Source organism: Streptacidiphilus fuscans, assembly GCF_015690355.1.
Taxonomy (GTDB): domain Bacteria; phylum Actinomycetota; class Actinomycetes; order Streptomycetales; family Streptomycetaceae; genus Streptacidiphilus; species Streptacidiphilus fuscans.
On sequence record NZ_JADPRT010000013.1, the window covers coordinates 169,442 to 226,337 of the forward strand.

Consider the following 56,896-nt stretch of genomic DNA (forward strand, 5'->3'; position numbering starts at 1 on the left):
CGTAACGGTGCGAGGCCTGCGTGCGCTGCTCCTTCCAACTCCCGTGTCGTTTCCCGGATGAGAGTTCTGATCTGATGTGTGCTGACGTGTCCCCATCGATAGGGTCGCGCCGCCCCCACCGTCGCGGCTCCCGGGGTCGGCAGGAGCCGCCGGCTCCGTTGGGCCGGACGACGGTCCTGGCCGCGCTCGTGGTCGTGGCGGCCCTGTTCTCCGACTGGCTGCTCCGAGCCGCGACCGGGGTCACCACGACCCCTGCCGACGCGGTGGTGGGCATCGCCGCCGCGCTGGTAGCCCTCTCGGTACTCGCGCTGCTCTGGCGGCAGACGAAGGCGGCCCTGGCGAGGGTGCAGGTCAGTACGCGTAAAGTGACCGAGCTGGCAGCGGAGCAGGAGATCGCCCGGCTCCGCCAGCAGGACCAGCGGGATCTGGAGCAGTGGACCGGCTACCTGCGTGACCAGTCGGCGCACCGTCACCTCGTGCTGATGGCCGCCCTGGAACGCGCGGCGTCCGGCGACGCCCCCGAACCGACCCTCGATCAGGTGGGGCCATCCAGCGGTCCACTGGCCGCCTTGACCCAGCAGCTGCGCGTACAGGAGGCGGAGGCGCTCGCGCGCGTCGCCGAGCTCGCCCAGCGAGTCGCGCCTGGCGAGGCGACGATGTTCGTGACCGTCGCTCAGCGGCTCCATGCTCTCGTGATGCGGTTGCTTGACGCGCTGTCCGGCGCGGAGGGGCAGGTGGAGGATCCAGAACTCCTGCACGATCTATTCAAGATCGACCACTTGGCGACGCGGCTGCGCCGCGCGATCGAGAGCCTGGCGCTGCTGGGCGGACAGAACCCGCGCCGTGTCCGGCAGGCACTGGACGTCGCGCTGCTGCTGCGCACCGCCGTGCAGGAGATTGAGAACTATCCCCGGGTGCGGGTGGTCGCGACCCGGCCGGGCATCGCGGTCCTCGGCCACGCCGGGCCCGCCGTCGTCCACCTGCTGGCCGAACTCGCGGAGAACGCCGCCGCGTTCTCCCCGCCGGACAGCCAGGTGCTGATGCGCGCACAAGCTGTCCCGGCGGGGCTCGCGATTGAGATCGAGGACCGCGGACTGCGCATCGATCCCGTGCGGCGTGACCAGTTCAACCGCCTGCTGGCCCAGCCCGACCGGGTCGCGCAACGTGCTCTGTTCCGCGGCGGACATCTCGGACTGCTGGTCGTGTCCCAGATCGCGCAGCGCTACGGGATCACCGTCAGGCTCGGTGACTCGGTGTACGGCGGCACCGTCGCCGTCGTGGTGCTGCCGCCCGATCTGCTGACCGCGCCCACCCCTCCGGGCAGCAGCCCGGTCGCCGCACCGCAGCCAAGCAGTCGGGAACCATTCCCTCACGGGCAACCGGTCACAGCGGTGCCCGCGTTCGCGCCGCGCCAGCCAGTTGCGAGCGCCCCGGCGTCCTCGCCCGCAGGACCGGACGGGCGGCCAACTCTGCCCCAGCGCAACGCTCGCGCTCCGCGCCGACAGGTCCCCGTGATCCCGGCCGCCCCGCGAGGCGCACCTACCGCGGGCCTGGCGGCGGCGTTCACCAGTGGCCGCAGCCAGGGCCGTGACCAGCTTGTCCCGCAGCGTGCCGACCGCCCCGAGGCGGCAGCGCCAGAGCCGATGACCGACACCACCAACGATCGAGGACGTGTGTAATGGCGACCGACCCGCGACTGAGCTCGCTCCTGAGGGACTTCACAGACAAGGTCCCCCACGTGGAATCAGCCTTGGTAGCCACCCGCGACGGACTCCAACTCGCATCCGCCGGGCTGGACATCGACGATGCCGACCGACTCGCGGCAGTCATCACGGGCGAGTACGCGACCGCCCGCTCCGTCAACGAGATCCGCCCGCTCGGCGGGGTTCGCCAGGTCGTCGTCGAATTCGACGACGGATTCCTGTTCATCATGCACGCCGGAAACCATGCAGCAGGCGATGCCAACTCCAGGACCCTCAGCACGCTGCTGGGTGTGACCGCCACCGTCTCCGCCGACGCCGGGCTCGTCGGAGCCGAGATGGCCCATCTGATCGGGTCCCTGGCGAACCATCTCACCACCGGCTCCCGCCAGGCGGTGCCGGTCGGCGGCGGCCGGTGAGATGCCCTCCGATGCCATCCGTCACCCCGCCACCGGCCATGACCTGCCGGTCGTCTGGGCGGAGCAGGACACGCAGGACATGCGCCCCTACGCCGTCACGGGAGGGCGGACCAGGCCCCGGCACGCGCTGCGCCTGGTCACCCTACTCACCGCAACCGGGAATCCCGTGGGGCCGCTCGGCCCGGAGGCAGGACAACTCGTGGAGCTGTGCCAGCCGGGGCACCGCTCGATCGCTGAACTCGCGGGCGTGCTCCGCCTGCCCGTCCAAGTCGTCAAAGTCCTGACGTCGGACCTGATCGACGCCCGTCTACTCCGGCTGGTCGTTCCCGCCGGGCATGACCCCCATGCCGCCCCCACCGCCCAACTCCTGGAGGCAACCCTTGCTGGGCTACGCCGCAAATGGCCTGACGTCGCCTGACCCGGCCGCCGTGAAGATCGTGGTGGCCGGCGGGTTCGGGGCGGGCAAGACCACCTTCGTCGGCGCGCTCAGTGAGATCCCACCGCTGGCCACCGAGGAGTACCTCTCGGATGCCAGCACCGCCAGCGATCCGCTGCACGGGGTGGAGGCCAAGCTGACCACGACCGTCTCCATGGACTACGGCCGAGTCACGCTGACGGGCCCCCAGCCGCTGATCCTCTACTTGTTCGGTACCCCGGGCCAGGAGCGCTTCCTCTACCTGTGGGACGACCTCACCTACGGCGCGGCCGGCGCCGTGGTGCTGGCCGACACCCGGCGCCTGACCGACTGCTTCGCCTCGCTCGACTTCTTCGAGGAACGCGGCATCCCCGTCACCGTGGCCGTCAACGTTTTCGACGGCGCGCACCGGTACACCGCGGACGAGGTCCGGTCCGCTCTTGAGCTCCACTCGACGACCCCGGTGGTGCTGTGCGACGCACGATCCACCCCTGCCGCCGCACTCGTGGTGATCACCCTGGTACGGCACGCACTCGCCCTGTCCCCCTCCACGACTCCGACTCCCGTGGGAACCCGCTGATGCCCTACGACTCCGCCATCGGGCTACACCTGCCCGCGACCGCCGACCGCGACCCCGAACTCGCCCAGCGCCGCCAAGTCCTGCGCGACCTCGGCTTGGACCTGCTGGAGTCAGATCCCGACTTCGATGCCTTCGCCACCGACCTGGCGGGCGAGGTCGGGCTGCCCTTCGCGATGGTGAACATCGTGACCGACGCCCAGCAATTCATCGGCCTCCACGTCCCACAGGGCAGCGATGTTCCCCAGGTCGGCCGCACCATGCCCCGAGAACTCGGCTACTGCCCCGACGTCGTCGACCGCCGCAGCCCCCTGATCCTGCCCGACGTATACGCCTACCCGAGGTTCGCCGGGAACCCCGTGGTCGACGCCATCGGCATCCGCACCTACATGGGCGCACCCCTCGTCCACACCGACTCCGGGACCGTCATCGGCACCGTGTGCGCGGTCGGCCCCACCGAACGCCCGCTGTCGACCGGCCGCCCCTCACTGGCCATCATCGAACGCCGGGCCGAGGAACTGATGACCCTGCTCAACCAGCCCGCCCCACAACCCCGCTGAGACCACGTCCAGGACAAGCATCGTTCCCGCAGCAGCGCCGACACCGGAGGATTCCCATGCCCGCGCCCCACCCTGCCGCCGCCCCCGAACAGCTCGCCGAGGTCTACGAGAAGCTGCGCGCCGAGGTCAGGGCGTTCGCCGAGACCGAGGTCGCCCCGGCCGTGGAGCGGATGGAGTCCACCAAAGCGATCGAAGAGGACCTTGTCCGCGAGGCAGGCCGGCGCGGCTGGATCGGCGTCACCATCGCCCCCGAGTACGGCGGCATGGGCCTGAGACACCGGGCCAAGGCGCTCATCATCGAGGAGATATCCCGCGTCAGCGCGGCCATGGGTGCCGCTGTCCAGGCCAGCCAGCTCGGCACCAGCATGATCCAGCACCTCGGCAGCCCGGAGCAGCACGAGCGCTGGCTGCCCCAGGTCGCCGCCGGCGACATACTGCCCACCATCGCCGTCACCGAGCCCGGCTCCGGCAGCCACGTCCTCGGCATGACCAGCACCGCCCGCCGCAACGGCGACCACTACCTCGTCAATGGCAGCAAAATCTTCGTCGGCAACTCCCACTTGGGAGGTCCGCACTGCACCGTGGTCCGCACCGGGCCCGGAAGCAACGGATTGACCGCGTTCGTCATCGAGGGCGACGCCCAGGGGCTGACCGTACCCAATCCCCCGGGCACGCTTGGTCTGCACGGCTTCAGCTTCGGGGAGCTGCGGTTCACCGACTGCCGGGTGCCGGTCGCCAACCGGCTCCGCGTAGAGGGGGACGGCCTGGAGGCCGCGTACTCCTCCAGCCTCCTGTACGGACGGCTGAATCTGGCGGCGGTCGCCCTCGGCATCCAGCAGGCCCTGGTCGAGAACACCGCCGCCTACACGACCGCGACCACCCGCTACGGCAAACCCCTGGCCGACCAGTCCACCGTCCACCAGCGACTCGGCGCGATGCAGGCTCACCTGCTCGTCACCCGCACCCTGGTCTACGACGCCGCGAACCGCCTGGACCGCGGCGAGGAATGCGACGCGGAAGTGATGGCCACCAAACTCGAAGCCACCGAGAACGTGCTGGCCAGCGCCAACCTGGCCATGCAGTGCCTCGGCGGCGCGGCGCTGCTGACCGAGCATCCCATCCAGCGCCTGCTACGCGACGCCCACCACATCGAGGCCCCCGCCGGGACCTCCGACATCCAGCGCCTCCGCCTGGCCGACGACCTCCTCGACCGCACCAAGGGACCGCAGTGGTCCGCCCGCTACCCCCAGACCCTGACCGCACCGCAGCCCAGTCCTCGGCAGGAGGACGCCGTCGTCCGCCCGCTACGACGCCGGCTGCCTCTGTTCACCCGCACCGGCAACGACGCCTCCTAGACCGACACAACACTCGCAATCCCGCAGCAAACCGACCGCTCTGCCCGACGGCCCGAGACCTCACACGGGGTTAGCCCTCCGTGGGCCACCGGGTAGTCCCCACGCCACAACGACACGAGACGAGCAGCATGGACGACTTCTTCCAGCGCGTGGGGACGCGTGCGACAGCGCCCTGGCCCGCCGGACGCCGCGACCTCCACATCCACATCCTCCCCACCCCCAGCGAGGCCGAGACCCTCACCGCCCCCTACCGGGGGCTGGCCGAGTCGCCGGGCCTGCACACCGTCCCCGCCGAGTGGATCCACGTCACGGTCCTGCACGGCGAACCGATGGAGCAACTGACCAAGGAGGAGGTCACCGGGATCGGGGACCGGCTCACCGCCGCCCTCGCCGCCGTGGAGCCGTTCGACCTTGTGCTGAACCCTGCGACCCCCGGGACCGTCGCGCTGGAGTGTGCCGGGCATCCCGGCGAACCCGCGCGGCGGCTGTGGGAGTTGGCCCGCGAAGCCGTTCGCGCGGAGACCGGGGACCGGTGGCCGCTCCTGCCCTCGGCGTACTACCCCCACGTCTCGATCGCCTACGCCGGGGCAGAGGCGGAGCAGGCGGACCGGACCGCGTTGAAGATCTGGTTGAGCGACCATGTCGCCGACCCGATGACCGTCCGGGCGGACGCGCTACAGCTGGTCGCCCAGTGGCACGACGGCGCGTACATTCGTTGGGAGCAGCTGCGCGTCATCCCGATCGGACCGAGCGACCAGCAGCCAGGAGAATGTTGACAGGCCGCCGCAGCTTGGGGACCGGCGGCCACAGGCGAGCGCTCAGATCTACGCCCCCGGGAATCCCTCCGTCACCGCCCAATTTCTGCGGCTGTAGTGGTTGGCCCGGTTAACCACGCGCCTGGCGGCGGCACTTAGCGACTGGCTATCGTCGGGCCATGCTCGTTGATCCGCTCGCTGACCAAGCCGCAACGCTGCGGTCCCAGACCCTGGCCTGGGTGCGCTCCGATTACGCCCGCGTCTTCTGGGCGAAGGTCATCGAGCAGGGCGGAACGTTCGTCATGCCAGCCGCGTGGCAGGCACTTCCCCACGCGGAACAGGCCGAGGCGCTCCTGAAGATGGAAACCCGCAGGGTCAGCGACGCGTCCACGTTCGCGCTGGAGCCCGGCGTGCTCCAGGCGGTTCGCGAGATCGGCCAGGACACCTCGATCCCACTCCCGTTCACGCCGGATCTGTTGCCCTCACCCACTGGGATGCTGTGCCTGTCCGAGGAGGAACCGCTCGCGTCCGCCGGCGGAGGGCTGCTGACCGCGGTGACGTGGGGACCGCCCCTGGACGGCTTCGGGTCCGGCATCCACCTGGCCTTCTGGTGTCCGCCCCCGCCGGAACTGCGGCGACCCGAGATCCCGTGGTTCCCGCTGATCCAGGACTTCGACCTGCACCTTCCTTTCGCGCCGCACTGGGATTCCCGGCTGGTCGACCAGAAGGTCCCGTCCGGACTCCTGTACACGGCGGTACCGGTGCGGACCGCGGTCGCCGCCTTCTACGCGCTCACCTCCACGGCGGCCTCGCTCGGCGAGCGGCGTCCCCGAGCGTCGGTGACACAGCAGTTGAAGCAACAAGGGGCCAAGAAGCGCGGCGTGATGGTGGCAGCCGGAGAACCCTCAAGGCTGCGGCAGTCCATCACCTCTCGTACCGCAGAGCTCGCCGCGGAACTCGTTCCGGAGCCCGACCGCATGCTCGTGCCCGCACCCGAGCTCGGTGAGCTCACTCCTATCCCCGTCCATTCGGTCTTCGCGGCCGAGCGGGACGTCGAACTCACCCCCGCCCAACGGCGGATCGCCCACCTGTACCGGGAAGCCGCCGACCACTGGCACCGGCTGGAGTTGCAGGCCGCGCAGCGCTACCCCGGCATCTGGGCCCGCCTTGAGGAGCTGCACGCTCGGGAACGCGACCGGTGGCCGTCGTGGTGCTGGATGCCTTCGCTTCAGGTGACGGCCGTGCTGGCGACGTCCTACGGCACCGACCTGGACCAGGCATTGTGGGACGGGCCCCGCCTGGCAGCGCTCGGGGCATGGCGCTCCGGGGGGCGACACAGCTTCCTCGCTCCCCGGACCCGGGACACCACCCCCACCGACCCAGTGCCGACCGCGCTGGTGGGCTCGCTCCCCACCCCCGGGATCGGCCTGATCCTCGACACCACCTCGGGCAACCACCACCTCATCGCCTACATGGACACCGCAGCAGATCCGAGCCTGGCCCAAGCCGAGCTGGTCGTGATCTCCGACTGGGGCCGACCCAACGCGATGTTGGAGAGCACCATCAAGATCACGCTCTACCTGACCACCGGGAGCGTGCTGGAAGCGGTTCGGGCGACGCACGCGCACTACGACGACGCGGCCCGCGCGAACACCGGAGAAGAGCCGCCCACGCCCTCGGATGCCTCAGTCCTTGATCACGCCGGGTTCATGAGCCAACTCCTCTGGGCGCTCGTGGACATCGCCACCGGAGGTTGGGAGGACGCCGGTGCTTCGACAGGCCGGAAACTGGCCGCCCCCTGGCCACCCGGGCCCGGCGTGCTTCCCGAGATGACCCTGTGGACGTTCGACTACGACGAGCACGACCGGCCCGCCGACGCCCCGGAAGACATGTAGACACCGGCAAAGTCAGCCCCCGCCGCGTCGGCACGCCCCGCTGTGAGGTTCGTGTCAGCTCGCTCAGTAACCGTCCTCGTCCCAACCCACGAGGTGCTCCAGCTCCCGGCGGCGCTGCTCGCCGAGAATGACGTCCCCAACCGTGATCCCGCGCTCCCAGTAAGGGCCGTCTTCCTGCACGTCCGGGTGGCGATGGCCGGTGTGTTGGGCGGGCGTCGAGCTGGCGACAGCGTCCACCACCCTCAGTGCGGCGGACCGGACCCGGTCCCACAGCAGCCGCTCATCCGGGTGAGCGGACAACGCCGTGCGGATCAGCAGCGCCCGCGCCGCCCCGCCCCAGTCGTCAAGATCGGGGCTGAGCTCAAGCGCGCTGAACGCCGAACGCCGTAGCGTTCCAGTCGCCCCCTCCTCCCCCGCAGCAGCAAGCGGAACAAAGATCGCGTCGGGGAACGACAACTCCAGCCGCACGATGCGCTCGTGCAGGGCAGCCGCGATCACGAAGCAGACGAGCGAGCCGTCGACTCCGACGTAGAGAGCAGTCTCCTCCTCCGAGAGCGCGAACCGCCCGGAGCGCGACCGCTCCAGCGCCTCCACATGACGGGCGATCAGAAGATCAGCCCACACCAGGCTGCACTCCCAGATCGTCTGGGGAGACGTCACCGTCTGCGCGGGCTCAGGGGCCATCACAGGATTCCTCTCTCGTTCACGGGCGCGGCCCACGGCGCATCGCCGGGCAGGCTCCCCAGCCTACGAAACCGGCCCCGTGGACCGTCATAGCACCGCCCTGGTGAAGGCTCTGAGCCGAAGGAAATCATGTCCACGAGCCCCAGCCCGTGACGGGCTGACCGGCGAGGGCCTGTGCGATCTGCCAGCGCATGCCTGACCGGGAGCCTTTGACCAGCACGGTGTCCCCAGGCCGGAGGATCATGTTGACGTAGGAAGTCGCGGTGGCGTTATCGGCGACGATGGCGACCTCGGGGACGCCTGCCGCGCCCGCGGCGAGGGCTAGTTGTTTGGCCAGGACGTCTCCGACGGCGACGACCATGTCGATGCCTTCTGCGGCTGCGGCGCGCCCGATGTCGCGGTGGGCCTGTACTCCGTCAGGTCCCAACTCGGCCATCTCGCCGAGCACCGCGATCAGTCGGCCGCTGCCGGGTGCTGCGTTCTGGGTCACGGTGTCGGCCTCGTCTCCTGATAGGTGGGAAGGCCCGTGATCCTGGCCCGATGGAATTCCTGGAAGCTGGCGTACTGGTCTGCGGGCAGGAGCGGGCGCCACTCGTCGAGGGAGCTCACGGCCCATTCGGTGTGCTCGCCGGGGTCGAGCACGATGCCTTCCAGCTGTGCTCCCCGCGTTGCTCGCGCACCGACCTGAGCTGCAGCAGACGGTCGTGCTCGTCGGTGAACATCAAGCAGGCGAAGACCTTCGCCCTGGGCAGCACCTCGCAGTACTGCTCGGGTGGAGCCCTCTGGTTCCCTGAGGTGCTCGTGGTTCGTGGCGCGCCCGGCGTCCGGGGCGACGTGTTGATCGCGCGTTGACGATGGGTGCTCGCCGTCGGTCGTCACTGCTGCTCCAGGGTCAGGGGGACCCGGTTCTCGTCGCGAGGCGTGGTGTGCCCTGCGTGGGTGGAGAACGCGGGTTCGCCTGCAAGGTAGGCGTCGATGGCGGTACGCGAGGTGGGGAACATCGGTCGCGGTAGGTCAGTGACGGGTGACCAGGCCACGTCCAGGTGTTTGTTCTCCTCGATGTTGGTCAGCGTGCCGCTCCACACGGTCGTGGCGAACACGAAGAGCATGAATCCGCCCTGGCCGTCCCAGCCTTGTTCGACTTGGATTGTGTGGACCAAGGTCAGATCGTCCGGGTCGACGGCGAGTCCGGTCTCCTCGCGCAGTTCACGGGCGGCGGCGTGGTGGATCATTTCGCCGGAGTCGGCTTTGCCGCCGGGGATCGTCCACGCGGGCGCGGTCCAGCTGCGCTCGCCGTAGTGCACGGTGGCGATCGTGTCGGCAGCCTTGTCGTGGACGATGACGCTTACCGCTAGGCGGTTCGTCGGGTGCTCGGTCATGCTCAAGTCTCCTTGCAGGGGCGGTTGGTCGGTCGAAACGGCCTGTTCAGCGGGCCGTGCGCTTCTCAGGTCGCGGACGCCGGGGGGTGGTTGTGGTCACGTTCCCTGCTGCTGGCCCGCACGATGCGGACCGCCTGGCTCCAGTGGACGGCACGGCTTTGCGTGTGGGGGTCGGCGGTCCAGGAGCCGGGTGTCGGCCAGGATCAGGTTGGTGCTCTGGTCGAGGGTGCTGGTGGCACCGATGACCCGCTCGATCGCGCCGGGAAGGAGGTCGCGTTCGCGGTACCAGTCCCGCATCTGGGCTTCGCTGATTTCGTTGGCCTGCGGCTTGGTGGAGTGCCGACGCAGGGTCTCTTCGAAGGCGATGTCGAGGTAGTACCAGGCTTGTGGACCTGGGTGCTGGCGACGCAGGGTGTCCAGCATGCCGCCGTAGCGGCCAGCGTCCATGATCCCTTCCACGATCGTGTGGTAGCCGGCGGCCAGGGCGAACTGGGCGTTCAGGAGGATCAGTTCGATGTTGGCCGCCTCCGGTTCGTCGCGCTCGCGCAGGAGTTGGCGGCGGATGTAGTCCTGGCTCACGATCGCAAGCCCGCGCCCATACGCTTCGCGTAGCTTCTGGGCGAGGGAGGACTTGCCGCTGGCGCTGTTGCCACGGAGCACGACCAGAACCGGCGTTTCCAAGGGCGTGCCTACCAGCGACATCTCGGGGGCATCGGGTGTCTGCGGCGGCTCCGGGGGTGTTGAGCGACTCGCGCGGGACCTGGTCATAGGGCGCTCACAGGGGTGTCACCGCTGGTAGCGGGGGCCGGGGATGTGTCGATCGTTCTGCAGCGCCCACAACCGTGAGAAGACGCCACCCTCCTTCTCGGCGAGTTCGGCGAACGTGCCGGCTTCCGCGATCCGTCCGTCCTTCATGCAGACGATGCGGTCGGCGACGGAGGCGTTGGCCAGGTTGTGGGTCACCAAGATCACGGCCCTCCCTCGTGCGCTGGTGCGCAGTTGGGTGAAGATCCGGTGCTCTGCCGCGGGGTCCAGGTCGGACGTCGGCTCGTCCAGGACCAGGAGTCCCGATTTCCTGTAGATCGCGCGGGCCACGGCGATGCGCCGCCACTCACCCGCGGACAGCGACTTCCCGCCCCAGAATTCCTTGGCCAACAGCGTTCCCAGTCCGGAGCGGAGGCTGCCGACGACCTCGTCGGCGCCGGTCGCGCGCGCGGCCTCCCACACCGCGTCGTCGCCGTCGCTGTGGGGCTGGCCGAGGTGGATGTTCTCGCGCACGGTGAGCGGCCAGCAGGCGAATTTCTGCGGGACGACGGCGACCTGCCGCCACAGGGCCAGCGGGTCCATGTCCCGTGTGTCGACGCCGTCCCAGGTGACCTGGCCGCCGCTCGGCAGGTTCAGCCCGCACAGCAGCCGCATGAGCGTGGACTTCCCCGATCCGTTCTCCCCAATCAGGGCGACGATCTCCCCCTGTTGGATCGTCAGGTCCACATCGTGCAGGATCTCCTCGTCCTTGCCGGGATAGGTGAACGACGCCTTCTGGACGGCGATCACCTGGGGTGTCTCCGGCGCGACCGTGCCGCGGTGCATCCGCATCGCCTCGCACTCGGCGATGAAGTCGGACCAGTGGTCCAGGTACAGGCCGTCCTTGAAGATCGCCGCGCCGTAGCCGACGATGCCTTGCAGGCTGCGCGACGCCTGCTGGAGGGCGAACACCGCCGTTCCGGCGGAGGCGACGCCGATCCACCCGGCGGACAGCATCAGCGCCAGCACCGCCCACACCGTGCCGAACGTCATCCCCGACGCCAGCGACCCGACCAGGGAGATCCTGGCACCGCGCCAGACCGCCCGGTTGGTGGCCTGCTCGACGTCGTCAGCGGCCCGGCTGTACTTGCCCAGAAGGAACGGCGCGATCGTGTCGGAGCGGATCTGGTCGGCCTGCCACTGATCGCCCATGTACCAGCGCAGCAGGTTCATCACCCGGCGCTGATCGCGGGTCGACAGCATCGCCTCGTACTGCACCCGCGCGGAGCGGATCGCCGCCACGGCCTGGGGAATCGCCGCCACCAACGTCAACGGCAGCAGCCACGGGTTGATCACCGCCAGCACCACGGCCGCCGCGACCAGGGAGGCCGCCGAGGAGATCGTGTTCTGCACCTCGCCGAGCATGTCGGCGACGAACCCTGCTCCCTGCCCGGCCAGGTCCCAGCGGTCGTTGAACCCCGGATGATCGTAGGCCGCCAGCTCCGCGGTCGTCGCGGCCTCCAGCTGCACGTACTGCGCCAGGCGCGTGACGGCCGGCTGAAGTCGGCTCGACAGTCCCGACACCGCGATCGCGAGCAGAGCCCGAAGGCCCGCCATCCCGGCCAGAACCGCCACAGCGGGCAGCGCCTGCTGCAGGCGGGCGGTGATATGACCGGAGGCGATCAGGGCGGTGATGGTGCTGTTCGTCGCGAGCAGACCAAACGCCCCGCAGACCGCGGAGACCAGCTGGCACAGCAGCAGCGCCACGACGAGCCGCGGGTCGACCCTCCAAGCCAGCGCGAGAGCCTCGCGCATCAGCCTGGGCAGACGGGTCGCCATTCCGGCCGTCGTGATCTGCCGTGCCACCTCGCCCTGGGATTCGTTCGACAGCACGAACGTCAGGGCCTCGTCGTCCACGTCCTCCGGCTCCACCTCAGTGGTGTCACTGACCATGGCATTCATCCCCGTTCACAACGGCCGGCGTATCCGGGAGCGGGTGAGGCGCTCGCGTCCCAGATCGCCCGGCGGTGGACCGCACCGGATTGCCCGAAGCGGCGGCAGATCCCGCGCTGGCGGCGAGGGCGGGAAGGAGGGCGGCGAGATGGGTCAGGCCCGACCTCGCCACCTCCGGGTTGTCCAGGTCGTACCAGCGGGCGTCCGTGATCTCCTCTGCCTGGAGCGTCATCACGTCGGCGTCCGTGACGAAGGCGTAGCGGAAGTCGACGTGCAGGTGTGCCGGGCGGCCCGGCGCGGCCGGGAAGTCTCCGGTGTCGATCTGCACGGGACCGTCGAGCAGGGGCCGCACTTGGTCGCGGGTGATGCCGGTCTCCTCGGTCAGCTCGCGCAAGGCCGCGTCCACGAGACGGCGGTCGTGGTGCTCGACGTGGCCGCCCGGCTGCACCCACATGTCCAGACCCTTGTGGTGCACCAGGAGGATCCGGCCCTGCCGGTTGAACAACACCGCGCCCGCGGTGGCGTGTTGACGCGGGTCGTTGCGGTCGGCCAGGTCGATCCCGTCCCGGAGGAGAACCAGGACCCGCTCCAGCTTGTCGCGGTCGGACGGGTACCGGTCCAGGTAGTCCAAGATCGTCTCCTCGAAGTGCCGCGTGGTGATCCCTCGACGCTCCGAGCCCACCGTTCCTGCCTGCTGCGGCACTGCACTCTCAGCCACGGTGTCGCTCCGTCCTGGTGTCGGTGGGCTTCAGCTCCGCCTCGCGGGAGAGGAACTGGGCGGTCAGCAGGATCGCGGCGAGCGTGCCGGCCTCGGTGATCCGCCCGTCGCCGCACATCTCGACGGCCTCGTCCAGCGGCGTCCAGCGCAGCGTCATGCCCTCTTCGCTGGCCTCGCGGTCGGGAGCACCGAGCTGCAAGTCGCGGGCCAGGTAGAGGTGCTCGGTGGTCCGGGCGTTGGCGGGCATGCGCCGCATCCGCGTGAGCAGCCGGAGATCGCCGGCGGTGATGCCGCCCTCTTCGGCGAGTTCTCGCACCGCTGCCTGTTCGGGAGTCTCCCCCTTCTCCACGCCGCCACCGGGCAGCAGGAGGAGGCGCTGACCGCACACGTACACGTCCTCCTCCAGCAGGGCCAGGCGGCCTTCCTCATCCAGGGCTGCCACGCGCACGCCATCGGGCAGGGCGATGTACTTGTAGGAGCCCGTGCTGCCGTTGGGGCGCACGACCTCGTCCACGTGCAGGCTCATCCGCCCGCCCTGAAGCTCTACCGTCGTGAGGGTCGTCCAGCCATGGATCCCCGAGGCTTCGTCCGCCGTAGCCGGTTTGGGCAGTCCGGTGGTGGTGACCGGCCGCTGGGCCGGTGCGTCGGGGCTCACGCCTCGGACACCGTGGGGACGGGCTCGCGCCACAGCAGGGCGTCGTCGCGGAAGCCCTGGTGTACCGGGACGAGTTCGTTCGGGTCGTCGAGGGAGGTGAGGGTGACCGCGATGCTCGTCGCGCCGTCGTCGAGGGCGCAGACCTGACTGCCGCAGTCGGAGCAGTGACCGCGCCGGGAGTCGGGCCACGTGTAGTGCCAGGCCGGCTCGCCACCGGGGCCGGTCCACGAGAACTCTGCGAGTTCGAAGCTGACCCAGGTCATCTCCGTCGCACCCGACAGGGAACGACAGTGACGGCACGAGCAACTGTGCGGCCAGTCCGGAATCCCGGTGGCACGGTAACGGAGACGACCACACTGGCAACCGCCCTCGCGCGACGCCGGACCCGCAGGCGGGTACGCCTGCGGGTCCTGCCGTGCGGTCTGCATCAAGGCGGCGCGGGAGGTGAGCGGGTACACGTGCGCAGCATTCGCGGACTGGAAGGCATGGGGGAACGCCGACGCGAGCACGTCGAGGCTGGGCTGGAACAGCGGTGCGGGCAGCGGGCCGATCGGATGCCATGCCCAGCTGTCGATCAAGTGCGGCTCCCGCGCCAGCGGGGTTCCGGTGAAGCGGTTGACGTAGGCGACGACGGTGGCGCGCGGCAGTTCGCCACGCTCGTCCACCACCATGGCCAACAGCTGCACATCACTTGGGGCGACAAGGAGCCCGGTCTCCTCTTCGACCTCCCGCGCCGCGGTCACGGTGAGGTGCTCCCCCGGGTGGGGTTTGCCGCCGATGGCTTCGAGCAGGCCCGGGAACCGGGCGGAGGTGCCGAGCAGCACGCTGTTCGTCACCGTGTCGTGGATGACGATGCCGACGCCGAACAGGCTGTTCGCGGCCGGGACGAGCTTCTCGCGGGCGGCGTGCGAGGGCAGCGGGTCGCGGAGCAGCAGGACAGCGAGATCCCCCGCCTCAAGGCGCTCAACGGCTGCGAACGCCGCGGCGAGTTCAGTGATCTGCTCTTCGTCCAGGGCGACGTGACGCCGCTCAACGGGCGTCCGGGCGGCCGTCGGGGTGGTGACGACGAGGGTGCCGCCGGGACGCAACAGGTGCCGCACAAGGGCGAGGAACCGTTGCCGGTCCAGGAACGCCGCGGTCAGGCGGCAGGTGATCAGGTCGAAGGCTGCACGGGGGAAAGCATCGAAGCCGTCGCGATCGACGTCCAAACACCGGTAACAGACGTGGACGCCGTCCTGCGCGGCGGCGTTGCGGGCGTGCTCAACGGCGGTACGGGAGAGGTCAACACCCGTCGTAGTCCAGCCAAGGCCGGCCAAGTGACGGGTGAGTTCCCCGGTGCCGCTGCCGATGTCCAGCGCCATACCGCCTCCGAGCCGTGGGAGGCATCGGTCCAGCAGGCGGCGTTCCTCCTCCCGCAGCGGCGTGAAGGGGTTGCCCTCGCCGTAGGTGGCGTTCCAGTTGTCTCGCTTCGTCGTGATGGTGGTCATGCTCGCTTCCTTCGGGACGGGACGTGGTGGCACGTGTGGCCGATGTGGGCGCGGCGCGGTCACAAGGTGGTCGGACTGGACGCCTCCGAACGGCTCCTGGGGGACTTTTGGTCAGTGGTGCATGAATTTGCAGGTGAAGCGGTGCAGGTGGGGGTCGAGGGTGCTGATCGCTTCAGTGAGGACCTGCCGCCAGGGAAGCCACTCGACTGCCGTCTACTCGCTTGGGTCGAACCAGGTGACCTGCTCGCGCGGCGTGCGGAGGAGGAACCAGGGGGGAGACGTCGACGGCCAGCCGGACGGCCTGTGTGCCCTACCCGCAGCCGATGTCCAGAACGCGCCGGCCAGGCGTGTCCGGCAGGTGCGCCGCGAGCTGCCGCGCGACGAGGTCCTGACGGACCGTCTGCCGCAAGGCGCCCATGCGTGCCCGCCACTTCTCCTCACCCACCGCGAAATCCCACACCCATCCCATGGCTCCTTCGTCGATGTCCTGGTGGTCCGGTCTCGTTCGCCGCACCCTTGACCGGCTCTGGCGCCGAAGTGGTCCGCCCGCTGCCGGTCACGACGTGGGGAGGGCGGTGTGGAGGCGGGCGAGGGTGCGCTGTCCGCGTGCGACCAGGTGCCGGTCCCGTCCGCCTTCGGCGCCGCCCCAGGCGATGCCGGAGACCGCGTCGAGGGCTTCCAGCACGGGGAGCAGCGCTGTCTCGGCCTGGGTCAGGGTGCGCCCGTAGCCGGTCAGGAACGCGGTTTCCAGGTCGGGGCGGTAGGCCCATTCATCGAGCAGACGCACGAGGTCCCGCACCCTGGGTCCGGGCTCGGAGCGCTCGAAGTCGACCAGGCCGACGGTCAGGTCCTCGGTGACCAGGACGTTGCGCTCGGCCAGGTCGCCGATCGTCGGCACATGGTCGAGCGGCGGAAGGTGGTCAAGGCGGTCAGCCAGTGCGCGCACCAGCTCTTCGTCGCCGGGCCCGAGATGCGGGCGGGCCACTTCCAGGTGGCGATCGAGCTTCGCGCGGTAGCTGCTGGGGGCGGGGCCTGGCCGGGGCGGGGCCGCGTCGTGGAAGGCGCGCACGAGAGCACCCAGCCGCCAGTAGACGTCCGCGGCATCCGTCCTGGGCAGTAGCAGGTGCTTGAGAAGTCGGCCGGGGACTTCGGTGACCAGAACGGCGCGCATGTCTGGGTCCGCGGCCAGCAGGTGTGGCGTGTGCTCGGCGAGCGCGCGAGCCGGGCCGTTCAGGCCAGAGACTTCGCGAGCGTGGAAGTGCGCGTTCTGGTGCTGCTTGAGGTAGACGGTCGCTCCGGCCCCGGTCACGATCCGCCACACGCGGCTCTCCGGCCTCGGCCAGGACACGTCCTGAACTTCGGCGATTGGCCCGGCGACTTGCTCAGCGAAGGATCGCAGTGCCGCGTCGAGGTGCCCGGCTCCGGGCGGGTCGCTGAAGGGAAGGTTGGTGCTGCGGTTGGTTCCGCCGGGTTGGTAGGCGACGGTGTCGCCCGGCTGCTGGCGGTGCAGGATGATCCGCTTGCCGTGCCGGTAGGCATCGAGGCCGGCGTGGCAGTAGGCCACCATCTCCTTCTCCGGCAGGCCGTCCAGGGGCCACCAGCCCATCTCCGTACACAGATCCGGCTCGCAGATCCACGGCTCGCCGCCGCTCCAGCGCCTCGCCTCCAGGAACCACCCGGTGCGTTGCCTTCCGTAGGGGTTTCGGTGCTGGACAATGACCGCGAGGCGCAGATCTGCCCGCGTTACGGTGATGCCGGCCTCTTCGCGGGCTTCGCGGATCACCGAGTCGACGATGTCCTCGTCAGGTCCGTCGACGTGTCCGGACACGCAGTTGAACAGGCCGTTGGCGTAAGGGGATCCAGCGCGCCGGGCAAGGAGCACGGTGTCGCCCCGACGCAGGATCAGGTGGGCGTCCACCGGTTCGCTGTAGCGGCGCGGTGCCGGTCCGGTCTCGGGGGCGTGCTCGTGGACGGTTGCCATCCGGGATGTCTCCTTGTCAGTCGTGGGGCCGGGGTCGATCAGGTGGTACGGCCCACGCAGCGCTCCGTCAGCCGGGCGTGGGCAGGCGTCGGAGTCCGCGGATGGGCGTGGGCCATGACGCCCACCGCCGCGGCCAACAGTGGTGCTGTCAGGGCGAGGTGGCACGTTTCCCGGGTCGTGGTGTCGGGGCGGGGTGAGCCAGGCACGCCACTGGGTCCCGGAAGAGTTCGCAAGGGTCCGGTTGCTGCCGTTAGTGCCGTCTGGCGGCAGCAACCGGAGGTCAGGGGTCATGTGCTGGTGTCCGGGGCAGGATCGGGCTTCTCTACACCGGGTCTGGTGTGGGTGTCCGGGTCACTGTTGCCGGTGGCGAGCATGTCGCGGACCCGGGTCGATAGCGCGGTCATGTCGGCGGTGAATCGGTCACCCAGCGGGATTCCGGTCTCGTGGGCGATCACAATCAGCGAGAACAGGCAGTCCGAGAGCTCGTGCACGATCTTCTCCTCGTCGACCACGAGATCCGTGCGCTGCCCCTGGTGCGCCATGAGGAGTTTTGCCAGGTCGCCGACATCGCCGACGAAGCCGAGGGCGAAGTCGCCGAGATCCCACGAGCGGCGCAATCTCTGCTGGTTCAACTGGTCGTACAGCTGACGGACCATGATCGCGCTGGCCTGCATCGTCGCCCAGTCGGAGGTGGACCCCTCCCTGACGGGGCTTTGCGTTCCGGCCCGGGAGCGGCTGGTCGTCGGGTGCTCGGTCACGCCTCTTCACCGACCACGGGTCGGTCCAGTTGTGCACGCAGACGCTCGGCCAGATGGTCGGCCTCATCGTCGGCGAGCTGGAGGCGACCGCGTGTGCTCCAGTCCAGGGCGTAGAACTGCTGCTCGTGGTACGGGACGCCGGGTGGGAGCGGCGCGATGTGCCAGTGCACGTGCGCGTTGCCCTGCATGCTGCCGAGGCTCATGATGTACATCCGCTCGGTCTCGACGACCTTCGCGAGGGCGCCGGCGACCTGGTGGACGACGCGCTGCAGCGCGAGGTAACCCTCCTCGGTGAAACCTCCGATCGTGTCCTCGACGTGCGCCCTGGGCGTCACCAGGAGCTTGCCGTACAGGGTCGGATGCTTGTCGAGGAAGGCGACGTGGTCGCCGTCGTCGTAGACGATCCGGTGTTCGTAGCCGGGCGCCCCGGCGAGCATCTGACAAACGAAGCACGGCCCGGTCTGGGCGGCACGGTGGTAGGCGTCGATGTCGAAGTCGGTCACCAGTCGGTGCCTTCCTGCGCGAGGACGTCGGACTCCGTCTCACCCGCGGCGAGCAGCGCGCGCAGAGCGAGAGTGTCGGCCGCGACTTGTTGCTCGTCCTGGCCTCCGTCGTCGAGGGTCCGGGGGATGACGTGCGCGTGCAGGTGGGGCAGGACGTTGCCGAACAGCGCGATGTTCAGCTTCAGCGGCTCGTAGTGCTGCTTCAAGATGTCGCCCACGATGAGCAGTTCGCGCCAGAATCCGGCGGCTTCCTGCTCGTTGAGCTCGGTCGGATCGGCGACGTGACGCGGCCGCTTCCAGCGGGCGACCGTGTAGCCGCGGATCCGGCCGCTGCGCCACAGGTAGGCGTCGAGGTAGGTACCGGCGAAGAAGCGGATGCCCCACCCGATGTCGTCCTCGTCGGGCGTCGCGCACATCCCGCACCCCTGTCCGGCGAGCAGGCCGGTGAAGCCCTCGGGCCAAGCCGCAGAAGGCTTCGTTGGGTCGTCTTTGTCGATGGCGGTCATGTTCGGGTCCTCTCTGCCGTCAGGTGGCGGGACTTTCGACGTAGGCCGGGGTGCCGGGACGGGCGGCGAGAAGGGCGGCGAGGCGGTCGTACTCGTCGGCGGGGAGGTCTTGCTGCCAGCCGGCCAGGTACCGGACCTCCCAGCGGGTGTGCTCGGTGGGGTCGAGTCGGATGCCGTCCAGCTGGCTCTGCGTCAGGGTCCCTCCGTCGAAGCAGATCCCGAGATGCGCATAGGGCCAGTACCGGCGCGGAGGGATCCACTGCACACCCAGCAGTCGGGGCTCGCCGGCGACGAGGATGCCGGTCTCCTCCCGCGTCTCCCGGCACGCGACCTGCCAGGGCGACTCGTCCGCCACGTCGTAGTTGCCACCAGGAAGCTGGAGGCGCTGGAGCCGCTGCTGGTTGACGGCGTGGAGCAGCAGAAGGCGCCCTTCCTCGTCGGTGAACAGCATCGTGCTGAAGGTGGTGGTCTTGGGCAGTCTCGCGCTGTACTCCTCGGGCGGAACCCACTTATCGGACATGACGCTCCCTGGGGTTGGTGCGACCTTCCGCTCGGTGACGGCCGGATCCGGCTGGTACATGCCGTCATACGCGGAGCGCAGATCTGCTGCGACCGCGTAAGGCCGCCAGCCGTCGGCCGTGAGCTGCTGGATCAGGCGGGGCCGGTCCGGGGCGTCCATGCGGGCGATACCGGGGTCGAGCGGGTCTGCCCGCAGCGCGCCGAGAAGGCTGGCAGGCAGATCGGATGGGCCCGTCACCTGGCCTCCTCAGGCACGGTGCCGTCGACGAGTTCGGTAAAGCCGGGCCTCGACAAGACGGACCGGACGCGTCGCCCTGCGGGATCGCCCAGAGTCTCAGTCACCCGGTCGGCGCTGACCCAGAACCCAGGCCCGGATGGACTGCTGGTGGTGTGGAAGGAGAACAGGTGGACCAGGGTCGGCAGGCCGGTGGGGTGAGTCACCCAATCCACAGCACGCGGCGTGAGGATACCTTGGAGCCGGTTGTGTCGTGCCGCGGTCTGCTGAGGCAGCTCATGGTGGACGGGTACCGGACCTCCGGGCAGGCGTGGCTGGCCGGACGTGGTGGAAATCCACAGGCGGCCATCCGGGCGGGTGAGCAGCACTTCGGATTGGCAGTGGGCGCGGGGCCGGGTGGCGAGGTAGGTCGCGCGGTCCATCGGCAGGACCACACCGTCCGGTGGCACGGAGCGAGGCGTGGTCTTGGCTCGCTCATCGGCGATCAGCGCCGAGGCTGTCGCGTCCGGATCTGGGAGGCGCCCGGCCACCAGCGCCAGCGGGCCGGCGCCGCGGTCAGCGGCGGCAAACGAAGCGGTGACGCGACGCCCCAGACCAGGCGGCAGCAGTTGCGCGCACTCGGCGATGCCATGGAGGGACCAGCCGCTGATCTCCGTAGGCTGCACGCGGATCCGATCCAGGTCCTGAAGGGTCAGAGGCCTCGCGGTCCAGTAGAGGTAGGCGATGACGGGGGGCCGGTCGCGTCCGATCACGTAGTCCACGCACGCGAGCTGTCCGAGGGCGAGGTCGAGGCCGAGTTCTTCCGCCAGCTCCCTGGATGCGGTGGTACGCGGATTTTCGGCCGATTCGGTGCCTCCTCCGGGGACGGAGAAGGGGTGATAGCGGTCGTAGGTCAGCTTCACCAGGAGGCAGTGGCCCTGGGCGTCCCGAGCCAGGACACCCGCGGCGGTCAGGACCAGGTCGTCGATCGAGGCGCGCTGCCTCGGTCCGGGACGAGTGGGGGTTCGGGGTGCGGTCATGGGGTGGCCTCCGTGGCGACGGTTGTGTTGCCGGTGGGCGTGCGGGGCGTGACCAGGGCCTTGCCGTACGTGGCCGCCTGCCGCTCGTACATTCGCATCAGAGCGGGTCGGACCACGCGCGCAGCGACGCCCGATGCGGCGAACAGCCGCGCGGACACCGCCCGCAACTGGACCGGGAACCCGGTCGAGGTCAACTGGCCATCGTGCTGGGCGAAGGATGAAGGCGTCGATCAGCGGGCCGCCGAACAGAAACCGGCGGGCGCGGACAAACGCCTCCGGCTGGGCCACCGCAGCATTGCTACCTCCGCTCACCTGTCGGTACCCGCGTCGGCCAGAGCGAAGGCCAAGCTCTGCAGGCCAGCATCACGGGAACCCTTAACGAGCACCACGTCACCCGGCTCCACCAATTCCTCCAGCACGGCCAGCGCCTGCCGGGTGTTGGCCGCGGCGACGCCGACGCCCGCACCATCCGCCAGCCATCCGGCCTCCGCACCACCGACGGGGACGAGTAGCACGCCAAGGTCGCGGGCCAGCGCCCCGATCTCGCGATGGGCGGCCGGCGCGCTGTCGCCTAGCTCGAACATCGCCCCAAGTACCGCGACCGGCCGGCGTCCGCTTTCCCTCGTCATCGCGACCAGGGCATCCAGCGCTGCCCGCATGGAGTCGGGGTTGGCGTTGTAGGCGTCGTTGACGACCGTGACGCCGCCTTCACGCTCCAGCAGCTGGACGCGACCAGCCGTCAGCGGGAGCGCGGCGGACAGGCGTTGTGCGGACTCCTGCGCGCTCATCCCCAATGCGCTCGCCACCGCTGCGGCGGCGAGCGCATTGTCGACCTGGTGAGCGCCTACCAGTTGAAGCCGCACCGGAGCGCGCCCGTCCGTGGTGTGCATGACGAAGGAGGCCCGGCCGCGCTCATCGAGGGTGATGTCGTCGGCCCGCACGTGCGCGGCCGCAGTTCGCCCGAACCAGACCACCTGCCCGCGGGTCTGGTGTGCCATCGCGGCGACCAGCGGATCGTCCACGTTGAGTACGGCGTGACGGTCCGGGGTCAGGGTCTCCACCAGTTCGGCCTTGGCCTGCGCGATCTTCTCGCGTGACCCGAACTCGCCCAGGTGGGCGGTGCCGACGTTGAGCACCACGGCCACGTCCAGCCAGGGAGCCATCTCGGTCAGCTCACGGATGTGTCCGACTCCGCGGGCACCCATCTCCAGGACCAGGTAGCTGCACGCCGGTGCGGCCGCCGCGCGGCTGACCGTGACCGGCAGCCCGTTCTCGTTGTTGAAGCTCTCCGCTGTCGCGATCGTGGGTCCCAGGGCGGGCAGCAACTGGGAGATGAGGTCCTTGGTCGAGGTCTTGCCCGCGGACCCGGTGATTGCCACCGTCCTGGTTCCAGCCTGCTCTAGATGAGTGGAGAGCACGCCGGTGAGCAGCGCGACCGCGGCCATCACGTCGTCGACGACGACAGCAGGAACGCCCACCGGGTGCTGCGACAGGACGGCTACTGCTCCGGCGGCGACCGCCTGCTCTGCGAAGTCGTGCCCGTCCCGGGCACCGCGCAGGCACAGGAACAGCTCCCCGGCCCGCACGTGGCGGGAGTCGAACTGGAACGCACCCACAACCACCGTGGGGTCAGGGACGTCGTGGAGCGTGCCGCCAGTGAGGGCGGCGATATGAGCAAGTGTCAACGGGGCCACAGGAGGGACGGGCCTTCCATTTCGGAGCGGACAAGGGGGAACAGCGAACGAAGGAAGGGACGACGGGTCAGCGTGCGGGCTGGGTGATCACGAATCGGGTGCTGGGCCGGTCCACGACCCGCCCCGGCGGCAGCTCCTGGTCGGGGGCGTAATCGGGGAAGGCGCGCACGAAGGCATCCGGGCCGCCCCGGAACTCCGCGTCCCAGCGCCGAATCAGTTCCGCCAGCCGCTGTCCGGTCTGCTCGGCGCCGGGCCCGTGCGCAATCACCCCGAACTCGTGATAGGTCTCGTCGAGTTCACGCATGGCGACGTAGGCGAGCGCGCTGCCAGTCACGGTGGCGCTGTGCCCGATCCCAAGCCAGGCCAGCTGCTCCCCACCCGGCTCCAGGTCCTTCCCAGTCGGGCCGAGGTAGCGCAGGTACGGGGTGAACTGGGTGGACAGGAACTGGTCCAGGTGCGGGATCACCGGCTCCATCCGCGCCACCCGGACCCCGGTCCACACCCGTTCCTGCTTGGCGCGGGCCAGATCCAGCACGGCGTCGGCGTCCAGAGCGAGGGCGTCGGTCACCCGCAGCACCCCGCCACCGGGCAGGTCGATCCGCTCGGACTGGTGCGCGCCGTCGCCCTGCATTGCGACAAACCCGCACAGCAGCTGCCGGTCCGCCCGCCAGCCACCGTCCACGGCGGCCTGGAATGTGTAGCAGCGCGACAGGCCCAACAGGGTGAGGGGAACAACGATACGACCGCCGGGGCTGAGCTGATCGCGCCAGGCAGGGGCGAGCTCGGTGGCCTGCGCGGTCACGATCACTGCGTCGAACGGACCGGCGTCGGCGGCCCCGTAGTGGCCGTCACCACAGCGCATATCCACATTGGTGATGCCCGCGGCGGCCAGGGCGGCCTGGGCGTCGTCGACGAGCTCGGGGTCGATCTCGACGCTCACCACCCGCCCGCCTGGACCGACGAGCCGCGCTGCGAGGGCGGCGTTGATACCGCGGGCGCCGCCGATCTCAAGGACCCGGTCACCAGGCTTGATCTGGGCTTCTTCGAGCATGTAGGCGACCAGCCACGGCGCGGACGCGGAGGAGATCGTATTGCCGTTCGCGCCGTATTTGACCGGTACGGTGTCGTCGACCGAGTACATCAGCGCAAGGTCGGTGCCGGGCAGGAAGCTCTCCTTAGCCAGGGCACCCATCGCGTCCGCCACAGGCTGGGTACGGATCCACTTCTTTGCCCGCAGTTCGTCGACCATGCGGGCGCGCAGCACCTTACTGCTGTCAATGCTCGTGACGGGGGTGGTCAACAGGGCCTCCGGGCGTAGCGTGACGGGTGGTGGGCTGGGCGAGCGGCAGATCTGCATGGTGCGACGGCGAGTTCATGGACTGCCGCCTTGATTCGGTGGGCGGTCTGGGGTGGGGCGCAGCGTCATGTATGAGCCGGACGGCACCTGGGTGAAGCCGAGCCCGGTGTAGAGGGGCTCGGCCATGTCGGTGGCGCGCAGCTCGATCGAGGCGGAGCAGCCCGCGGCGTCGAACGCGTCCAGGAGCGCGCGCATCACCGCCTTCGCGTAGCCGCGTCTCCGCGCTGCCGGGCGGGTGACGACGATCAGCACCCGGCCCCACCTGCCGGTCTCGAACCGTGGGCTGCGGTAACCGTGGTAGGCCATCCCGATCGCGCAGGCCAGTAGCTGTCCGCCGTCGCCCGGCGCGACGAACACGAGCAGATCCGGGTCGACGCCGAGCCGCTCGCGCAAATCCTGCCCGAGGGTGTCGCGCCACGCCTGCGTCACCGGCTCACCAGCCATCACCTGCACACGCAGTTCCAGCAACTGGTCCACATCGCCGGGGACGGCGGCCCGCACGTAGACCGGCTCCCACGCAGCTGCGGTCATGCGCTCACCGGCCAGTGGACCTGGGCAGCGTCGGCATCTGCGGCCGTGCTGCGCGGGCGCGCTGCGGCGGAATCGGAAACCGGCATGCGATCACACATTGTGTCCACCTCGTCACTGGTATTGAAGGCATGATGGAGTCGGCCGCTGGGGCTGGGGATGCGGTCACTCAGTGTTGAAGTGGATGTCTCGGGTTCCCTCGCGATGTGCTGCGAGCAGCCGATCCAGCAGGTGTGTGGTCGGTTCCTGGGCGATGCCGCGCCACTCGTGGGCGTGGGCGAAGCGCCACGCGTCGTGCTCGTCAGACAATCGGATCGAGGCGATCTGCTCCGGACTGAGGACGGGGCCGGCGAAGTGGTAGTCCGTCACGGTCGGCCAGTCGGATGTGGCGGGCGTGAACGCGACGCCGATGATCCGTAGGTCTTCGCGTGTCAGTGTCAGACCGGTCTCCTCGTGGACTTCGCGAATGGCGGCGTCGGCCGGTTTCTCGCCGAGGTCGAGCAGGCCACCCGCCCAGAGCCAGCGTCCGGACCAGCCGGTGGCATCCCGCTCTGCGTTCGGGGTGTCGTGCAGCATCAGAACGCGGTCGGATTCGTCGAACAGCAGGACTCCGCAGCCGTGTACCGCCCGTGGTACGCCTTTCAGGAACTCTTCCGGCGGAATCCAGACCATGGCGGTCCTCCCTGCGGGTCGTGGGCTCCCGGCTAGCAGATGCCCTTGGGGCGTGTGGCGCAGGCTCTACGGCTGTGCGCAGTGGCGGTCTCAGCCTGGCTGCGGCCGGTACATGGCGTCGCATGTGGTGCGCTGGCCGGAGGCGACTGCGTACGGGAGCCAACCCGTCGCGGTGGACTGCTTGATCAGCCATGGCGTGACGGGGGCGGCCATCGGGTCGATGGCGCTTTCAAGCGGGACCGCGCTCAGGCCCCCAAGGAGAAGTGGGGGAAGGTCGGGTGCGCTCACGGCGCGGGGGGACGAGTTCGTTCGGGCAGCTGGCTCTTGATGCACTTCGGACACCAGTCCCCTTCTCGTACTTGTGTTGGCCGCGGCCGGTGTTCAACTTACGGCGGCGGATGGTCGGTTCGGCGGGGCCTCGCCGGTTTGTCCCGCGATCGGATGACGCGGCCAACTATGTTGACCCTCCACGGAGTTGCCAGGCTTCGGAGTGTGGCACGGGGCACTGACAAGTCGTGCTCCACCGGCCTTTCGTTACCGGGTCAGGCACTCGAAATCAGGTGGTGACGGCCCTGCCCGCCGATCTGACCGGGGGTCGGCGACGCGGTCGGCGCCCGGTAGCCGAGATGGACGGGCGCGGCCTGGTTGCGGAACGCGATCCTGGTGGTGTCCGGGTCGAAGACGGTCAGGCGGCTGCTGCCGCGGGGCAACCCGCTACGCATGCGCGCGGCGAGGCCGCTGATGGTGAGTATCGGGGGGCCGGTATGGTCGCCGTGGCGGAGCACCGTGGTGAGCTGTTCAGTGAATCGGCTCGGCGCGGCGATGCCGTCGTCGGGCGCGGTGAGGTGCCCGAGGAGCGCGGTTCCTGCGGCCTTGAGTAGCAGTGGGGCTGTGCCGGGCTGGCGGTGGAGGCGACGCCAGGCTCCCGTGGTGGCGTGAAGGTCTGCGAGCAGGAGGCGTTGGGGGCTGTCAGCGGTTCCGACGGCTGCAGCAAGAGCGGGCCAGGGCAGGCCGGGCAAGCTCTGGCGTGGATGGGTGGGGCCGGCCTCCGTGCTTGGTCCGCTCAGGGCGAGACGGCCGTCAGAGTCGATGCCGAGCCGCCCGGCGACGTAGACGATCAGCGTGCTGGAGTGCCGGCCTGCCTCCCGGATCGCGTCGGAGATCGAAGCTGTGGTGTGCCGGCCAGGTAGGAGCAGGCGGCACCGGCTCGGCCCGGCACCCAGAGCGTCGGTGAGGGCGGCGGCGAGTGCGTGAGCCTGGGAGAACGAGTCCGTGTCGCCGAGGCGCGCATCGGGGGTGTCGCCGACGGGGACCAGGAGCGGCAGGCTGCGTCCGCCAAGCGCGTAGGCCGCTCTGGCATCAGGGGTAGGCATGGCGGGTGACTCCAGGTCAGCGGGTCGGCGGTGAGTGGGCAGGACGACGCTTGCGCCAGGTCAGGGGGCGTGGAGCGTCGACTCGGCCGAGAGGTGGCGCCGCTGAACCTGCCGCGGGGGCCAGCAGGGGCGGAAGACACAATGGATGGCGGCGCCAGCCCGGTTCAGGTGTCGGATCGGCGGTAGCCGCCCTGTGAGGGAGATTTCCGGGGGCGGTCGCGTTGCCGCGGTCGAGCGTGGGTCCACGGTGGAGATCACGCGGCTTGGCCTTCCAGCTCGCGGTTCCATGCGGGCAGCTGGTCCGGTTTGAGGAGCGGCACGACCGGCGCGCGCAGGTACTCGTGCTCGATGAGGTAGAGGGCCGCAAGGCCTTGGTTTCCGGGGAAGAGTTGGCCGATGGTGTCGTGGACCTCGGTCGCTTCGGCGTCGTCCTTGTCCAGGAGCTTGCGGGCCAGGATTTTGCGGTTCCACACGTCCAGGCCCAGGGCGGCGGGGTCGCGGGAGGCGTGTGAGGCGATCACGGCTGCGGTGTAGGGGCCGACGCCCTTGATCTCCTGGAAGCGGTCCATCAGTTCGTCGCGGTTGTCGCCGAGTTGCCCGGTGTGGTTGGCGATGAAGAACTTCGAGAAGTTGGGCAGGTACTTGTCGCGGTAGCCGAGGCGGTCCGCGGCCTTGTAGGTCTCGGCGGGGATGTGGGCGATCTCTTGCGGGGTGAAGAAGCTGCGCAGCGTGAGACCTGCAAAGTGGACCAGGTGTCCGTAGTGGGACAGGAGGTTGCGCATCATCTGTGTCGTGCGGGCGATGGTGGTGTTCTGCAGCAGCATGGCGATGACCGCGATCTCGAACAGGTCCTCTGGACAGCTCTGGCGCATGCCCGTGAGGTCGGCGAGCGGCTGACGCATCGCAGGGACTTGCGCGGCGAGCTCGGTGAAGGCCTCCAGGCCCTCGTCCAGGCCGTAGCTAGTGGTCAGGCGCTGGGTGAGGTGGTGGCGGTGCTCGGGTTTCCACTCGCCGTCGCTGAACACGTCCGCCACGAGCACGTTCGGGCTGCCCTGGCGCATGTGGACGCCGCAGACGAGCGTGTCGACCCGGAAGGTGCGCCAGGTCTCGGCCTGGGTGTGGGCTTCGAGGGCGGTGGCGAAGTGGCTGGGCTTCCAGAGGGTGTGCCGGAAGTCGAACGGGCCGGCGATGGCGAGTTCGATGGTGTCGACCTGGGGAAGGTGGCGGGGCGTCATCTGGAGGTCCTCGGTGTTCGGCCGCGGGTGGAGCGCAGGCGGGAGTCGTCGTTGCGGAAGTCGTCGGCTGAGTCGGGCTGGGCAGGTCCGTTCGCGGGTGCGGGTATCTGCTCGTAGGCGGCCAGGGCGGCTCGCAGGTGGGCGGTGACGGCGTCGCGCAGTTGCGGCGGTTCGATGACGGTCACGTCGGGGCCGTAGCTGGTGACGAGCGGGATGAGCCACTGCCAGCGGTCGACGAACAGCACGATCGTCATGGAGCCGTTCGGGCCCTCGTGGACCTGGGAGGTGGTCTTCAGGCTCAGCCGTGAGAGTTCTTCGCGGGCGGTGGCGGATACGTGGAGTTCGACGCGGGCCTCGCCCTTGCCGAAGGCTTCCATCGCGCCGGCCCACCAGGAGCCAGCGTCGAAGTCGTCGGGCGGGGTGAACTTGAGGTCGGTCAGGGCGAGGCGGTCGACCAGGTTGAGCCGGAACCGGCCCATCTCGTTCGAGGGGGTGGCGGCGACCATGTGCCATTCCCCTGCTTTCCACACGATGCCGTAGGGCTTGAGGAGCCTGGTGCTTGAGTCACCGCCCTCCTGGTGGATCTCGGCCTCGACGGCGGTGCCGGTGAGCATCGCGTATCGCAGGTCGGTCAGGTGGCCTGAGCCTTCGTCGCGCCAGTACCAGTCGGCGGTGTCGAAGTGGATGCACCGGGCCAGGCGGCGCATCACCTCCCGTGTGGTGCCGGTGATTCCGGCGCTGCGCGCCTTGCTGTCCGGGTCGGTGCTGTCGGGCTCGATCAGTCCGAGGACGTACAGGCGCAGCGCGTGGTCGGAGTCGAGGGTGAGGGGGTCGATCGGCTCGTCCGGGGCGAGCCGGTAGCCGCCGGTCTTTCCTGTGGCGGCTTGGATCGGGATGCCGTGCTGGGTGAGCTTCTCGATGTCGCGGTAGATGGTCCGCTCGGCCACACCGAATCGTGTGGCCAGTGCGGATGCGGAGACCCACTCGCGGCTGCGGAGGGTCTGGACGATCGCCAGTTGGCGCGCGTGTGGCTCTTGGACCATCAGGCTGCCGCCACCTGAAGGGGGTAGACCTGGCCGGTGGCGTAGCTCCAGTGGGCGGCGGTGTTGATGTCGATGCAGACCTGGGCGACCTCGCTCAGGGACAGGGGGCGTCCCCAGGGGAGCTGCTGGTAGTAGGAGTCGGGGTCGGTGACGCCTTTGAGGCGCATCACGTGCTGGGCAAGCGGGGAGTCGATCAGGGAGGGTGCGAGGAGGTTCGCGCGGACCCCGAAGGTCAGCTCCTCCTTGGCGAGGGTGACGACCAGCGCTTCGAGGGCGGCTTTGGCCGCGGTGTAGGGGCCGTTGCCGCTGCGGGCGGCGCGGCCCGCGTCCGAGCCGAGCGCGAGCAGTGAGGAGCCGTCGGAGCGGGCGCGGGGCGCGAGGGCGTGCCAGGTGTGCACCAGGCTCATGACGTTGGCGTGGAAGACGTGTTCGAACTCTTCGGTGGTGGTGTCGCTGACGACGGTCTTGGAGGAGGGCGCGCCGATGCAGGCGAAGACGGCGCGCAGCTCCCCGGTGTACAGGTCGACGGCCTGGCGCAGTTGGTCGCCACCGTTTCGCTCGCCGGTGTCGAAGTGGACCCACGTCGTGCGGGTGGTGTCTGCGGGGTTGCTGGGTTGGTGGGTGCGGTAGGTGGCGACGACGTACCAGCCCTGGTCGAGGAGCTGGGTGTGGATGGCCGCGCCGAGTGCGCCGCTGGCGCCGGTCACCACGGCCAGCGGCAGTTGGGAGGTGGTGGGGCGGATCACCGTGAGGTGCCGCTTTCCGGGGTCGTGCTGTTGGGGGCGTCGGGATGGTCCTCGTCGAACATCTCCTGGAAGCGCATCTGTTCGGCGGGGATGTCGAACTGGGCGCCGATCGTCTGGGCGAGTGCGGTCGCTGCCGGGTCGTCACGGTCGATCCGGGCCAGGACGCAGGGGAATGCGACCAGCATGTGGTCCTCGCCGAGCAGGTGTGCGTAGTACAGCTTGGGCTTCAGAGCCTCGGCGAGCTGCATGCCGACGTCGGCGGTGCGGTCGGCGGGAATGGTGAGCTCGATGATCTCGATCGGGGTCCGCTCGTCCAGCATGTGCGGGTAGCGGCGATCCTCCAACTTGTCGAGGCCTTCGGGCAGGCGGCCGTCGATCAGGCTTTCGGTGATCACGATTGCCCGCATCGTGTCGCTCATCTTGGCTCTCTTCGTCAGTGGAAGGGGAAGGTCAGCACGTCGTGGACGGTTCGGCCGGCGCACAGGGCCAGGAGCCTGTCCACGCCGAGGCCGAAGGTGAACACGTCAGCCGGGGCGGCGTCGATGTCGGCGTAGAAGTCGACCGGTCCCGCATCGGCCGGTATCCCGAACAGTTCCTCGCGGAGCTTGATGTTGGTGTCCGCCATGGGCCGGTAGTCGTCGGCTGTGCGGAGCTTGACGCCGCCGTCGCAGCATTCGATGCCGCCTACGATCAGGGAGAACCGCTGCGCACGGCGGGTTTCAGGGTCGACGCGGCTGTTGTGGCGCAGCGCGTAGGGGAATCCGGTGAGCACCGTGGGCGTGGTGGCGCGGGACTCCACGGCGTGTTTCATGAAGTCCTCCATCACCTCCCAGTCGCTGTCGCCGATGCGGTGGCCGTTGACGGTCAGCCACCGGCGGGCCTGGGCGGCCAGCTCGTCGCCGGTGAGGGGGCCATCAGCTTGGAGGGCTTCGGCGATGGCTTCGTCGACGGGTCGGACGCTGATCTGGGTCCAGTCGACTCCGGGAGTGGTCAACTCGCCGTAGGCGGTGTGGACCGTGTGCTGGATCAGGCCGATCACCAGGGATACGCCCGCAAGGAGGTCGACGTTCCGGGCGGAGGTCTGCAGCATCAGGAATTCGACGGTGCGCCAGTCGTCTTCGCGCTCGGCGCGGATCGCTTTGCCCAGGTCGTAGACGCGATCGAGGGTGACGGCGAGGCGGCGCAGGTGCTCCTCGGCCGAGTGCCGCAGGTGGAAGGACTCGCCGGTGAGCGGGTTCGTGGTGGAGAACTGCGGGATCGGTGCGCTCTCGCGGTCGTAGCACAGGACCGGGGTGGCGACCTCCACGTAGTGCTCGCGGTCGAGCCCGTCGCGCAGGCCCGCGATGAGGTCGGCCTTGCGCAGCAGCAGGTCCCTCTCTTCGGGGTGGTTCAGTAAGTAGGTCCCGTACAGCCGGGCGGCTGGGTTCTTGACGGTCATCGTGTTCCTCCGGAAGAGGGTTCGACCCAGGGGGACTCGATCAGCAGCGCGGGGTCGGCCGCGCTGTCGAGGCGGACGGTCGTGCCGATCGGCAGGGTGTACTTCACCGCGGTGTGGCCGAACGGCAGGCCGGTGGCGATCGGGAAGGAGTAGTCGGCGCACAGGTCCTGGACCATCTCGGTGGCGCTCCAGCCGCCACAGGGCTCGCAGGCGACGAGGTCGCCGACGACCATGCCGGCGATGCGGTCCAGCACGCCGTGGTCGCGGAAGTGGGTGAGGGCCTGGTCCAGGACCTCGACCGGCTTGAACGCGTCCTCCCAGGCCAGGATCGCCCCGTCCCAGTCGGGCTCCCAGTCGGTGCCGAGTAGGCAGCGCAGGGAGGACAGGCACCCGGCGACCAGGTGGCCGCGGGCGGTGCCAGGGCGAAGCCAGGTCAGCGGGGCGTCGATCCGTGCCGCGTCCGGCTCCCCCGACAGGACGGACAGGAAGTGGTCGGCCGTGTGCGCGGGGGCGTCCAGGCTGCCCCAGTCCCACAGGACGGCGGGGCCGTGGAAGGTGGGGATGCCGGTCCGGGCGGTGATCGCGTTCAGCAGCAGGCTCGGGTCGCTCACCCCGACGATCGGCTTGGGGTGAGCGACGATCCGGGCCGGGTCGAGGCCGCGCAGCAGCCGGTTGGCGTTCTTTCCGCCGCCGGAGCACACCACGGCGCTGATGGTCGGGTTCTCCAGCATCGCGTAGAAGTCGTCATGCAGTTCCGTCTCGCTGCCGGCCCGGTAGCCGTGGGTCGCCTGGGCGCTGGGGGCCGCGAGGAGTTCGAACCCGCGGTCGCTGAGCGCCTGGTAGCCCCGTTCGTAGATGTCGGGGTGGAGATGGGGCTCGGGGGCGGACACCGTGATGATGCCGATCCGGTCGCCCTTGACGAGGCGGGACGGAAGGCGCGGCGGGACGGGCATGAACCTCTCCTACAGGTGGGGGCGGTGTCGGATGGTGGGCTAGCGGGTGGGGGCCAGGCGCATCCGGGTCTGATCCCGGGCGCGGTCGACCGTGGCCTGGGAGGTCCACGGCGTGAGGCTGGTGTAGTAGTCGAAGTGCGACCAGCCTTCGAAGTCCTTGGGCGGCTCGAACCCGTACTTCAGCGCCTCGTCGTACAGGGGGGTGCCGGGGTAGGGGGCGAACAGGTGCACCCGGGTCTCCGGGATCGGGGTCAGGCCGCGCAGTTCCTCGATCAGCGAGTACGTCTCTTCCTGCTCCACCTCGCTCTCCCCCGGGAATCCGACGATGAAGGTGTAGGAACCGAGGATGCCAGCCTCGGCGATCTCCCCTGCGACATCCAGGATTTGGGTGCGTGTCACCTCCTTCTTGACCACGTCGGCCAGGACCCGGTCGTTGCCGGACTCCACGCCCATCAGCAGGCGGCTGCACCCGCTCGCGGCGACCTTCTCCAGGAGGGGCAGCTTGGCGCGCCTGGCCTTGAGGATGTCGTTGGGGTTGATGCTGGCCGCCCACCGAAGGCCCAGGTCACGCTCGATCAGGCCTTCGCAGAAGCCGATCGCGCGGCGGAGGTTGACGAACCAGTCGGCGTCGTAGAACTTCACCCCGTTGATCCCGAACCTGGCCTGGAGGTCGCACACGTCCGCCAGGAGCGGCTCGGCCGCCATCGCTGAGTACTTGCGCTGGTAGGTGAGCTCGTAGCAGAACTGGCACTGGTAGACGCAGCCCTGGCTGGAGACGTGGTTGAGGGTGCGGGTGGCGACCGTCGGGTCGTCGCGGATGTAGTCCGCGACGTTCAACAGGTGCCACGGGTAGGCGCCCAGGCTCCCGGTCCGCGGCGGATTCGTCGGCCCGCGCAGCAGCTCGCCGTCGGGCAGGCGGGTGATCAGGCCCGGGACGTCCGCGCGGCGCAGCTGGCCGAGCAGTGAGTCCACGAACGCGGGCATGGAGTTCTGGCCGGGGCCCTGAAGGACCGCGTCCACGAGCGGGTGCCTCGCGGTCTGCTCTCCTTCCACGTTGACGTGCGGGCCCCCGAAGACGACCGGAGGGCAAGCCGGGTGTTCCTTGGCGGCGCGGACCATCGACAGGGCGTGCCCGATCTGCCCGCCGCCGGTCATGACGGACACCCCGATGCAGACCGCCCGCTCGATCTGTTCGTCCAGCAGCCGCTCCCATGCGGCCGGGTCGGCCTGGTTGCCGTCGAACAGGATCACATCGACGCTGCCCTCGGAGAGCAGGGCCTTGGCGATCGTCAGCAGGGAGAAGGGCATCCAGTGGTAGACGTAGTCCTTCTCGTGGTCGACCTTCGGGTAGACGAGGATCACCAGCGGCTTGTCCGACCCCTGCGTGCTGGTGCGGTCGGCGGCCTCGCGCAGGGCGGGCATCCCCAGGTTCACGGTCATGAGCGGGCTCCCGCCATCAGCTGCTGCGGAGTCCCGGCCCCGGGCCGGAACCGCGCCTCGGTGTAGACCTGGAACGCGGCCTCGATCCGGCTCTCCAGCTCGCCCGGGACGCCTTCGGCGAGGACCGCGGCGACGTCGACGGTGACGTCCTCGCGCAGCAGGCAGAACTGCAGGCGGGAGTCCGCCGTCAGCCGAAGCGCCATCAGCGCGTCGTGGCAGGGGAACAGCGGGCATCCCCGGCACACGGACCCGTACCAGGCACCGGCCGTGGAGTCCTTGACCACGACCTCCATGCCCGACGGCATCGTGAACACGGTCATCGGGTGCCCGAGCCCGCCCTGTTGGCGGACTTCCTCGGCCACCGCCTGCACCCGCAGGTCCCCAGCGAGGTTCTCCAAGGACACGTACACGTCCGGGAGTTGCTTCCCGCGGTGGATCTGGAGCCGCCGGGTGAAGGTCTCGGTCCCCTCACCCAGGTCCCGGATCACGTCCAGGAGCTTGACGGCTGCGACGCCCGCCTGGTCGCAGAACTCGACCAGGGCCAGGACCTCCGCGTCGTTGATGCCGGCCATCACGACCACGTTCACCTTCACCGGCACCCCGGTGGCCACGCACGCCCGCAAGGCGTCCAGGACCTGCTCGTGGTCGTCCACCCCGCAGATGTCCTTGTGGAGTTCCTCGTCCAGGGTGTCCAGGCTGATGTTGAACAACGTCACCCCGGCCTTCGCGAGGTCCTGCGCCCTGGTACCGATGAGCGGGTGACGGGAGATCACCTCGATGTCGGTGTAGCCGGCCTCGTCACGAAGGCGGCGGACCACGTCCACGAGCGGGTCGTACAGCGCCGGGTCGCCGCCGGTGAGCTTGATGCTGTTCACCCCCTGCGCCCGCACCGCGGCGGCGACGGCCAGCAGATCGTCCGGCGCGAGTTCCGCGCCCGCCGCGGTTGAGACCGCCTCCCCGGAAGGCCGGCAGTAGAAGCAGGCGCGCTTGCACCGGGAGTTCACGGTGACGCGGAACTGGGGCAGCCTTTCACGTTGTGCATGCAAGTCATCCCTGACAGTCATGAGTGAAGCCTCTCGGGTCCTGTAAGAGCCCAGCAACGAGTTGCGGTGGCATGGGTGTCAGGGTTTGGAGTACGCCGCTTGGCGAACCCTGACATCGCGCGGGCGCAGGTCGGCGCGCCCACGGGGCGCGTCGGCGCGAAAAGTTCTGGGGGTTCGGTTCAGTGTTTGGTGAGCACGTTCGCGGGTGAGTCGAGCCACGTGCGGTGCTCGCCGTCGGGGGTGACCGTCAGACCCAGACGGTTCAGTCCGGGTGAACCTTCGGCCTCCCACCACGCGTACGCGGTCTGGATCTCGTGCCACAGGTCACGGGGGCCCTGTTCCGCGGCTGCGTGCGGTGCGTCCCAGTCGGCGTAGCGGCAGTGGGCGAACGAGTCCTGGTCCCAGACCTCTGAGAACCCGGTGGCCCACTCGATGGTGTCCGACCATCGTTCGCGCGACCGGACTCCCGGAAGGTGCAGGCCGACGGCGAAGGTGGCCGCGTGGTTCTTCGCAAGGTCACGCGGGTCGAAGGCGGAGGGCCGGTAACGGATGCCGTCGAGGTTCCGCGCGGGGAGGTGTTCCGGGCGCTGGGAGCGGACCCACATGAAGGAGACGCCGTCGCTGAACCGGCCGGACGCTGAGCCGTCGTCTGCTACTTCAAGGCGTAGCACGGCGCCGTTGCAGTAGTCGGTGCCATAGGGGGTGACGATCACACCGCCGGGTCGCGTCTGGTTGATCCAGGCCTGCGGGATGCGGCGCACGGCGGCGGTGGCGTGGACGCGGTCGAAGACCCTGCCTGTCCCGAGAGGCCGGGTTGCGTCGCCGATGGTCAGCATCGCCCGGACCCCGGCCTTCTCCAGCGCCTGCGCGGCTCGCTCACCGACGCGCGGGTCGACCTCGACGGAGGTCACGCTCGCCCCGGCCGCGGCAGCGAGTGCGGTCGTCCAGCCGGTCCCGGTGCCGACGTCCAGAACGTTGAGACCGCGCACCTCCCCCAGGCAGCTGAACATCTGGGCGACGACGGTCGGCATGGAGCTGGAAGACGTCGGAGTGCGGTCACCGTCTGCTTCGCCGTCGTCGAACTGGGTGATCAGGACGCGGTCGGACTCAGCGAGCTCCTGCCAGCGCTCGGGATCAGCGCTGCGGCTCACCGGCTCGCCGTCCCACTTCGGGTAGACGGCATCTGGCAGGAACGGGCTGCGGGGTACCCGCTCGAAGACCGGGGCCCACTCCTCGGTGAGCGCCCCGCTCTCCACCAGCGCGCGGGTGAGGTCGCTCCAAGTCACTTCTTATCGCCTTTCTGCGGGCGTGCCGGCCCGGCTGCCTTGGGCCCGCTGGGTCGCAAGTGGCACCGACGCAGCGGGGTCTTGTGGAGAGGTGTTGAGATCAGCGGCGAACAAGTACGTGATCCGGGTGATCCAGCCACAGGACATGTTCGCCGCCGGGCTGGACGGACAGGCCGTACCGGTCGGGCGCGGGCCTTCCCTCGTCGATGAACCACTGGTAGACGTCAGCGACTTCGCCGATCAGGTCCCGCGTCCCGGTGGCACGGACGGTGAACTCGGCCTGGTCGTCGCCGTTCCTCTCCACTGCGGCGAGGGAGCGGAGGTCACGGGTGAACAGCCAGACCCGTTCCTTCGCTGTCTCATCGACTGGGGTGGCGTCGCGGAGGTACTGGACGTCGGGCAGGAGGTTGCCGACCGCGAAGCCTGCATCGTTGTCGGCCAGCAGGTCCCAGATGTTCACGGTCGTGACGCGGCTGTTCCAGCCGTCCAGGTCCGGTGGTCCAAAGCGTCCGCCCAGCCGCCTGGCGGCCTCGCGGGAGCGGAGGAACGCGCCGTAGGCAAGGAACCGCCCATGGGCCGACCCGTCAGCCTCGACCCGCAGCTTGGCCGTGCCGTAGGACGCCCACGGCGTCGTCCACGGGGCAAGGATGATGCCGCCCGGCGTAATCTGCTCGCGCCACTGGTCGGAGATCCGGTCGACCGAGTAGGTGGCCACGAGCCGGTCGTACGGGGCTTCCCCGGGCCATCCCATCTCGCCGTCACCGATCTCGTACTCGACGCTGGTGCCCGTGCGGCGGATCCGGGTCATCGCATGGTGGAACATCTCGGGGTCCATCTCGACCGTGACCACACGTCCCTTGCCGTGGCGGGCCCGCTTGCGCAGGTAGGTCCGCAGGACGCAGGAGAACCATCCTGAGCCGGTGCCCAATTCGAGGACGTCGCTGTCGTCGTCCAGCTCCAGATCCGCCGCCTGGCGCATCACGACCGCCGGACGACTGGCCGACGAGGTGGCGAGGAAACGCTCGTCTGGCTCCTCTTGATGCCCCTCGTCCCACTGGAAAACCGCGTAGGAGTCCTGGTAGGCGGCCTGAAGCCACGCCTGTTCGTCCCCTCGTTGGTCCAACCGTGCGTGCCGGTTGTCCCCCGACTCGCTCCAGAAGACCGAGGGCAGGAACAGGTGACGGGGCGTCTCCATGAACGCCTCCGCCCAGTCCGGGGTCAGGCCCAGTTGTTCAGCCAGGGCTGACCGCAGCTTGATCGAGGCGTCCATGGCGCTCACCGCTTGCTCCCTTGGCGCGGGAGCCGGCTGTGACCCGTCAGGCTTGGGCTCGGGCGCTAAGGCGGATCCATCCGGCTCTGCGTGGTCGCTGCCCCTGCCGTCGTTCGGTCCGCCCTTGTCGTCCCCCATCGGATGTGCTCCGTTCTCGTGGTCGGGTCGGATGGTGACCGCACGCCCCCACCCTCAAGGGGGCGCGCGGAGTTGGGCCTCCCGGTGCCAGCCCCGCTCATGCGTCGGTGCGGGCCCGGGAGGAGTTGCTACTTGGTCGGCAGGGCGTGTATCCGGATGCGGGGGGCTGCGCGGCGGACGTGGGCTCGGACCGTGTCGCGGACCCTCTGCGGAATGTTCGGCGTCGTGGGTAGGGCGAAGGTGGCCCAGACGCGCTTGCCGCCCTCGGTGGGTTCGATGTTCCACCGCTTCGCTCTGGCTGCCACCAGGAGCAGCCCGCGGCCGCCGACCGTCAGTTCGTCTTCGGGCCCCCATCGGGCAGGGCGCGGTGTCGGCAGATCCGGTGGAGTGCCGTCCTGGACTTCGAAGTACAACTCGCTGCGGTCCGGCGCCACTACGACCTGCGTCGTCAGCGTCGGGGTGTCGGAGGTGTCGTAGCGGACGGCGTTGGTGACGAGTTCGGAGACGACGAGCCGGATGTCGTCCGTCAGCTCGGTCGGCATCTCGATCTGCCATGCAGTCAACTGGTCCACAACCCTACGGCGGACCAACGGCACGGAGGACGGGTCACGGACGACGACCCACGTACGTGCCAGAGCGTGGAGCGCGGTGCCGGTCACGACCCCTCCCCCGGCTTGGTGCGTCGAACGAAGGCGTGTGACCACCGTTCGCCCGCAACGGCCTGGCGGGCGCCCGGCCGGTGACCGGACGCCTGCCGCGCGCTGCGTGAGAGCGCGCGGCTCGGCGCGTCCAGCAGCTCGGGGACGGCAAGGTGCCCAAGGTGACCGCCGGCCGGGCAGGCAGTGAGGTCGGCGGGAACATCCGCGGCCTCGGGCGGTGCGGGAGGAGCGGGGTAGTACGGAGCGGGGAACACCAGCGGTCTCCTTGGGGAGCGGTAGCCCACTGCCTGGGCCCGGGAAACGTCAAGGCATGCGCGTCTGGACGGACTGAGCCGCGTCCAGCGGTGCCACGGGGATTCCCGCCCTCCCAGACTGGACCGGTTTACCGGTCCAGTCAACGGATAGTCAGGAACTTTCCCCCATCGGGTATTCGGAACTGCGCTGCCACACCGAGTCGGGCGTCACGCCCTCCTCGACGACCAGGGCGCGCCCCTGGTCGTCGCGTGCGGAGTGGAGGGTGACGTGCACGGCGGCCGGGAGCTGCAAGCCCAACACGTCTGCCTCCACCTGGGCCGCCAGCCGCACGTGCTCCAGGTCTCTGCCCAGCACGGATACAAGCCCGGTGCAGCGTCGCACATACCGGGTGGTGCCCTCCGGGATCGCCGCCGCGCCTGCGAGCTTCGGCGCGGCATCGACGATCCAGGCAGGAAACCATGCCACCACATACGACTGGGGCGTTCCGTCCGGCAGGTGCATCAGGCGACCGCGACGCAGCGCCGTCACCTCGGGCTCCACGCCCAGGGCCTCCGCGACGTCCAGGGGCGGCACGAGCATGTCCGGCACGCCGAGGCGGGTGAAGGGCAGGGCGCCATCGGCACGCGCGGTCCCGGATCCGCGAGAGCCAGCGGGCCTGCCCATCGGCAGGGCGACCACGACATAGCGCGACCCCTGACGACTGGTCACCAGCGCATCGGCCTTCAACAGCTCCAGCGCCTTGTTCACCGTCGCCCGCGACACACTCCAGCGCTCGCACAGGTCCCGGCCCGATGGGAGTGCCGAGCCGAGCGGGTACTGGCCGGCCGCAATGTCCCGGCGCAGCGATTCGGCGATCTCTTCGTACTTCAACGGCACGGCGCTCTCCCTGACGAGGATCGGCAGATATCTGGTCTGCTTTTCCGGTCAGGTTAGAGCAAAGTCGCCCCCAGCAACGGGTAGAGGTCGGCACAATGCCCTCATGGAGACGAAAGACATCACCGCCCGCGTAGCCGCCTGGTACAGCGACGAGTTCGAGGAGGCCACCCGGCTGACCGACACGGCAGACGGCCGCCTGGAGATGATCCGCACCCGCGAACTGCTCCACCGTCACCTGCCCCCAGCACCGGCCAAGGTTCTGGACGTGGGCGGCGGCCCGGGGGCGCACGCCGAATGGCTGACCGCCGAGGGGTACACCGTCCACCTGGTTGACCCCGTCGCACGGCACACCGAGCAGGCCGCCGAACGCGCCGGATGCAGCGTGGAAGTCGGCGATGCACGCGAGTTGGCCGCGCCCGACACCTCCGTCGACGTCGCCCTGCTCCTCGGCCCGCTCTATCACTTGCCCGACCGGACGGACCGCATCCAAGCCCTCGCCGAAGCCCGTCGGGTCGTCCGCCCCGGCGGCCTCGTCGTCGTCGCCGCAATCAACCGCTACGCCAGCTTCACCGAGCACACCGCGCGCGCCACCCTGACCCGCATCGCCGACTCCGTATCGCAGATCGTCGACACCGGCTTCTACGACGGCGCGCGAGGCTTCACCGTGGCAAAGTTCCACACCGCAGCCGAACTCACCCTGGAAATGGCCGAGGCCGGCCTCCCCGCCACCCGCATCTACAGCGTGGAGGGGCCGATGTGGGGCATCGTCAAGGCCGTCGAACTCCGGACGGGTGAACCCATGAGAGACGACGACCCCCTCATGCTCTGCGCACTCGAAGCCGCCCGCCGCGCCGAACAGCACCCCGAACTGCTGGCCGCCAGCTCTCATCTGCTCGCAATCAGCCAGCGGTGATGCAGTACCCCGCCCACGGAGAAGCGGGTCGCCGCCTACTCGACGACATCCACATAGTCTGGGCGCTGACTCAAACACCACAGCACTGATCGGCTCAGGAGCGACGCCTTCTCCCCGCATGGGGCGATCCCCGAGGGCAGGTCGTGGCCTCGCACGTGCCCGGCCTCGCAATGTTCGACCCGGGCGGGAATCGGGCCGGGCTCGGATGGAGATCGGGGTGTCCCTCCTGGGCCCTGTCCCGGTGTGCTGCATGAACTCCAGGGCCATGAACACGCGCCAGGGGCTGTTCGAGCCATCGTCGAGCGGATCCTGCGGGGCGGTGGGGATACGGCCGAGGTCCAACGGTCCGACGGCCACCGGGCGCACGAGCCTGCGGATGCAGCTTGCGGCGGCGTTGACGTAGCCGTAGGTGGTGGCTTGCACGGTGACTCCTCTGCGGTAGAGAGCAGCAGCCGTCATGGAGATGACTGACTGTCACCTGCTGTCTCCATCAGGTGGCTACATTTGAGGAAACCGCTCAGGCCGAGGCTTGGACACCCCGCCATGGGGCTGCATTCGGGGAAAGCGGGGAAAGATCATCTTTGGATTGTGAGGCGATGTGGCTGCGAGAGGAGAACGCGCAACCCAACTGTCCGCGCTGCTCGCCGAGGCGGGGCTTTCGGATGGCGCCACCGCGACCGCCTTACGGCGGCTGGCCACGGAGAACGGCACCACGAACCTCACCGCCGTATCCCGCTCCCACATCTCCTACTGGGCGCGTGGCACAGTCCCGTCCGACCCCCGCATTCCGCTCTTGTTGGCCGAACTCCTGAGCCGGGCACTCGGCCGCACGGTCACCGTGTTCGACCTCGCGATGGATCAGCGCTCGAAGACCGCTGCCGCTGACCTTTGGACCGGGGATACGCTGAGCGCGCTGATCGACATCGGGAGACGCGACTTGAGCATGGACCGCCGCCACGCCCTGAGCGTCATGGCCTTCCAGACCGCCGCGCTCACACTGCCAACCCCGGCGTGGTGGAGAGCCGCAGCCGTCAAGACCGGGGACCGTCCGTCGACGGGTCGCCGTGTAGGCCGCGGTGACGTCGAGGCCGTGCAAGACACCATCACGGCCTTCAGCCAGATCGACCAGCGACGCGGAGGCGGCCATGCCCGCACGGCCGTGGTCCAGTACCTGACCTCCGAAGTCGAGCCCTTGCTCCACGGACGCTTCGCCACGGACGCCCTGCGCCGCCAGATGTTCTCGGCCGCCGGAGAGCTGACGTACCTCTCCGGCTGGATGTCTTTCGATGCCGGGGAACACCCCCTCGCGCAGCAATACCTCACCAGCGCGGTGCGACTCGCCGCCGAAGCAGGCGACGAACCCCTGGCCGGACACATCCTTCGAGCCATGGCACACCAGGCCAACGACCTCGGCCACCACCGCGCAGCCCAGCGCGTCGCCGCCGCATCCCTCGACGGCGACCGAAGCCGACGAGCGAGCTACCGCGAGCGAGCACTGCTGCGCGTCGTCCACGCTCGAACCCTCGCCACGACCGGCGACGCCAGGAAAGCCGTGGCCACGCTGAAGGAAGCCGAGGATGACCTCACGCGTGCAGCGGGTCAGGAGGAGCCCCAGCGCGTCTGGTTCTTCACCGAGGCAAGCCTCGCCCACGAAACAGCCTGCACACTGCGCGATCTCGGAGACCTGGACGGGGCGGTGAGCGAGTTCCGACGAAGTGCACGGACACGAGGGGCCGCGTTCCCGCGCACCCACGCCGTGACCTTGGGCTACCTCGGCGAGATCCAGGCTCGGCAGGGCAACATCGAGCAAGCGTGCGTCACCTGGTCGCGTGCCCTGGACCTAATGGAAGGCATCCGCTCCGGTCGGACCATCCAGACTGCCCGACAGACGCGGAGTGCCCTGTCGCCGTACCGGCTCCGAGGCGTGCGAGCTGTCCACGAACTCGACGCCCGAGCCGCTTCCTACCTCGAATACGCCAGCTGACCACGCACCAGGGAGACAACGATGCCGGACCCGTACCTATTCGAAGCCGTTGCGCACGTGATCAACGACCGCACGGAGGTCAGCGACGACTACTGGGGCGGCGTCCCCTCGATCATCCGTCTGCGCGAAGACCTGCCGGAGAACACACTCGCTGGCCTGAACGAGTTTAGCCACCTTCAGGTCGTCTTCAAGTTCCATCTGGCTGTGCCCGGGGACGTGCACCTCGGGGCCCGCTCGCCGCGCAATGACCCGCGCTGGGAACCAAGCGGCACCTTCGCGCACCGTAACCACCGCAGGCCCGCCCAGATCGGCGTATCACACCCCTGCCTGATCAAGATCGACGGCCGAGACCTGCATGTCGTCGACCTGGATGCGGTCGACGGCACGCCCGTGCTCGACATAGCCCCCTGGTTCGCCGATTTCGGGCCTCGCGGTGAAGTCCACCAGCCGACCTGGCCGAGCGAGATGCTGGCCAACTACTGGACGGAGCCCGCGTAACCGAAACGCGCGGTCGCCGGGAGCCAAAGCTGGAGGCAGGGTTCACTCGTCGAACCGGGCGATCCGCCACATGCCGTGCCCGTGATGGCGCTGTTTGAAGTTCCGGCAAGCCTCATCACCCCGAGAGCATCGCCGCCACGATCCCCGAACGACGCAATCAAACGCTAACCGCCGCCGCGAGCGCCTCGTGGGCCAGCCGCCCGCTTACGACAAGGAGACCGAACGAAACCTCAACGTGGTCAAGCGATACTTCCCTCGCCTTGAGCAATTCCGGACGGTCGCTGCCTGCTTCGACAAACCAGCCGATCGCTGTCACGCCGGAGTTGTGCGTGGGAACCAATGCCGAGGGGGCGTTGCCCACAGAAAGGCGCCTGCCCTCGGACTGAAGAACATCCCTACCTGCGGGGCCATGGGCGCCTAGGCTGGCGGGCATGGCTGACTATGTTCTGGTCCTCACCACCGTGCCGAGTGCTGACGCTGCGGCGAAGCTGTCCCGGTCCGCTGTCGAGGCGGGGTTCGCCGCGTCCGGCCAGGTGTCCGGCCCAATTGAGACGACGTACCGGCACCTGGGCGAGGTCTGTGAAGGCACCGAGTGGCAAATCGCCTTCCGTGCTCCCCAGGACCGGTACCCGGAGCTGGAGGCTCATCTGATTGAGCAGCACCCCTATGACTCGCCGGAGGTGATCGCGCTGCCCATCGTGGCTGCCCCTTCGGCCTACCTGGAGTGGATCACGCGGGCAACACGCTGACCGGTGCCCGCTCCAGGAGTTCCGACACGGCCGGAACGGAACGGTGAGGCTGAAGGCGCTGGAGGAGGATGCGGGACCGCCCTGCGGGGCGCGTTGACGCGAGGCCTTGGGAGAGGTCGAGGACGTTGCCGGTGATCGCGGCAGCGTGCTCGACCTCTCCGGCGTCCAAGTAGGCCGACGCCAGCCACGACAGGTAGAGCGCCTTGTCACGGGCACGGGTGTCGTCGTAGCGGGACAGCGCCCCCTCCAGCGCGGGGATGGCCCGTAGCGGCCGGTGCAGCTCCGCCCAGCAGCGCCCCGTCATGATGGCGATCTCGTCCGTGTCGACCCAGTACACCCAATCCGGCTCCGGCCGGTCTGTCTCCTCCTGGACGGCTTCCTCGGCAACCGCGAGTGCCCCGTCCGCATCCCGGGCATTGCCGACCGTGGCATGCTGCCACGCCAAGCGGTCCCACAGCAGGGCCCGCACCGCGGGGGGCGCGTCACGCCCGGCTGTCTCGCACGCCGCCGTGGCCAGCTCGACCCCGTTGCCGCCCCGCGCCCATTCCAGGTAGGCGAGGAACGCCAGGCTGTTACCCGCGAGCGACCGGTCCCCGGATTCCTTCGAGGCTCCCAGCGCGGCCATGTAGTGCCGGTAAGCCTCGGTGTAGCGGCCGGTGTCGAACGCCGCCCATCCAGCCAGCTGTGCCTGCTCGGCCAGGACCGCCCGCAGGGCACGGCCGGTCGTGTCGCCGTACACGCCCTGGTCGACGAGTTCCACGGTCGCATCGAGCTCGTTGGCGTAGGTCGCGTAGGTATCGCCGCCGCCCATGAAGTCGTCCAGACGTCGCAGCCGTGCTGTCCGTTGCTGAAGTTGCCGCGGCACGTCCGCGCCGATCCGGCGACCGGATTCCAGATACGGCGTAGCGGCGGGCAGCAGCGTGGTCCCGGTGGATGTGGCAGCGGCGGAGAGGAACTGGCGACGATTCACGGGATCGGTCTCCACGGGCTTGACGGACGGCGCGGGCGGTTGCGTGATCACCTGGGGTGTTGTCCGCAGTGTGCCCGATGGCGCGACCGTCGCGGCGGCGACGTCAAGTTCGAGTACGTCGAGCAGATAGGGCATCCACGGCCCCGGTTGCCGCCTTGCTGTCTCCCACCGGTACACGTCGTTCGCCGTGCACGTTCCCCATCCGGATGCCTGATTCAGCAGGTCAGCTAACGCCTGCTGGGTGAGCCCGCGCGTCTTGCGGGCCTTCCGGATGGCTGGGCCGATCCCCGCACTGTTTCGCTGAGGCACAGGTTTGACTCCCCGTCAATCTGCCAGCTACTCGGCCAGGATGGCAGATCTCCGTGGCAGATCCCACCTTGCGTAATCGCGCGTTCACTGGCTACAGCCGCCCGGACGACTCCCTGACAAGGTCGCCCTCCTGACGGCACCAGCCGACGCCGGAGGAGATGACCTTGGCCACTGCCCTGCCTGTCCGCGTCCCGCAGATCAGCGGACACGTCTCCGTCACTGCGAGATCGGCCCCTGCCTACCCGAACTTCGGTGCTTGCTCGATCGATCCCGGCAGTGAACACCCGGTGATCCGCGAGCCGGACCTGCGGTGGTGTACCCACCGCGCTGAATTCCTGGTGGGCGTCGCTCGGGCCTCCGTATGGACGAAGCAGCGCCATACCCGTGAAGCCGTGCACGGGAGGTCACGATGAGCACCGCCCTCGGCGACTGGATCCCTGCGGATCTTCTCGCCGTCGCCGGGAGGCTGCCGCTGCCCTACCGTGCGCACACGATGACGCTGACGGTGCGGAGGCAGGACGCGGCCGGCACCTGGGCCGAGGTCTCCCGCCGCGAGGTCAGCGCCCGAACGGGCGACTCGACCCAGGCCCTCGCGTTCCCGCCGTGTGCGTGCCCGCACTGCTCTGGGGCCACCGCCCGGCCGGGAGGCCGATAGACCGGCGGCGGCCGTCCGCGTCCCCGTGGCAGCGGTCGCCGCCCCCTCCTCTCCTCCCCGCCGAGCCCGGACCCGGACATCGCTCGGCGGGGAGGACACGACGGCCGGACCGCCGGTCCGGTCGGTTCATGCCCACCCCTCCACAAGGAGTGATCGACATGGCACAGCACGACGACCTGCTGATCGGCGTGGAGAACCTGGTCACCGTCCAGGACCGCTTCACCGCCGACGCCGCCGAGTCGGACCCCACCGGGACCTCTGCCGGTGACGACGGCGACAACCGCGACGGCCTGAACCTCCCGCAGGAGTAGCCGCCGCCGGGCGGGGGGCCACTCGGTCCCCCGCCCGAGTCCCGCACCGACCACACGGAGGTACCCGATGGACCACCTGTTCGTTCGCGGCGTGGAAAAGGCGCTGGGCTGGGACGGCCCCGCAGCTCTCGGCACGGCGTTCGCCCGCGGCACGCTCGACGAGCCGGATTTCCTGGCCCGGCTGCTGACGCCGAACAAGCTGCTCGACCTGGTCATGCGCCGCAGCCTGACCACGCCGCAGTTCCGGATCTTCCACGAGGGATCTGAGATGCACCCGGGCCGCTACATCAACCCGGCGGTCACCCGGCGGGGGCAGGCCATCCCGATGGCCGACATGCGCCGCGTGGGCACGCTCCTGGGGTCCGGCTGCACGCTGGTGCTCGATGAGATCGACTTCTTCGACCCGGTCATGGAGGTCGTCTGCCGGGCACTTCAGTGGTGGTCCCATGAACTGGTGCAGGTGAACGCCTACCTGACCACGCAGGACGCCTCCGGGTTCAAGCTGCACTGGGACGACCACGACGTCCTGATCGTCCAGCTCGCGGGCGAGAAGAGCTGGGAGGTCCGCGGGGCGTCCCGCCGGGTGCCGATGTACCGCGACGGCGCCCCGAACACCGAACCCAGCGAGGATATCGTGTGGCAGGGCAGCATGCGGGCCGGGGACGTGATGCACATCCCCCGCGGCTTCTGGCACCAGGCCACCCGCAGCGACCAGGGCGACGGCTACAGCCTCCACGCCACCTTCGGCATCGTGAAGCGCGCCGGAGTGAACTGGGCCGCGTGGCTGGCCGATCAGTGCCGCGCCGACGAGGCGTTCCGTGCCGACCTGAACCACTGGGAGTGGGGCGGCCAGCAGGAGCACCTGGTCCAGGCCCTCGCGGATCTCGCCTCGGCGATGCCGCCGGCCGAATTCCTGGCCGCCCGCGAGCGCGAGCGCTCCGCAGCCCGCCACGTGCCGCACCTCGGCATCTTCGGCGAGCCCCACACCGTGGTGTGCGTCAGCGAATTCGAACCGGTCATCAACACCATCGGGCACACCGTCGACGTGATCGCCTCGGGCAAGAAGCTGACCTTCGCCGCGAAGGCGCTGCCAGCTCTGCGTCTCCTGCTCAGCGGCCACCCGGTCGACATCGCCACCGCCGCCCCCGACACGGGCGTGGACGTCGCCCGCCTGGCCGAGATCCTGATCAAGGAGGAAATTTGCACCGCCCTGACCTCGGAGTTGTCCTCGGGCTATACCGAGCTGAGCACCGCCGCGACCTACTCGAAGGCGCACTGAACCTCGGCATCCGGGCCCTGGACACCAGCTTCAACTACCTCGACTTCGCCTCCCACCGCACCCTCGCCCAGGTCGCCGGCGATCTCCTTCCGCAGTTCACGATCTCCACGAAGATCGGATTCTTCCCCCGCGACAAGCAGGCGCATCACTCGCTCGAACCCGACCGGCTCCGGGAAGCCGCCGAGCAGACCGCCGAAGACCTCGAACGGGCCCCGGACGTTCTGCTCCTCCACAACCCGGAAAGCTCCCTGGCACACCCCCCGACGGACAAGGCCAGAGAAGTCCTCGCGGAGGCTTTCGGAGCCCTGGCCCAGGCTGCGGAGGACGGGCTGTGCGGGCAGTGGGGACTGTCCACTTGGAAGCCGCTCCCGCTCCTGTCCGCCGTCGGCCCCGACACGGCGAAGCCCGACGTCCTGATGACCCGGGCCGGGCTCCTGGTCGACGCGGCGACGCTGCGTGCCGGCGAAGAACTCGCCGCCGCCCTCCGGATCGAGCCCGAAGGACGATGGGGCATGAGCCCCTTCGGCGGGGACGGCCAGCACCGGATCTGGAACGTCTTCGACGCCACGATGTTCCTCGACCGCGACCAAGAAGCGAGCAACCTCCAGGCCGCGCTACGCGTGGCATTCGAAGTGCCAGCCGTCGCCCGAGTCGCTGTCGGCACCGGCAACGTCCACCACCTGAAGGAACTGGCTGACGCGGTAACCCTCCGCCTCGACCAGGCGCGGCTGTCGAACTACCGCGCCGTCATCAACGAGCGCCGTTCCTGATGTCGGCGACGATCCGGTCCGCCATGCGAGCGGCAGCGTCCAACCGCGGATCATCCGGCAGAGCGTGCGGTCCGGTGATCTTCGCGCAGACGAACAGCGTCATCAGCTTGCCGTCCCGGCACTCGAAGTCGGCGGCCCGCTCTTGGAGCACCCGTTCCGCGAGCTCGGGGACGGCGAGCGAATTCCCCCACAGCGACGCGGCATCCAACCCTCGGGGGGCGTTGCCCCAGTCCTCCCAATCGAACAGGCAGAACACCGGGGCGGTCATGTTCGCCCAGTTCAGATCAGCGTGCGCGGGAACCCACGACGCCACCGTGGTGTCGAACCCCCCGCCGAACACCGAGCGGATCGTCTCCGTCACCAACTCCTGCGTGATGGTCACCGTGTCCGGGGTCGCCGTGCGCACGGTCTCCTGCCCGGCCAGCGCGTCCAGGGAGGCGTTCAGCTGCTCCCACCAGGCATCGGACAGCCCAGGGTCTTTGGCGAGGACGCTCGACCCGATCGGTGGAGCAGGCAGAAGGGAGGTCTCATCCGCGCGCCACATCACCGGAGCATCCTGGTCCCGCCAGACCACGCACCCGTACCACTCCGGCCTGACCACACCTTCCAACAGTCCAGCGGCCTCCGCACCGTTCCACCCCCGGGCGTCGATCCTGTCCAGCCCGCGCCGCTCGACCCGCACCCACGTGCCTCGGTCGGTCCGGGCGCCGATCGTGCGCCGCTTACGTACCAGCGTGTCGCGCTCCAAGGATGCGCCGAACGCGTGCTCCACACGCGTCAGCACGTCGTCAACGCTCTCAACGCGAAGATCCACCCGGGCAGTTGAGAGTGACATTTCGACTCCTTGAAGAGGTACCAAAACGCTAACAACCGCCGAGATGCCAAACCGGCAAAACCCGTCCCCCGTCCGAGCGATGCCGAGACCGCCGCCAGTCAGGTGGACTGACCCGAGACGCGCCCTCTCAGCCAGCAATGTCGGCCGGGCGTCGCAAGAGTTGCGATCGTCACCGGCACCGTGACAGCGATGGACTACGTCCAAATCTCGTGCTGGCCTGGCGTTTCCGGGTCCGTGTCCTGTGCCTGGCTCACGTGCACAACCACCTGCTGGTCCACCTCCGGGTCGTACCCAGGTTCCAAGGCCGCTGGAGACCTGGGCTCCGTGCCGTCGCCGCGGTCTTCTTTATGGATCACTCTGCTGTCCACTGATGCGGAGCATGCTGAGGGCGCTTATGAGGGCACCTTGGTCAGAGCGGACCCCGGCCCGGTGTCGGCCGATCTTCCGGTACTTCTCGACCATTTCGGTGCTGGACCAGTCGCCGGTCATGTCCCTGATCTCGGCGGCAGAGTAGCCCCGCTTGCCGAGGTCGGTGGGCGCCCCGGCCCGCAGGCCATGTGAGGTGATCTCTTCGGCGTCGTCGATGCCTGCCGCATGGGCGATGCTCTTGACGATCGTGTTGATCGAGTGCGGGGTGAGGCCCCAGCCCTTGGAGCTGATCGGAGCTATGTTGCCCCACTGATCCACTCGGCGGAGCAAGGGCAGGGTCAGGTCTGCCTGGCCGTGCTCGGCCAGGACGTCAATCCAGGCACGTACGGCGGCAATGGTCACGGGGTCGTCGATCTCGTAGTTCTTGCCCTGCGATGTCTTGTCAGCCTTGGAAGTAGCTTTTCGGGCGATCAGGAGGGTGAGGCTGGCGAAGTGCAGATGGTGGAGCTTCAGCTTGGCGAGTTCGCTGCGGCGGGCGCGCATCTGGTAGCCGAGGCAGAGGATGACGCGGTCGCGGAGGCCGGTCGGGATGTCGGTGCGGCAGGCGGCGATCATGGGGGCGAGGCGGTCGAGATCGATGGGTGCGGATGAGCGATCGCTGAGGCCTTGCTCGGCCCAGTCGTGCCGGTAGTCGGCCAAGAGGATCAGCGCTTCGCCCTGGTCGGGCGGCTCCTGGCGGCGCTTCTTGTTGATGTGCCGGATTGCAGCCACGGCCAGTCGGACAGTGTTGGGGTCGGTGGTCCGCCCAGTGCTCGGCACGGTCTGGTTGATCAGGTGATGGACATAGCTGGTGAGGTTCGCTTGGGTGGTGGGCGGCCCAGGCGTGCGGTCCTTCTCCGCGCACCAGCGTGCGAAGGCGCGCCAGCGCTCTTCGTAGGTGTCCTTCGTCCGGACGCGGCCAGCCCGGGTGAGTGCGGCCGCGGCTTCTGGGGTGAGTTCTTGGTTAGGGTCGGCCGCGGTCGAAGAGTCGTCTTCGAGCAGCGGCTCGGCGTCGATGACTTCGAAGTCGGTTCTGCGGGGAACGAGCCCGGTCAACGGAGCCTCCCGGTTGCCAAGCTACCTGCCCGGCGACGGTGGTGGAGTTGGCGGCGGCCCCATAGTGACGGGACGTCAGCTCACTTACTCTAAGCACAGTTAGGGTAAGTGATATCGCGCGTCAAATTTCATGATGTGAATGACCGCCACGGCGGGCCCCGTCCCAGGTCGCCCACCCAGGCAACTACATCAGCGTTGACGGAACGGACATTGTGGTGCCCGGCTCCGGGGAGGGCGAGCACCGCGCCCGCCCCCGTCGGCGACCAGGTCGAGTTCGTATAGTTGCGGTCCTCGGTCGCCCCGGAGGACGATCGCCACTTGACGATGCCGTCGTTGTAGACCGTGTTGACGATGTTGCGACCCTCAGTCGCCCCGGAGAGAAACCGCCAGGACCGGGCAGCGACCGAGCTGCGCGTCGCGAAGGCGCTTCGATCCTCAGTCGCCTCGGGGGGGCGACCGCCACCATGGTGGTCTGCACCGCCTCGGCGGCGGACTCGGCGTTGTGATCCTCGGTCGCCCCGGCGGGCGACCGCCACGGCTAGCGGGCATCCTCGTCGCGAGGGTCGACTGGGTTGCGATCCTCGGTTCACCCCAGAGGGCGACCGCCACCGAAGGGGCTTGTCAGGCCCGGTCGCCATCGGCTCATTGCGATCCTCGGCCGCCCCGGAGGACGATCGCCACTCGGCGAGGCGGTGCACCTCGACGGCGGTGTAGGCGTTGCGATCCTCGGCCGCTCCAGAGGGCAACCGCCACCTGACCGTATCTCTGCCGCTGCAGTATGGCCTCGGCTTGCTCCCCTCGGCCGCCCCAAAGGGCGACCGCCACTGCGGCACCAGCAGGCAAAGGACCGCACGGTTGAAGAGTTCCGATCCTCGGCCGCCCCGAAGGTCGACCGCCACGGCCAGGTGATTGCTGCGCGGGCCTCCACTTAGAGTGTTGCGATCCTCGGCCGCCCCAGAGAGTGACCGCCACCTCGCCGCCGATCACCCACTGCCGGGCCGTCACGTCGTTGCGATCCTCGATCGCCCAGGAGAGCGACCGCCACGAGCGCGGGCTCGCCGTTGCGGTATGGGCCGAAGGGGTTGCGCTCCTCCGTCGCTCTCGAGGACGACCGCCACGGGCCAGTGGTAGACCTGCGCGCACCAGCCGTAGGGGTTACGATCCTTGGTCGCCCCGAAGGGCGACCACTACAGCCGATCGGCCTGCTCCTCGGCGAGGTCGAAGAGGTTGCGATCCTCGGCCGCTCCGGAGGGTGACCGCCACCTCCCGGCCGGCGGCGGTGGCCTGGTGGTTACCAAAGTTGCGATCCTCGGCCGCCCCACCCCGCCCGCCCTGCCAGGACAGTCGGACTTGGTGTTGGCCTGCCTGCCTTGGGGTGAGGGTGTGGCTCACCCGATCAGGCGGGTGAGGGTGACACCGGCGGGCAGGTCGGTGTCGTCGATGTCGGGCGTGCCGTAGTCGGTGAAGGAGCGGGCGGTGGCGTCGTGGAGCTGCTTGACCTCGATGCGGTCGAAGAGACTGTGGGACGGGGCTCGGCCGAAGGCATCGTCATGGGTGAAGATGTACAGGCCACGCAGGGCGAGGCTGCCGCGGGCGGAGGCGCGGTCGTGTTCGAACATGAGCTGGAAGGCGCGCCAGAAGATCGCCAGGTCCTTGGTGGTGACGCCGGTGCGGGTGGCGAGGGGGGCGCTGAAGTGGCCTGTGCCGCAGTACAGGGCGTAGGGGACGATGTGTTTGGTGCCCATCTCTGTCTCCTTGCCCTTCTTGTTCTCGGTGGGGTTGTTGAAGGCGTCGACGTCCTCCTGCTTGGTGGGGGTGACGCGGGTGATGCCGATTTCGAGGGGGGTGATGGCGTCGATGGAACGGGAGAAGCCAATCTGCATGGGGCCCTGGACTCGGCCTGCTGGCTTCTTGCCGGTGCTCATAACGGCACCGAACATGCGTACGTCGTAGAAGTTCTGGCACATCCAGGCGCGGGCGTCGGCCTGGGTGGCCTTGTCACCGCGGGCGGCGTAGGCACGCTCGTGCTGAGCATTGAGGGCGACGCCAGCTTCGACGTAGATCTCGTAACCGGGCTCGGGCTGGTGCGCGTTCAGCAGGGCTACGGTGTTGCGGATCTTGCGCTTGATGGCGACGTCGGTGATGAGGCCCTGACCGGATACGGGGTCGGTGCGGGGCATGCCGCCTGCGTCAGGGTCGCCGTTGGGGTTACTGTCGGTGGCCTCGATGAGGAACAGGAAGTCGTGTTTGCGGGTGGGGTCCAGGTGGATACCGGTCGTCACGGTGTCATCTCTCCAGAGCGGGTGGGGTGAGGAACGGTCAGGACGCACGGGTGACGGCGGCATCCTGGGGGGCGTCATTCGCATTGCTGAAGCCCTTTGCTGCCCTGGCGTCCTTTGCCGCCTTCGCGGCGGCGAGGTCAGCGGCACGCTGCTGCTCGTAGCCGATGACGAATCGGGCCTGCTGTACCGGTGTGAGGTGGGTGGGCGGGTCGTCGGTGAACGCGCCGAAGACCTGCGCGAGGCGGGTCTCCAGGGCGTAGAAGGCGGGGGCATTGTCGCGGCGCAGGCGCTTGAGGTGGGCGTTGGCGCCGCGGCGCAGGGTGGCCAAGACGGAGGCGGGTGCGGTCATGGCGGTGCCGAAATACTTGTCGCTGATGGTGGTGTTGACATCGCGCAGGGCGGTGCGCTGGATTGCTTCGAGGACGGCGAAGGTGCGTCCGCATAGGTAGGCGGGGTCTGTGCTGGTCGGGTCGAGGCTTGGCACGGGGCGGTCCGTTCGGTGATGGGGGCGGGACAGGGCGAGGTGCAGCAGGGCGATGCGCGGGGTGTCGATGCGTCGGTCGGCGCGGATGCGCTGGAGCAGGTGCGGCAGCAGCCGAGCCGGTGGTGGGGTTCCGCGCAGCGCGGTGAGGAGCAGGTCGCGCTCGATGCCGTGCAGCGCGTTGCCTTTGACGTACTGGCCGCTGCTGTGACGGCCAGTGGCGAGTGCGAGCAGCCAGAGCGGGGTGTAGCGGATGGTGCCAGCCCAGCCGTCGAAGACGCCGTGGTCCTCGAACCAGGCGCCCAGGTTGGCCTCCACTTCGGCCAGGGGGATGTCGAGCCACTCTCTTATGACTGTGCGGGCGTTGTTCAGGCCCAGAGTGAGGGCGTAGAAGTCGTTCGCGTTGACCCGTCGTAGTGCTGCCGGAGTGGGCCGGTCGTGAAGGACGTCGATCAGGTGGGCGACTACTGCCGCTGTCGCGGGATCGGCACCGGGGTCGTCCAGCAGCGCGATCAGCGGCTGCTCGACAGGCTCGCGTGTCCACCAGACCATGACGCCGTCGGCGAAGCGTCGCCGGTGGGCGTCGCTGGCGAGTAGGTGGTTGAGCGCGGCCATGGACCGGCCCCCGCACCGGTCGCACACGGGGGTGTTGACCAATTGGATTGCGCCGCCCCGGCCTTGGGCGGCAGTGTTGACGCTGACCAGCTGTGCCTCGTTCGAACCGCCGCTGGATGACGGGATCGCGCCCTTCTTGACCGGCTCGGGAATCGTGGCCAGCAGACTGCCCAACTCGCCGCAGACCAGGCAGAGTCCTTGCTCGGCGGCGCCCCCCTTGCGCTCGCGCACGACCTGCGCCCACAAGCCCTTGGCAGACGGCAGGTCGTGCAGCCACGTGCTATCGACCATGATCGCGATCGTGTCGCGGGCGTCGAGGTCCTCCGGCATCTGCAGGTCCGCGATGCCGCCGCCGAGGAACGCCAGCAACGCCACAGCCGCAGGGTCACTCGGTGCACTGTCGGCCCAGCGGCGCACCAAGGCCAGGTAGTCCGTGTGCCGGCGCTCGGCCTCGGTCTGCCCTTTCTCAGTGGGCCCGTCGGGGGCGGTGGCGTGCTTCGCTCGCCCCAGGACGAACTCGGCTGTGTCGACCAGGAGGTAGGGCAGCACCTTGGTCCCTGATCGCTGCACGAACGGCACCGGCGGGGCGAAGGGTGCTTCTTTGGTTCCCTTCGGCGGACGGCGGTTGGCCAGGTGTGCGCGGGCGCCCCCGTCGAGGATCGTCAACACCCAGTGGATCTGCCGGGGCCGGTAGAACTCCGGCGGTAGTCCCTCCAGCCGGTCGGCCTGTTCAGTGAGCCGTTGGAGCAGCATCGCTCACCGCTCCTGGCCGTCGGCGCGCCAGGGCGCCTGCGGCATCGCGACCGCGTCCGCTGGCAGCGGGCTGCGTGGAACCACCAGCACGCCGTCGCGCAGGGAAGCCCTGAACCAGCGGTACCGCTCGCCCTGTGGCGTGTAGGCGATCGAATGCAGCATCACCCCCAGCTCCTCATTGCGACCAATCGGTGCCAGGCCCGGTGTCGCCGGACCGAATTGGGCGGTGAACTCCCGGCAACCCAGGAACGGCTGTGAGAAGCACGCCCCGCGGTCCACTCGACGGCGGAGCTGCTCGCGGTACTTCTCCTCCGGCGCGCCGGCATCCCCTAGGGTGACGATCTGGGCGCGGATTCGGTACGCCACGTCCCGCAACGCCATGGTGTTGCGCTGGTCCCGATCCAGCTCCACGTCGTAACGCTTGCGCGGATCCGCCTGGAGGTCCCGGACCTCCTTCGCCGAGATCACCGACTTCACCTCATTGCGGCGCAGCTGCATCCATTGCACCTGCTTGAGAACCTCGATCGCCGTCACGACATACCTGAACTGCGGCTTCCAGAAGATCGCCTCCAACACCCCCACCGCAGCCGACGGGGTCATCACCGGGTAGCTGACCCGCTCGGACTTCAGCTCCGGGCGGGTGAAGCACCCCAGGGGACCCGAAACCTCCACCACGAGGTCCGGGAACAGCCACCCCTGATTTCCGCGTCGCTCTGCCAGGCTGCGCCCCGTCCCCGCCGGACCCACGCGCGTCGTCATCACTGTCATCCTCCTCATCCGTCGGGCGCGGCCATGCGTTCGTTCACGACGCTGCGCCACCGAACCCGGCTAGCGGGACCCTACGACCCGCCACTGACAAGGCAGTTCACAACAGGCCTTGCGTGAAGCTCCCCGAAGCTTCCGTTCTAGGGAGTTGGCCATTACACAGGACGATGATGCGCCGTCACGCGAAGAAAGTGGGGCGAGTGATCGCAAGTGACAAGAGGTGATCAAAAGGGGCGGGTCGGAGATCACCTCCGGCCCGCCCCAATAGACATGGCGTGAGCATCCCAACGCCTTAGTTGCGATCCACGGGCTCCAGGCTCCAGCCAGTGCGCCCGCCACGGACCCCAAGGGGGCCTGTGGCGAGCGTAGAGCTCGCCCGGCCCGGAGGTCACACAATGGACGAAGCGGGCTCTTCCCGCTGTTGCGGATCCAAGCCCCGCAGCGGGTCGTAGGGGCCGCGCCACACCAGCAGGTCGCCGATCACGTGGTCGGCCAGCCCAGAAGCCAGGGCCTGTTCCGCTTCGTGCCTGGGCAGGGCTGCCGTGTGTGGCTGCAATCGGCGCAGCGACTCGGGTCCGGCCGGATAGGGGGAGCGCAGGGCCGCGATGCCGGCCTCGATCGCCTCGCGGTCCTCTTCGCAGCGAATCACGACGACCGGCTGCGTGTGCCCGTCGTCGATCATCGCGAACGCCTCCGTCACCGCTGGGAACTCCCCCTTCTCCCGGAGTCCGTCGATCGGGGCGCCCATCGTTCTAGCTTCGCCGCCGCCCTGGAGGGCGTAGCGCATCGGATAATAGGCGCCCAGCGCCTGTAGGTCGTCGGGGTCGTGGAGTCCAGGGCCGAATAGTGCCTGCGTCGCCGCCATCGCGGCCTTGTACGCGGCATCTGTTGGCTGACCGGCCTCCTGGGGCTGGAAGACGACCACGACGCCCCGCACCAAGCGCCCATCCCGGTTGCAGCGTCCTGCGGCTTGCTGCAAAGACTCCGCCGGAGCCCATGCCCGGAACACCCGCGGGAAGTCCACGTCCACTCCGGCCTCGATCAACTGCGTCGATACGACGTGCACGTGCTCGCCAGACGCAAGGAGCGCCCGGACCTGCTCGATCGCCTCACACCTATGACCCGCCGTCATCCTGGTCGACAAGTGCAGCACCAGCCCCGAAGCGTGCTCCTGCAGGAGCCTGTGCAGCAGCGCCGCGTCTTTGGTGGTGTTCACCACCGTCAGAGTCTGGACGCCGCTGCCGACGATCTCCTCGGCCATCGACTCCCAGGTGACATCGGGGCCCATGCGCCACTCATAGCTCACGCGGCGCAGCGCACTGAACAACTGGGCCGGATCAGCAACCAGCTGCCGACGCGGGGTCCCGTCCAGCTGGGCCAGTGCCCAGAAATCCGGCTGGGTCGCGGACGCCAGGACCACCGTCGCGCCGAAGCGTTCCACCAGCCCTCGCAGTCCGCTCAGGATCGGCACGAGCAGCCGGTCCGGCAGCGCCTGAACTTCGTCCAGCACGATCACCGCGCCAGCCAGACGATGCAGCTTGCGCATCGCCGCCGGCTTACGCGCGAAGAGCGACTCGAACAGTTGGACCGTCGTGGTGACAACGAACGGGGCATCCCAGTTCTCCGCGGCCGTGCGCGCCCACACCGCCGTATAATCGTCGTCCAGGTCGACCGAGCTGTGGTGCTCCAGCACCACCGGCCACTCGCCTAGCTCGCCCGGATTCAGCATCTCCCGGTACACCTGCGCGTTCTGCTGCGTGATGCTGACGAACGGCACCGCCACCACTACCCGTCGCAGCCCGTGCGCAGCTGCGTGGTGCAGGGCGAAGCCCGCCGATGCGAGCGTCTTGGCCCCGCCCGTGGGCACGTGCAGCACGTACATACCCGGCTTGTCGGCCGCCCCGGTCACCGCCTGCTCGTAGACGTGCTGACGCACCGCGTCGACCGGGGAGGCTGCCCGTTGCCGCAGCATGCGGCCACGGCGCTCCTCGAAGCGCGCCACGAGCGCACGCATGTCTGCCGACTCGCCCGGACTCGCAGTGGTGCCCGCGAAGTGCGCACCAGTGTCGAGGAAATCTGCGTCGACCACGCAACTGAACAGCATGCGCAGCAGCAGGTCCAAGTCCAAGCGGGCATTCTGGTTCCGCTCCACGAGCCACTTCGGAAGCGGAACCCGGCCCGCGGGTCGGATCTGAGGCACCAGGGCCTCGACCCTGGTTATCGCCTCCTCGATCAGCCCCTGATCCTGATGGCTGCCACCCTTCAGCTCCGCCAGCAGATCCAGCAGCTCCTGAAACCCCGGCAGACCGCCGTGGTGCCCCTGCACGACCGCCGCAAACGGCACCCCCGCATGCTGGGCCGCTAGCCACGCCCCAGCCTCCTTGTGTGGAACCCCCACGCTGCCGCCGCCAGCCTCGGCCCGATCCACGAGCCCCGACTG

57 protein-coding genes (1 of these 57 only partly in view) are annotated in these 56,896 nt (G+C 69.2%); 17 read left to right on the forward strand and 40 right to left on the reverse strand.

Annotation, left to right across the window (positions count from 1 at the left end; genetic code table 11):
* Positions 1-158: 158 nt before the first annotated feature.
* From I2501_RS27790 to I2501_RS27825, 8 genes are all read left to right on the forward strand, one after another.
* Entirely contained in the window at positions 159-1,679 is a 1,521-nt protein-coding gene (locus tag I2501_RS27790; protein ID WP_196196995.1) for an ATP-binding protein, read from the forward strand.
* Complete coding sequence (locus I2501_RS27795) at positions 1,679-2,119, forward strand: roadblock/LC7 domain-containing protein (protein WP_236047307.1); 441 nt, start codon at positions 1,679-1,681, stop codon at positions 2,117-2,119. The genes I2501_RS27790 and I2501_RS27795 overlap by 1 nt, the downstream gene beginning before the upstream one ends.
* Position 2,120: 1 nt before the next feature.
* A complete protein-coding gene (locus I2501_RS27800; RefSeq protein WP_196196997.1) occupies positions 2,121-2,537 on the forward strand; it encodes a DUF742 domain-containing protein in 417 nt (138 codons plus the stop codon).
* A 10-nt stretch (positions 2,538-2,547) separates the two neighbouring features.
* Positions 2,548-3,114: a GTP-binding protein gene (locus tag I2501_RS27805; RefSeq protein WP_408022790.1), complete on the forward strand. Its 567-nt coding sequence runs from the start codon at positions 2,548-2,550 to the stop codon at positions 3,112-3,114.
* The gene (locus I2501_RS27810; RefSeq protein ID WP_196196998.1) at positions 3,114-3,671 is read left to right on the forward strand and encodes a GAF domain-containing protein; all 558 of its coding nucleotides are present in this window, start codon (positions 3,114-3,116) and stop codon (positions 3,669-3,671) included. The genes I2501_RS27805 and I2501_RS27810 overlap by 1 nt, the downstream gene beginning before the upstream one ends.
* A 56-nt stretch (positions 3,672-3,727) precedes the next feature.
* On the forward strand, positions 3,728-5,026 hold the full coding sequence (locus tag I2501_RS27815) for an acyl-CoA dehydrogenase family protein (protein ID WP_196196999.1): 1,299 nt from the start codon (positions 3,728-3,730) through the stop codon (positions 5,024-5,026).
* Between the two features lie 128 nt (positions 5,027-5,154).
* A complete protein-coding gene (locus tag I2501_RS27820) occupies positions 5,155-5,802 on the forward strand; it encodes a 2'-5' RNA ligase family protein (protein ID WP_196197000.1) in 648 nt (215 codons plus the stop codon).
* 158 nt (positions 5,803-5,960) lie between these two features.
* The gene (locus I2501_RS27825) at positions 5,961-7,676 is read left to right on the forward strand and encodes a hypothetical protein (protein WP_196197001.1); all 1,716 of its coding nucleotides are present in this window, start codon (positions 5,961-5,963) and stop codon (positions 7,674-7,676) included.
* Positions 7,677-7,739: 63 nt separating this feature from the next.
* Here I2501_RS27825 and I2501_RS27830 read toward each other — a convergent pair whose 3' ends face one another.
* Positions 7,740-8,360 (reverse strand): hypothetical protein, encoded by a 621-nt coding sequence (locus I2501_RS27830; RefSeq protein ID WP_196197002.1) that lies wholly within the window; start codon positions 8,358-8,360, stop codon positions 7,740-7,742.
* 127 nt (positions 8,361-8,487) lie between these two features.
* Entirely contained in the window at positions 8,488-8,850 is a 363-nt protein-coding gene (locus tag I2501_RS27835) for a glutamate ligase domain-containing protein (RefSeq protein WP_328806679.1), read from the reverse strand.
* A 50-nt stretch (positions 8,851-8,900) separates the two neighbouring features.
* On the opposite strand from I2501_RS27835, the gene I2501_RS27840 reads away from it, so the two are divergent.
* The gene (locus I2501_RS27840) at positions 8,901-9,212 is read left to right on the forward strand and encodes a hypothetical protein (RefSeq protein ID WP_196197003.1); all 312 of its coding nucleotides are present in this window, start codon (positions 8,901-8,903) and stop codon (positions 9,210-9,212) included.
* Between the two features lie 23 nt (positions 9,213-9,235).
* Here I2501_RS27840 and I2501_RS27845 read toward each other — a convergent pair whose 3' ends face one another.
* The 31 genes from I2501_RS27845 to I2501_RS27995 form a co-directional block, all read right to left on the reverse strand.
* On the reverse strand, positions 9,236-9,739 hold the full coding sequence (locus I2501_RS27845; protein ID WP_196197004.1) for an NUDIX domain-containing protein: 504 nt from the start codon (positions 9,737-9,739) through the stop codon (positions 9,236-9,238).
* A 96-nt stretch (positions 9,740-9,835) separates the two neighbouring features.
* Positions 9,836-10,441 carry an AAA family ATPase gene (locus tag I2501_RS27850; RefSeq protein ID WP_196197005.1) on the reverse strand — a complete coding sequence of 202 codons (606 nt, stop codon included), beginning with the start codon at positions 10,439-10,441 and terminating at the stop codon, positions 9,836-9,838.
* A gap of 84 nt (positions 10,442-10,525) precedes the next feature.
* Complete coding sequence (locus I2501_RS27855) at positions 10,526-12,436, reverse strand: ABC transporter ATP-binding protein (protein WP_236047308.1); 1,911 nt, start codon at positions 12,434-12,436, stop codon at positions 10,526-10,528.
* Positions 12,426-13,154, reverse strand: a complete 729-nt coding sequence (locus tag I2501_RS27860) for an NUDIX hydrolase (protein WP_215910062.1) — start codon at positions 13,152-13,154, stop codon at positions 12,426-12,428. The genes I2501_RS27855 and I2501_RS27860 overlap by 11 nt, the downstream gene beginning before the upstream one ends.
* Positions 13,147-13,809, reverse strand: a complete 663-nt coding sequence (locus I2501_RS27865; protein WP_328806680.1) for an NUDIX hydrolase — start codon at positions 13,807-13,809, stop codon at positions 13,147-13,149. The genes I2501_RS27860 and I2501_RS27865 overlap by 8 nt, the downstream gene beginning before the upstream one ends.
* Positions 13,806-15,296, reverse strand: a complete 1,491-nt coding sequence (locus I2501_RS27870) for a methyltransferase domain-containing protein (RefSeq protein ID WP_196197007.1) — start codon at positions 15,294-15,296, stop codon at positions 13,806-13,808. Before I2501_RS27870 ends, I2501_RS27865 begins: the two co-directional genes overlap by 4 nt.
* A 310-nt stretch (positions 15,297-15,606) precedes the next feature.
* Positions 15,607-15,765 carry a hypothetical protein gene (locus tag I2501_RS27875; RefSeq protein WP_196197008.1) on the reverse strand — a complete coding sequence of 53 codons (159 nt, stop codon included), beginning with the start codon at positions 15,763-15,765 and terminating at the stop codon, positions 15,607-15,609.
* 87 nt (positions 15,766-15,852) lie between these two features.
* A complete protein-coding gene (locus I2501_RS27880) occupies positions 15,853-17,277 on the reverse strand; it encodes a phosphotransferase (RefSeq protein ID WP_196197009.1) in 1,425 nt (474 codons plus the stop codon).
* A gap of 287 nt (positions 17,278-17,564) precedes the next feature.
* Positions 17,565-18,035 carry a nucleoside triphosphate pyrophosphohydrolase family protein gene (locus tag I2501_RS27885; RefSeq protein ID WP_196197010.1) on the reverse strand — a complete coding sequence of 157 codons (471 nt, stop codon included), beginning with the start codon at positions 18,033-18,035 and terminating at the stop codon, positions 17,565-17,567.
* Entirely contained in the window at positions 18,032-18,538 is a 507-nt protein-coding gene (locus I2501_RS27890) for an HIT family protein (protein ID WP_328806681.1), read from the reverse strand. Before I2501_RS27890 ends, I2501_RS27885 begins: the two co-directional genes overlap by 4 nt.
* A complete protein-coding gene (locus tag I2501_RS27895) occupies positions 18,535-19,044 on the reverse strand; it encodes an HIT family protein (protein ID WP_236047309.1) in 510 nt (169 codons plus the stop codon). Before I2501_RS27895 ends, I2501_RS27890 begins: the two co-directional genes overlap by 4 nt.
* 19 nt (positions 19,045-19,063) lie before the next feature.
* A complete protein-coding gene (locus I2501_RS40765; RefSeq protein ID WP_196197011.1) occupies positions 19,064-19,801 on the reverse strand; it encodes an NUDIX domain-containing protein in 738 nt (245 codons plus the stop codon).
* Complete coding sequence (locus tag I2501_RS27905; protein ID WP_196197012.1) at positions 19,798-20,817, reverse strand: NUDIX domain-containing protein; 1,020 nt, start codon at positions 20,815-20,817, stop codon at positions 19,798-19,800. Before I2501_RS27905 ends, I2501_RS40765 begins: the two co-directional genes overlap by 4 nt.
* On the reverse strand, positions 20,814-21,011 hold the full coding sequence (locus I2501_RS27910) for a hypothetical protein (RefSeq protein WP_196197013.1): 198 nt from the start codon (positions 21,009-21,011) through the stop codon (positions 20,814-20,816). Before I2501_RS27910 ends, I2501_RS27905 begins: the two co-directional genes overlap by 4 nt.
* 114 nt (positions 21,012-21,125) lie before the next feature.
* A complete protein-coding gene (locus I2501_RS27915) occupies positions 21,126-22,511 on the reverse strand; it encodes a UDP-N-acetylmuramoyl-tripeptide--D-alanyl-D-alanine ligase (protein WP_196197014.1) in 1,386 nt (461 codons plus the stop codon).
* Between the two features lie 67 nt (positions 22,512-22,578).
* Positions 22,579-23,811, reverse strand: coding sequence for a methyltransferase, FxLD system (gene fxlM / locus I2501_RS27920; protein ID WP_196197015.1), 1,233 nt, complete (start codon positions 23,809-23,811; stop codon positions 22,579-22,581).
* Between the two features lie 72 nt (positions 23,812-23,883).
* Positions 23,884-24,399 (reverse strand): GNAT family N-acetyltransferase, encoded by a 516-nt coding sequence (locus tag I2501_RS27925; RefSeq protein WP_196197016.1) that lies wholly within the window; start codon positions 24,397-24,399, stop codon positions 23,884-23,886.
* Positions 24,400-24,561: 162 nt separating this feature from the next.
* A complete protein-coding gene (locus I2501_RS27930; RefSeq protein ID WP_196197017.1) occupies positions 24,562-25,068 on the reverse strand; it encodes an NUDIX domain-containing protein in 507 nt (168 codons plus the stop codon).
* Positions 25,069-25,610: 542 nt separating this feature from the next.
* Entirely contained in the window at positions 25,611-26,441 is an 831-nt protein-coding gene (locus tag I2501_RS27935; protein ID WP_196197018.1) for a hypothetical protein, read from the reverse strand.
* Between the two features lie 254 nt (positions 26,442-26,695).
* Positions 26,696-27,676, reverse strand: coding sequence for a DNA glycosylase family protein (locus tag I2501_RS27940; RefSeq protein WP_196197019.1), 981 nt, complete (start codon positions 27,674-27,676; stop codon positions 26,696-26,698).
* Positions 27,673-28,719, reverse strand: coding sequence for a helix-turn-helix transcriptional regulator (locus I2501_RS27945; protein WP_196197020.1), 1,047 nt, complete (start codon positions 28,717-28,719; stop codon positions 27,673-27,675). The genes I2501_RS27940 and I2501_RS27945 overlap by 4 nt, the downstream gene beginning before the upstream one ends.
* Positions 28,719-29,465, reverse strand: coding sequence for an SDR family NAD(P)-dependent oxidoreductase (locus I2501_RS27950; protein ID WP_196197021.1), 747 nt, complete (start codon positions 29,463-29,465; stop codon positions 28,719-28,721). The genes I2501_RS27945 and I2501_RS27950 overlap by 1 nt, the downstream gene beginning before the upstream one ends.
* On the reverse strand, positions 29,462-29,884 hold the full coding sequence (locus tag I2501_RS27955) for a hypothetical protein (protein ID WP_196197022.1): 423 nt from the start codon (positions 29,882-29,884) through the stop codon (positions 29,462-29,464). Before I2501_RS27955 ends, I2501_RS27950 begins: the two co-directional genes overlap by 4 nt.
* Before the next feature lie 14 nt (positions 29,885-29,898).
* Positions 29,899-30,903 carry an amino acid--tRNA ligase-related protein gene (locus I2501_RS27960; protein WP_196197023.1) on the reverse strand — a complete coding sequence of 335 codons (1,005 nt, stop codon included), beginning with the start codon at positions 30,901-30,903 and terminating at the stop codon, positions 29,899-29,901.
* Positions 30,900-31,856: a S66 peptidase family protein gene (locus I2501_RS27965; protein ID WP_196197024.1), complete on the reverse strand. Its 957-nt coding sequence runs from the start codon at positions 31,854-31,856 to the stop codon at positions 30,900-30,902. The genes I2501_RS27960 and I2501_RS27965 overlap by 4 nt, the downstream gene beginning before the upstream one ends.
* Before the next feature lie 39 nt (positions 31,857-31,895).
* A complete protein-coding gene (locus I2501_RS27970; protein WP_196197025.1) occupies positions 31,896-33,296 on the reverse strand; it encodes a B12-binding domain-containing radical SAM protein in 1,401 nt (466 codons plus the stop codon).
* Complete coding sequence (locus I2501_RS27975; protein ID WP_196197026.1) at positions 33,293-34,300, reverse strand: radical SAM protein; 1,008 nt, start codon at positions 34,298-34,300, stop codon at positions 33,293-33,295. The genes I2501_RS27970 and I2501_RS27975 overlap by 4 nt, the downstream gene beginning before the upstream one ends.
* A 218-nt stretch (positions 34,301-34,518) precedes the next feature.
* Positions 34,519-35,625 (reverse strand): methyltransferase domain-containing protein, encoded by a 1,107-nt coding sequence (locus tag I2501_RS27980; protein WP_196197027.1) that lies wholly within the window; start codon positions 35,623-35,625, stop codon positions 34,519-34,521.
* A 100-nt stretch (positions 35,626-35,725) separates the two neighbouring features.
* Entirely contained in the window at positions 35,726-36,895 is a 1,170-nt protein-coding gene (locus I2501_RS27985) for a methyltransferase domain-containing protein (RefSeq protein ID WP_236047373.1), read from the reverse strand.
* A gap of 266 nt (positions 36,896-37,161) precedes the next feature.
* Positions 37,162-37,692: an ATP-binding protein gene (locus tag I2501_RS27990; protein ID WP_196197029.1), complete on the reverse strand. Its 531-nt coding sequence runs from the start codon at positions 37,690-37,692 to the stop codon at positions 37,162-37,164.
* A 405-nt stretch (positions 37,693-38,097) separates the two neighbouring features.
* Complete coding sequence (locus I2501_RS27995) at positions 38,098-38,823, reverse strand: GntR family transcriptional regulator (protein WP_196197030.1); 726 nt, start codon at positions 38,821-38,823, stop codon at positions 38,098-38,100.
* Positions 38,824-38,926: 103 nt separating this feature from the next.
* On the opposite strand from I2501_RS27995, the gene I2501_RS28000 reads away from it, so the two are divergent.
* The 4 genes from I2501_RS28000 to cutA all read left to right on the forward strand — a co-directional run bounded on the left by I2501_RS28000 (position 38,927) and on the right by cutA (position 42,967).
* On the forward strand, positions 38,927-39,736 hold the full coding sequence (locus tag I2501_RS28000; RefSeq protein ID WP_196197031.1) for a class I SAM-dependent methyltransferase: 810 nt from the start codon (positions 38,927-38,929) through the stop codon (positions 39,734-39,736).
* 598 nt (positions 39,737-40,334) lie between these two features.
* Positions 40,335-41,720: a Tat pathway signal protein gene (locus tag I2501_RS28005; RefSeq protein ID WP_328806682.1), complete on the forward strand. Its 1,386-nt coding sequence runs from the start codon at positions 40,335-40,337 to the stop codon at positions 41,718-41,720.
* 21 nt (positions 41,721-41,741) lie between these two features.
* A complete protein-coding gene (locus I2501_RS28010; RefSeq protein WP_196197032.1) occupies positions 41,742-42,218 on the forward strand; it encodes a TrmO family methyltransferase domain-containing protein in 477 nt (158 codons plus the stop codon).
* A 431-nt stretch (positions 42,219-42,649) separates the two neighbouring features.
* Positions 42,650-42,967: a divalent-cation tolerance protein CutA gene (gene cutA / locus I2501_RS28015; RefSeq protein ID WP_196197033.1), complete on the forward strand. Its 318-nt coding sequence runs from the start codon at positions 42,650-42,652 to the stop codon at positions 42,965-42,967.
* Here cutA and I2501_RS28020 read toward each other — a convergent pair.
* Complete coding sequence (locus I2501_RS28020; RefSeq protein WP_236047313.1) at positions 42,948-44,072, reverse strand: XRE family transcriptional regulator; 1,125 nt, start codon at positions 44,070-44,072, stop codon at positions 42,948-42,950. The two genes, cutA and I2501_RS28020, sit on opposite strands and share 20 nt — an antisense overlap.
* A 583-nt stretch (positions 44,073-44,655) precedes the next feature.
* On the opposite strand from I2501_RS28020, the gene I2501_RS28025 reads away from it, so the two are divergent.
* From I2501_RS28025 to I2501_RS28040, 4 genes are all read left to right on the forward strand, one after another.
* On the forward strand, positions 44,656-44,901 hold the full coding sequence (locus tag I2501_RS28025) for a hypothetical protein (protein ID WP_196197035.1): 246 nt from the start codon (positions 44,656-44,658) through the stop codon (positions 44,899-44,901).
* A 158-nt stretch (positions 44,902-45,059) separates the two neighbouring features.
* On the forward strand, positions 45,060-45,212 hold the full coding sequence (locus tag I2501_RS28030; protein WP_196197036.1) for a hypothetical protein: 153 nt from the start codon (positions 45,060-45,062) through the stop codon (positions 45,210-45,212).
* 67 nt (positions 45,213-45,279) lie between these two features.
* Positions 45,280-46,491 (forward strand): JmjC domain-containing protein, encoded by a 1,212-nt coding sequence (locus tag I2501_RS28035; RefSeq protein WP_196197037.1) that lies wholly within the window; start codon positions 45,280-45,282, stop codon positions 46,489-46,491.
* Positions 46,413-47,261, forward strand: a complete 849-nt coding sequence (locus I2501_RS28040) for an aldo/keto reductase (RefSeq protein ID WP_196197038.1) — start codon at positions 46,413-46,415, stop codon at positions 47,259-47,261. Before I2501_RS28035 ends, I2501_RS28040 begins: the two co-directional genes overlap by 79 nt.
* On the opposite strand, the gene I2501_RS28045 is transcribed toward I2501_RS28040, so the two are convergent.
* From I2501_RS28045 to I2501_RS28070, 6 genes are all read right to left on the reverse strand, one after another.
* Entirely contained in the window at positions 47,242-48,096 is an 855-nt protein-coding gene (locus I2501_RS28045) for a hypothetical protein (protein ID WP_196197039.1), read from the reverse strand. The two genes, I2501_RS28040 and I2501_RS28045, sit on opposite strands and share 20 nt — an antisense overlap.
* A gap of 345 nt (positions 48,097-48,441) precedes the next feature.
* A complete protein-coding gene (locus I2501_RS28050) occupies positions 48,442-49,560 on the reverse strand; it encodes a tyrosine-type recombinase/integrase (protein ID WP_196197040.1) in 1,119 nt (372 codons plus the stop codon).
* A 1,388-nt stretch (positions 49,561-50,948) separates the two neighbouring features.
* Positions 50,949-51,842: a type I-C CRISPR-associated protein Cas7/Csd2 gene (gene cas7c / locus I2501_RS28055; protein WP_328806683.1), complete on the reverse strand. Its 894-nt coding sequence runs from the start codon at positions 51,840-51,842 to the stop codon at positions 50,949-50,951.
* Positions 51,843-51,879: 37 nt separating this feature from the next.
* Complete coding sequence (gene cas8c / locus I2501_RS28060; protein WP_196197042.1) at positions 51,880-53,691, reverse strand: type I-C CRISPR-associated protein Cas8c/Csd1; 1,812 nt, start codon at positions 53,689-53,691, stop codon at positions 51,880-51,882.
* A gap of 3 nt (positions 53,692-53,694) precedes the next feature.
* Positions 53,695-54,450 carry a type I-C CRISPR-associated protein Cas5c gene (cas5c, locus tag I2501_RS28065; protein ID WP_196197043.1) on the reverse strand — a complete coding sequence of 252 codons (756 nt, stop codon included), beginning with the start codon at positions 54,448-54,450 and terminating at the stop codon, positions 53,695-53,697.
* 394 nt (positions 54,451-54,844) lie between these two features.
* Positions 54,845-56,896, reverse strand: the 3' portion of a protein-coding gene (locus tag I2501_RS28070) for a CRISPR-associated endonuclease Cas3'' (RefSeq protein WP_196197044.1). It continues 216 nt past the right edge of the window; 2,052 of the gene's 2,268 nt are visible here — the last part of the coding sequence; its start codon lies beyond the right edge, outside the window; it ends in the stop codon at positions 54,845-54,847.

Excerpts from the sequence above, each read along its gene's own strand:
- I2501_RS27855 (WP_236047308.1), bottom strand. The coding sequence starts at position 12,436 with ATGGTCAGTGACACCACTGAGGTGGAGCCGGAGGACGTGGACGACGAG.
- I2501_RS27895 (WP_236047309.1), bottom strand. The coding sequence starts at position 19,044 with ATGACCGCCATCGACAAAGACGACCCAACGAAGCCTTCTGCGGCTTGG.
- I2501_RS27815 (WP_196196999.1), top strand. The coding sequence starts at position 3,728 with ATGCCCGCGCCCCACCCTGCCGCCGCCCCCGAACAGCTCGCCGAGGTC.
- I2501_RS27840 (WP_196197003.1), top strand. The coding sequence starts at position 8,901 with ATGGAATTCCTGGAAGCTGGCGTACTGGTCTGCGGGCAGGAGCGGGCG.
- I2501_RS27800 (WP_196196997.1), top strand. The coding sequence starts at position 2,121 with ATGCCCTCCGATGCCATCCGTCACCCCGCCACCGGCCATGACCTGCCG.
- I2501_RS27810 (WP_196196998.1), top strand. The coding sequence starts at position 3,114 with ATGCCCTACGACTCCGCCATCGGGCTACACCTGCCCGCGACCGCCGAC.
- I2501_RS27970 (WP_196197025.1), bottom strand. The coding sequence starts at position 33,296 with ATGACCGTGAACCTGGGGATGCCCGCCCTGCGCGAGGCCGCCGACCGC.
- I2501_RS27925 (WP_196197016.1), bottom strand. The coding sequence starts at position 24,399 with ATGACCGCAGCTGCGTGGGAGCCGGTCTACGTGCGGGCCGCCGTCCCC.
- I2501_RS27945 (WP_196197020.1), bottom strand. The coding sequence starts at position 28,719 with ATGGTCCAAGAGCCACACGCGCGCCAACTGGCGATCGTCCAGACCCTC.
- I2501_RS27965 (WP_196197024.1), bottom strand. The coding sequence starts at position 31,856 with ATGCCCGTCCCGCCGCGCCTTCCGTCCCGCCTCGTCAAGGGCGACCGG.
- I2501_RS27880 (WP_196197009.1), bottom strand. The coding sequence starts at position 17,277 with ATGGCAACCGTCCACGAGCACGCCCCCGAGACCGGACCGGCACCGCGC.
- I2501_RS27955 (WP_196197022.1), bottom strand. The coding sequence starts at position 29,884 with ATGAGCGACACGATGCGGGCAATCGTGATCACCGAAAGCCTGATCGAC.
- I2501_RS28010 (WP_196197032.1), top strand. The coding sequence starts at position 41,742 with ATGCCGGACCCGTACCTATTCGAAGCCGTTGCGCACGTGATCAACGAC.
- I2501_RS27830 (WP_196197002.1), bottom strand. The coding sequence starts at position 8,360 with ATGGCCCCTGAGCCCGCGCAGACGGTGACGTCTCCCCAGACGATCTGG.
- I2501_RS28045 (WP_196197039.1), bottom strand. The coding sequence starts at position 48,096 with ATGTCACTCTCAACTGCCCGGGTGGATCTTCGCGTTGAGAGCGTTGAC.
- cutA (WP_196197033.1), top strand. The coding sequence starts at position 42,650 with ATGGCTGACTATGTTCTGGTCCTCACCACCGTGCCGAGTGCTGACGCT.
- I2501_RS27905 (WP_196197012.1), bottom strand. The coding sequence starts at position 20,817 with ATGACCGCACCCCGAACCCCCACTCGTCCCGGACCGAGGCAGCGCGCC.
- I2501_RS28025 (WP_196197035.1), top strand. The coding sequence starts at position 44,656 with ATGAGCACCGCCCTCGGCGACTGGATCCCTGCGGATCTTCTCGCCGTC.
- I2501_RS27985 (WP_236047373.1), bottom strand. The coding sequence starts at position 36,895 with ATGGACGCCTCGATCAAGCTGCGGTCAGCCCTGGCTGAACAACTGGGC.
- I2501_RS28030 (WP_196197036.1), top strand. The coding sequence starts at position 45,060 with ATGGCACAGCACGACGACCTGCTGATCGGCGTGGAGAACCTGGTCACC.
- I2501_RS27850 (WP_196197005.1), bottom strand. The coding sequence starts at position 10,441 with ATGTCGCTGGTAGGCACGCCCTTGGAAACGCCGGTTCTGGTCGTGCTC.
- I2501_RS27935 (WP_196197018.1), bottom strand. The coding sequence starts at position 26,441 with ATGCCTACCCCTGATGCCAGAGCGGCCTACGCGCTTGGCGGACGCAGC.
- cas8c (WP_196197042.1), bottom strand. The coding sequence starts at position 53,691 with ATGCTGCTCCAACGGCTCACTGAACAGGCCGACCGGCTGGAGGGACTA.
- I2501_RS27940 (WP_196197019.1), bottom strand. The coding sequence starts at position 27,676 with ATGACGCCCCGCCACCTTCCCCAGGTCGACACCATCGAACTCGCCATC.
- I2501_RS28020 (WP_236047313.1), bottom strand. The coding sequence starts at position 44,072 with ATGCCCTATCTGCTCGACGTACTCGAACTTGACGTCGCCGCCGCGACG.
- I2501_RS27875 (WP_196197008.1), bottom strand. The coding sequence starts at position 15,765 with ATGGGATGGGTGTGGGATTTCGCGGTGGGTGAGGAGAAGTGGCGGGCA.
- I2501_RS27820 (WP_196197000.1), top strand. The coding sequence starts at position 5,155 with ATGGACGACTTCTTCCAGCGCGTGGGGACGCGTGCGACAGCGCCCTGG.
- I2501_RS28035 (WP_196197037.1), top strand. The coding sequence starts at position 45,280 with ATGGACCACCTGTTCGTTCGCGGCGTGGAAAAGGCGCTGGGCTGGGAC.
- I2501_RS27825 (WP_196197001.1), top strand. The coding sequence starts at position 5,961 with ATGCTCGTTGATCCGCTCGCTGACCAAGCCGCAACGCTGCGGTCCCAG.
- cas5c (WP_196197043.1), bottom strand. The coding sequence starts at position 54,450 with ATGACGACGCGCGTGGGTCCGGCGGGGACGGGGCGCAGCCTGGCAGAG.
- I2501_RS27845 (WP_196197004.1), bottom strand. The coding sequence starts at position 9,739 with ATGACCGAGCACCCGACGAACCGCCTAGCGGTAAGCGTCATCGTCCAC.
- I2501_RS27795 (WP_236047307.1), top strand. The coding sequence starts at position 1,679 with ATGGCGACCGACCCGCGACTGAGCTCGCTCCTGAGGGACTTCACAGAC.
- I2501_RS27870 (WP_196197007.1), bottom strand. The coding sequence starts at position 15,296 with ATGACCACCATCACGACGAAGCGAGACAACTGGAACGCCACCTACGGC.
- I2501_RS28000 (WP_196197031.1), top strand. The coding sequence starts at position 38,927 with ATGGAGACGAAAGACATCACCGCCCGCGTAGCCGCCTGGTACAGCGAC.
- I2501_RS27960 (WP_196197023.1), bottom strand. The coding sequence starts at position 30,903 with ATGACCGTCAAGAACCCAGCCGCCCGGCTGTACGGGACCTACTTACTG.
- I2501_RS27930 (WP_196197017.1), bottom strand. The coding sequence starts at position 25,068 with ATGGTCTGGATTCCGCCGGAAGAGTTCCTGAAAGGCGTACCACGGGCG.